The organism is Burkholderia sp. 4M9327F10 (genome assembly GCF_005503145.1).
In the GTDB taxonomy this organism is placed as follows: Bacteria; Pseudomonadota; Gammaproteobacteria; order Burkholderiales; family Burkholderiaceae; genus Paraburkholderia.
Genome location: NZ_SCNV01000002.1, coordinates 345,737 through 395,650 on the forward strand (window position 1 = coordinate 345,737; position 49,914 = coordinate 395,650).

The window sequence follows — 49,914 nt, forward strand, 5'->3', positions numbered from 1 at the left end:
CAGCAAAGACGCGGTCGCCAGCCTGATGCGCTGGCAGAAGCGCAACCCGATGGGCCTGATGATCCTGAACGTTCAGAAAGAAATCACGCCAATCGATAACACCAGCTTCAAGTGGGTGCTGAGCAAGCCGTTTCCGAAGATGCTCGACGCACTCGGCAGCGTCGGCACGCCATGCGCGTTCATCATGCCCGAGCGCATCGCGAAGACCGATCCGTTCAAACAGATCACGGAGTACATCGGCTCGGGGCCGTTCAGGTTCGTGAAGAATGAATGGGTCCTCGGTTCGAAGGCCGTATTCGAGAAATTCACCGACTACGTGCCGCGCAACGAACCCGCTTCGTGGATGGCCGGCGGCAAGAAGGTCTCGATCGACCGTCTGGAATGGATCATCATGCCCGACCCGGCAACGGCGTCGGCAGCCTTGCAGAACGGCGAGATCGACTGGTGGGAAAACCCCGTCGCCGATCTTGTTCCGGTGCTGAAGTCCAACGCCGGCATCATGACCGACGTCGCCGACCCGCTCGGCAACATCGGCACTTTCCGGATGAATCACCTCTACCCGCCTTTCAACGACATCAAGGTGCGCAAGGCAGTCATGATGGCGATCAGCCAGCAGGACTACTGCGAAGCGATCGTCGGCGAAAACCCTGCGTTGTGGAAAAAGCTCGGTGGCTTTTTCACGCCGGGCACAGCCAACTACACCGAGGTGGGCGGCGAAATGCTCAAGCAGGCCTCCAACCTCGAGGCCGCGAAGAAGCTGCTGGCCGAAAGCAGCTATAAGGGCGAGAAAGTGGTCTGTCTCGTCGCGCAGAACCAGTCCGTCACCAAGGCGATGGGCGACGTCACCGTCGACATGCTCAAGAACCTGGGCATGAACGTGGATTTCGTCGCCACCGACTGGGGCACGGTCGGCACGCGGCGAGCCAGCAAGGCACCGCCCGCGCAAGGCGGCTGGAACATGTTCCACTCCTGGCACGTCGGCGCCGACTGCATCAATCCGGCCAGTTATGTCGGTCTGCGCGCCGACGGCGACAAGGCCTGGTTCGGCTGGCCGACCGACCCGGCGGTCGAGGAACAGGTCGCAGCCTGGTACAGCGCGACCACGCCACAAGCCGCCCAGCAGGCAATGGACAAGCTGAACAAGGCAGCCGTGGATTTCGTGGTCTTCGCGCCGACCGGCTTCTTCCTGCAATACACCGCCTGGCGCAGGAACATCAAGGGCATCGTCAAGGCGCCCATGCCCATCGTCTGGGGCGTGCAGAAAACCTGAGCCGCCGCAGACCATGCTTTCCTATCTCCTCAAGCGGCTACTCGCAACGCTGCCTGTCCTGGCGCTGGTGGGCCTGTTCGTGTTCGGCCTGCTGTTCATCGCGCCCGGCGATCCGGCCGCCATTGTGGCCGGCGATCAGGCGAGCCCCGCGGACATCGCCCGCATCCGCGCGTCGATGGGGCTGGACCGGCCCTTCCTCGTGCAGCTGGGTACGTGGTTCTGGCAGATCCTGCACGGCAACCTGGGCAAATCGATCTTCAACGGCCTACCGGTCTCACAACTCATCGGAGATCGTGTCGGGCCGACGCTGTCGCTGATGGCCGTGACACTCGTCATCGCCATCGTGGTGGCGGTGCCTTCAGGAGTGCTCGCCGCAGCCCGCGCCGGCACCTGGGTGGATCGCGGCATCATGGCCCTCGCGGTGCTGGGTTTTTCCACGCCGGTGTTCGTGTTGGGCTACGTGCTGTCGTTCTGGCTTGCGCTCAAGCTGCAGTGGTTGCCGGTGCAAGGGTACACGCCGCTCGATCAGGGCGTCTGGCCATGGCTGCGCAACCTGCTGATGCCTGCCGCGGCGCTAGGCTTCATCTACATTGCGCTGATCGCGCGGGTCACGCGCGCCACCATGCTCGACGTGCTGCAGCAGGACTACATCCGTACCGCGCGGGCCAAAGGACTCGGGCACGCCGCGGTGCTGTACGTCCATGCACTGAAGAACGCTTCGGTGCCGATCGCCACGGCCATCGGCATCGGCATTGCGCTCTTGATCGGCGGCGCGGTGGTCACTGAAAGCGTGTTTGCGATACCAGGACTCGGCCGCCTGACTGTCGATGCCATCCTGCAGCGCGACTATCCGGTCATCCAGGGCGTGGTCCTGGTGTCCAGCGTCGCCTATGTGCTCGTCAACCTGCTGGTGGACGTGCTCTACAGCGTTCTTGATCCGAGGATACGGTATTGAAGCCGCTCGCCGAATCCACCGCTCCAGTCGCGGATAGCACGCGTTACGCAATCGCGACGGAGATGCCAGACGTGTTCCCGCCGTTAAAAAGGCGCAGCGCGCTGTCGCGCTTTTTTGGCCAGCACCAGTCCATCGCGATCGGCGGCGGCATCCTGCTGATCCTCGTGCTGACGGCAATCTGCGCACCGCTGCTGTTCACCAGCGACCCCACCGCACTGCATATCTCGCATCGCCTGCGTGCGCCGTCCGCAGCGCACTGGTTCGGCACGGATATGGAAGGCCGTGACATCTATTCCCGCGTGATCTACGGCGCGCGGGTGTCCCTCACGGTGGGCTTCTCCGTCGCGCTGCTGTCGTCGGTCATCGGCCTGCTTGTCGGGCTGGTGGCAGGGTTCGTGCGCCTGCTCGACGGCCTCGTCATGCGCGTCATGGACGGCGTCATGTCGATCCCGTCGGTGCTGCTGGCCATTGCGCTGATGGCCATGTCGCGTGGCAGCATCGTCAATGTGATCATTGCAATCAGCGTGTCCGAGATTCCCCGCGTGGCGCGGCTGATGCGCAGCGTAGCGCTGTCGCTGCGCGAACAGCCCTACGTCGACGCCGCGATCGCAGCGGGCTCGCGCACACCGGCCATCATCTTCCGGCACATCATGCCGAACGCCCTCGCCCCGCTGATTGTGCAGGCCACCTATATCTGCGCCAGCGCGATGATCACCGAATCGATCCTGTCGTTCATCGGCGCCGGCACGCCGCCCAACATCCCGTCGTGGGGCAACATCATGGCCGACGGTCGCACCCTGTGGCAGGTGAAGTTTTACATCATCGCGTTTCCCGCGATCTTTCTGTCGCTGACCGTGCTCGCGGTCAACCTGCTCGGCGATGGCCTGCGCGATGCACTCGACCCCCGACTGAACAAAGGAAGCTGACGTGGCGCTACTGGAAGTCGAGAATCTGCAGGTGCATTTCCGTGGCCGTGACGGTGTCAAGCGCGCGGTGGACGGCCTGAGCTTTCACGTCGAGCAAGGCGAGACGCTCGCGATCGTCGGCGAGTCGGGCTGCGGCAAGTCGGTGACGTCGATGTCCCTGCTGCGGCTGATCCCGCCGCGTACCGGCAGGATTGCAGGCGCGATCCGGTTCCTCGGGCAGGATCTGCTGAACACCAGTCCGCGCGACTTGCAGCGTATCCGCGGCAACCAGATCTCGATGATCTTCCAGGAGCCGATGACCAGCCTGAATCCCCTGCTCACCATCGGCCGCCAGATCGCTGAAACGGTCCGGCTGCACCAGGGGCTGGACCGGCAGGCTTCGCATGCGCGGGCAATCGAAATGCTGACGCTCGTGGGCATTCCCGAACCGCAGCGGCGGGTACGCGAATATCCCCATCAGTTGTCGGGAGGCATGCGCCAGCGGGTCATGATCGCCATCGCGCTGGCTTGCGACCCCAGGCTGCTGATCGCCGACGAACCCACCACCGCGCTGGACGTGACCATCCAGGCGCAGATCCTCGGCCTGATGCGCTCGCTGAAGGAAAAGACAGGCGCCGCCATCATCCTGATTACGCATGACCTGGGCGTGGTGGCGGAAACGGCTCAGCGGGTGATGGTGATGTACGCCGGACGCAAGGTGGAGGAAGCCCCGGTGCGCGAGCTGTTCGCGCATCCATTGCATCCGTATACCCGAGGCCTGCTGGGTGCCGTGCCGAGGCTCGGGTCGTCGCTGCACGGGCAGACAGGCAAACTGGCGGAGATTCCCGGCCAGGTGCCGAGCCTCGGACAGCCCATTGCGGGCTGCGTGTTTGCCTCCCGCTGTCCGATTGCCACCGCCGTGTGCCGCACGCTCGTGCCCGCAATGGAAGAAAAGCGCCCCGGCCATGCGGCGGCCTGTCATCTGCAAGCCCGGGAGGTGGCGCAATGAACCGGCCGCTGCTGGAGGTGAACGACCTCGTCAAGCACTACCCCGCGAAGAAAAGCTGGTTTGGCGGACAGCGCAAGACGGTGCATGCGGTGGACGGCGTGTCGTTCCACATCGGACGTGGCGAGACGCTCTCGCTAGTGGGCGAGTCAGGCTGCGGCAAGTCCACCGTCGGCCGCTGCGTACTGCGGCTGACCGGCCTCACGCGTGGCCAGGTCGTGCTGGACGGGCAACGTATCGATGACATCTCCGAGGGCGCGCTGCGGCCCCATCGCCGGCGCCTGCAGGTCGTGTTCCAGGACCCTTTCTCCAGCCTCAACCCGCGCATGCGGGTACGCGAGATCCTCGCCGAGCCGATCCGCAATTTCGGCCTCGCCGCCGACAAAGCCGAACTCGCGCGGCAGCTCGAGCAATTGATGACGCGGGTCGGTTTGCCGGCAGAAGGACTTGAGCGCCTGCCTCACGAGTTTTCGGGCGGCCAACGACAGCGCATCGGCATTGCGCGGGCGCTGGCTGCCCAGCCCAGCCTGATCGTGTGTGACGAAGCCGTGTCCGCGCTGGACGTGTCGGTCAAGGCGCAGATCGTCAACCTGCTGCAGGCCCTGCAGCAAGAGCTGGGGTTGGCCCTGCTGTTCATCAGTCATGACCTCGCGATCGTCGAGCACATCACGCATCGGGTCATCGTCATGTACCTGGGCACCATCGTGGAAGTGGCCAGCAAGCGTCAGCTATTCGGCAACGCATTGCACCCGTACACGCGCGCGCTGCTCTCGGCCGTGCCGGACCCCGATCCCGCTCGTCAACCCAGCAGGATCGCGCTGCAAGGGGATCTGCCGAGCCCGATCGACCCGCCCTCGGGCTGCCGCTTCCATACCCGTTGCCCACAAGCGCGCGACCTGTGCCGGCAGGCTGTGCCCGAATTGAAGTTTCATGCCCCCGGACATCAGGCCGCGTGTCATTTCGTCGACACCGACGCCGCCCGGATTTCAGGAGATATCGTATGAGTTCAGGACGCAAAATGGGTTTGGCCGTCGCGCAGATGGGGCCTAACAACTCGACCGACACACGTGCCCAGGTCATGGGCCGGATACTCGAGATGCTGCGCGAGGCCAAGGGCCGTGGCGCCGACCTGGTGGTGTTCCCCGAACTGGCTTTCACCACGTTCTTTCCGCGCTACTGGATGGAGCAGGACAAGGCGATCAGCCAGTTTTTCGAGCCGGCCATGCCCAATGCCAACGTGCAGGCGCTTTTCGACGAAGCGAAGCGGCTCGGCATAGCGTTCCACATCGGCTACGCCGAGCTCGCCGAAGACGGGCACTGCTTCAACTCGGCCATCCTGGTGAACAAGGACGGCAAGCTGGTCGGCAAGTACCGCAAGATCCACCTGCCCGGCCATGCTGAGCACCGGCCGCAGCAGGGCTTTCAGCACCTGGAGAAGAAGTATTTCGAGGTAGGCGACCTGGGATTCAGGACCTGGGATTTTCTCAATACCCGGGTGGGCATGTGCATCTGCAACGACCGCCGCTGGCCGGAGACATACCGTGTAATGGGCTTGCAGGGCGCCGAGCTGGTCATGCTCGGCTACAACACGCCGTCGCCCAGCAACTATCACCACCAGGCGCCGCATCTGCACAACTTCCACCACCTGCTAAGCCTGCAGGCCGGCGCGTACCAGAACGCGATGTGGGTCGCCGCGGCGGCCAAGGCTGGCTATGAGGACGGCATCCACATGATCGGCGGCTCGGCGATTGTGGCGCCCACCGGCGAGATCGTCGCGAAAGCCGCCCGCGACACGGAAGACGAGGTCATCTTCGCCAACATCGACTTCGCGCTGTGCGACGAGCCGCGCAAGCATGTGTTCAATTTCGCAAAGCACCGTCGGGTCGAGCACTATGGCCTGATCGTCGAACGCACGGGCATGGGCGACCCCATCGCATAACCTGCAGACAGGCACGTCATGGAATACGACATTGTGATCAAGGGCGGCCGCGTGGTCGACGGCCTGGGTACCCCGGCCGTGAACGCCGACGTGGCCATCAAGGGCGATCGCATCGCCGCAGTCGGCGATGGCGCCCAGTGGCAAGGCAGGCGGATGATCGACGCCACCGGCAAAATGGTCTCGCCGGGCTTTATCGATTGCCACACGCACGACGATCGCGTCCTGCTGAGCGATCCGCTGATGCGCCCCAAGGTCAGCCAGGGCGTGACCACCGTGGTCACGGGCAATTGCGGCATCAGCCTCGCGCCGGTGGCGATGCCAGGCCACACCGTGCCCCCTCCCCTGAACCTGATCGCACGGACCGCCAAAGACGTATTCCGCACCATGCGCGATTATGTGAAAGCGCTGTCCGACAGCCCGGCGTCCGTCAACAGCGCGGCGCTGGTCGGGCATTCCAGCCTGCGCGTGTCGGTGATGGACCGGCTGGACCGGCCGGCCGGCAAGCCCGAAGTCGAGTCCATGCGGCGCGCACTTGATGCCGCACTGGAACACGGTGCGGTGGGCCTGTCAACCGGGCTGTTCTACCCGACAGCCGTGCATTCCACCACCGAAGAAGTGATCGGCATTGCCGCGCCCCTGAAACGGTGGGACGGCGTGTACACCACCCATTTGCGCGACGAGGGCACGCACGTTTGCGACGCGATGGAGGAGGCCTTCGCGATCGGCCGCGCGGCCGACGTACCCGCAATCCTTTCCCATCACAAGGTTTTGGGCCGCGCAAATCATGGCCGCAGCGTCGAGACGCTGGCTTTGTACGACAAGGCGCGCGCCAGCCAGCCGCTATGCATGGACGTCTATCCGTACGCCGCCTCGTCGACCGTGCTCGATGTCCAGCGCATGGGCGATTGCGAGCGCGTTCTGATCACCTGGTCGAAGACGCGGCCGGAGGCCGGCGGACAGGACCTGTTCGAACTGGCGAAGAAAGAAGGCAAGACGCCGCAGGCACTCGCCAACGAACTGCAACCGGCCGGCGCCATCTACTTCGCGATGGATGAAGAGGACGTGAAGCGCATTATCGCGCACGACCACGTGATGATCGGCTCCGACGGCCTGCCGCACGACACGAAACCGCACCCGCGGCTGTGGGGCGCTTTCTCGCGGGTGCTGGGCCGGTATTCGCGCGATATGAAGCTCTACGGCCTCGAAGAAGCCGTGCGCCGCATGACCAGCCTGACAGCGGCGCAATTCGGTCTGCAGGACCGTGGCGTGGTCAAGGCGGGATGCTTTGCCGATCTGGTTGTGTTCGACCCGGACACCATCCTTGACGCCGCCACCTTCACGGATCCGATCAAGCCCTCCATCGGTATTGACTGCGTGCTCGTCAACGGCGCGGTGGTCGAGCGCGACGGCGCGGCGACGGGCGAGCGGCCGGGACGCTTCCTCGGGCGCGAGTCGCGTTGCGCGCCGGGGCTCTCGCTACCCGCGTGGGCGTAAGACAGTAACAGGCAGGCATTCGCCGCAACACCCGATATTTTCTGTCCGCGGTCAAAGACCACGGACAGGATGTGCACGGGTTCAACTGGATCGACATCCACGACAGGCGGGTGGACCTGTCCGTTAAAACCGCTGCGTGATGCCGACAATCCCGGCTAGCTGCCGGTTGTTGCTGCTGTACGAAGACCCATAGAGATCCGCAACGGCGGCGTGCCCGGTCGAATCGATTCCCGACGCCATCTCATAGAAGCCCACCGCATAAATAGACGTGCGCTTCGACAGACTGTAGATTGCGCCGAGATTGAACTGATTGTATTTCGCGCCTTCGTAACCGTCCGCCCCGCTATTGCGCGTGTAAATGTAAGCGCCACCTAGCAACAGCGCGGGCGTCACCATGTATTTCAGGTTGATCTCGCCGGAGTTGAAGGTTGCGCCACCGCCGCTGTATTTAGGCGCACTGATCGCACCGCCTGCGCTCACCGAACCGAGATTCTGGAACTGGGTATTCGAGTATTCAAGCCCGATGGTTGCTGCTCCAATCGCATACGAGCCGCCGGCTACGATGATCTGTTGCGATCCGGCTGAAGCATAACCGCCGAAGATCTTGTTGTTCATGTTGTCGTTCGCGCCGCTCGACGAGGTCGACGAGTTGCCCTGGTCGCCGTAGGTCGCATAGTACGGATCTTTCGTGAACATATATCCGGCGCCAAACCGGAAAGGTCCATGCGAGTACGAAACCGCCGCATCTATCACTTCGTTCTTCGTCACGCTGCCGGCTTGCCCACCCAGGCTATAGAGACCGCCGAACTGCAGGCCGTTGAAGGCTGGGCTCTCGTACTTGATGGAGTTCTGGGTGCGGTTCGACGTATCGACGTTATCGACGTCGCTTGCGTGCGTGCCGTAGCTCAGACCCGACGCTGCCCAATCGGCGCCGGATGCGAAGCTGCTCGTAAAATCATTGCTCACCGAGTATTGACGCCCGGCCGTCAGCGTGCCCCATGCCGGACTGGTCAAACCGACGTACGCCTTGCGGCCGAACTCCAGACCGCCCTGACCGAGCGCACCTGTTGCCGTGGTAAATCCGCTCTCGAGGGTAAAAATCGCCTGCAGACCGCCGCCAAGGTCCTCGGCGCCCTTGAGGCCGAAGCGCGAGGAATTGCCTTGGCTCAAGGCGTATTCCTGCCCGCCTTTCACGTTATTGTTCACGAGCAAGCCGGCATCGACGATGCCGTAGAGGGTTACGCTGCTTTGCGCGTGCGCGGCACCTGCAAAGGCGCCGAATGCCAGAATTGCGGCCGTAGTCTTTGTGTGTTTCATCTGTCGAGCTCTTAGGTTGAATTTAAGGATGACCGTTTCCCCGAGCGGGTCATTTTTCTGGAGAAGCAGCAATATTTCCAAACGTTTCTTCGCACCTCCTTTAGTAACACTAAATAATCAATTTAGAAATGTGTGCAATATCCGTTGCCACCCGTTCGACTCTCCTGAACAGTCAGGTTCTCACTGTCATGCCCACATTCAAACCGGAGATTCCTGCCTCGTTCCCGGCATCGCGCCGGCCCGTCGACGACGCACCGGCCACACGCTGGCATCGACCAGATGCTTCGGTTGTACGTCCAATAGCACGTCCATGATCTGCTCCGCGCAGCAAAGCGCGGTGTCGCGCAGCGCCTGCCCGGTCGCACCGGCGCTATGCGGCGTCAGCACGACGTTGTCCAGCGACGTTAGCGGCGAAGCCGTATCCAGAGGCTCGACGTCGAACACGTCCAGTCCCGCACCGGAAAGATGACCGCTCGTTAGCGCGTCTACCAGCGCAGCTTCATCGATCAGGGGGCCGCGCGAGGTGTTGATAACGATCGCACCGCGTTTCATTTGCGCGAAAGCGGCGCGGTCGAGCGTGTGATGCGTGTCGGGACGCAGCGGACGATGCAGCGAAACGATGTCCGAGCAGCGGAGCAGCTCTGCCAGCGTGTCAACGCGATGCACACCCTGACAATCACCCTGCTGATTGCCGAGACTTGGCGACCAGGCCAGCACCTGCAGGCCGAACGCCTGTACCGCCATGGCGGCCACTGCGCGGCCAATCGCGCCGAATCCCACGATGCCGAGCGTCTTGCCGTACAGCGCCTGCATCGGCTGCTCAAACCTGAAACGCCAGTTGCCCTGCCGCACCGCCCGGTCCGCGGCCACGACATGCCGGCCCACCGCCATCATCAACATCAGCGTGTGCTCGGCAACCGACCTCGCATTGAGGTTCGGCGTATACACGACCGGGATGCCGAGACGCCCTGCGTGCGCGACGTCGACGCGATTCGTGCCCGCGCCGTGATTTGCGACAACCAGCAGTCGGGCAGCGTTGTCGAGCGCCTTCGCGCTCATACCCGCATCGCGCGTAATCACCGCATCGACATCGCGTATCTCGCAAGCCACGGTGTCCATATCTGAACCGCTGGCAAGCCGCACTTCGATGCCGGCTGCGGCGAGACGCTCGATCCCCACCGGATGAATCGGCTGGATAACCAGACAAACAGGCATTGTCTATCCGTCCTGTAAAAGAAGCGAAAGCAGTCGCGCACCGTGCGCAAAGTCGTCGAGTGACATCGACTCGTCCGGATTGTGGCTGCCATGAGCATTGCGCACGAAGATCATCGCGCTTGGCACCCCCTGCGCCGAAAACAGCGCGGCGTCGTGTCCCGCACCGCTCGGCATCTCGCGCGCGCGGATTCCGAGGCGCCGCGCCTCGGTCCTCAATCTTCGGCGGTACCCCTCACTCAATGAGGCCGGAGCGCTACGCGTCCGCGGGCCCGTTTCAATACGAACGCCATACCTGGCAAGGATTGCGTCAACCGCCTCACGAATCCGCTGGTCCATCGTCTCGAGCGTCGCATCGCTGCGCGAGCGCACGTCAATCGCAAACGACACGTGACCCGCAACCTTGCTGATATCGGCGCGCACCGCGTCGGTACTGAAGCGTCCGACCGTCACCGTCAGTTCATGTCCGTCCCGCTGCAAGTCGCGCCAGGCTTCATCGAGCGCGACGGCCATCGCAGAGGTCGCCAGCACGGCATCGTGACGGTGGTCTCGCGGCGTGGCCCCGGAGTGCGCGTATGTTCCATGCGCCTCGGCATGCCGATAACGCAAGCTTCCGCAAATGCCGGTGACGATTCCAATCGTCTCGCCGGCCTCGAGCAGCACCGGTCCCTGTTCGATATGCAGCTCGATGAATCGATCAATGCGCCGGGGATCGAGGTAAGCCACTCCCGCACGTATCGCATCGGGAGTGCCGCCGAGCACGGCGATGCAATCCGCCAGCCGCCCGCGCGAGTCGCTGCGAACAACGTCGAGCGCGTCCGCCGGCAACACCCCGAATGCCGCCTTGCTGCCGACGTACGACACGGGGAACCACGCACTCTCTTCACCGCGCAGCGCGACCACCGTGGTGTCGGCTGCAGGCGTATAGCCGGCCTTCACCCACGCGCTCAGCACGGCCATTCCGGCCACGACACCGGCCGCGCCGTCGAAATTGCCCCCGCACGGCACCGAATCCAGATGTGAACCCGCCATTCGCAAGGGGGCTGCGCGGTTTTCCCCTTTCAACGTCATATACAGGTTCAACGCAGCGTCGGTGCTGACTTCCAGCCCAAGTCCGCGCGCCGCGCACGCAACCAGGTCATGCGCGCGTTGCTCTCCCGCGCCATACGAATCACGCGTCACGCCGACGCCGTCGAAGCTGCTCTCACGCAATGCATCGAACAGGCCGGCGGCGAGACCGAGGTCCGGCTCCACTGTTATCACTGGCTCTCCCTTAATCTACGTCTTCGCACATGCCAGAACACGCTTTCCGGTCTCATGCGTGCGAAGGCGCCCTGATCGCAATCCCGTCGGTTTCGAGCCCAGCGCGCAACTTGCGCACGAACGACAGGGCGCCGGGCTGGTCGCCGTGAATGCATACGGTGTCCGCTACGACCGGCACGTCCTTGCCGTTGAGCGAGCGCACCACGCCCTCCCGCAACATTTTTCTCACCTGTGCGATGGCCTGCCCCGCATCCTCGATCATCGCCAATGGCTGGCTGCGCGGCGTGAGCGTTCCGTCATCCTGATAGGTCCGGTCCGCGTAGACTTCGAAAGCGATGCGCAAGCCGGCCTGTTGCGCCGCCTGGGCCATGTTCGCGTTGGAGACGTACATCAGCAGTGTCGGGTCGAAGTCGCGCACCGCGGACGTAATCGCGTCGGCAAGCTTCGCGTTCGCCGCAGTCATCTGATAGAGCGCACCGTGTGTCTTGACGTGATGCAGGCGCACCCCCGCGGCCCGGGTGAACCCGGCGAGCGCGGCAACCTGATAGAGCGTCAGCGTGTACACCTCCTGCGGCGTCAACGCCATTGACCTGCGGCCAAAGCCCTGCAGGTCCGGCAGCCCCGGGTGAGCGCCGATCGCAACGCCACGCGCCTTCGCCCAGCCGACCAGTTGCCGCATGGTTTGCGGGTCGCCCGCATGGAATCCGCACGCCACGTTCGCCGAACTGACATGGTCGAGCAAGGCTTCGTCGTCGCCCATTTTCCATGGGCCGAAACTCTCGCCCATGTCGCAATTGAGATCGATGGATATCACGTGGTCTGCCCCAACGGTGTCGCGTGTAAAAAAGGTTCGGGTACTTCCTGCAACTCTTCGAGCACCATTGCGCGCAACGCCGCCAGCCGGCGCTCGAAATCGAGCCAGGCATGCTCGGCTTCGTCGAGCGCGACCTCGCCAAAGCCGACGCTATCGCCCGGCAACGTCTGGGCCAGCGCCGGCAGGTCGGCGCTGATCACATAAGCGATCTTCGGGTAGCCGCCCGCACCCTGGCGGTCCGCCATCAGCACGATCGGCTGGCCGTCCGGCGGCACCTGGACCGTGCCGAAATTGACCGGCTCGGACACCAGTTCGAGCGGCCGGCGCAGTTCGAGCGCCGGCCCCTGCAACCGGTAGCCCATCCGGTCCGATCTGGAGTCGGCCCGGTAGACTTGCGCCGTGAAGCGTTCGTGCGCCTCGTCCGTAAAGGCATCCCATTGGGGTCCGCGAAGGAAGCGAAGTACGCCTCCCGGCGCAGCCGGCGAATGAGCACGCCATGCCGGCCCGTTGACGAACGGCATGCCGGAACGCAAGAGCAAGGCGCGCAGTCCGGCGTAGCCGACATCGGCTTCGTGCACCGGCAACCGGTCGCCCTTGCGCAACGCACGACCTTCGAATCCGCCGAATCCGCCACGCACGAACGTGCTGCGGCTGCCGAGGACGGGCTCTGTCGCAAACCCTCCACGCACGGCGAGGTACGCGCGCGCGCCGGCCGGACATTTGCCTGCAATCACTTTCGCATCGCGTTTGACGAGCACCGCGCGCTCGTGCGGGATCGCGATGCCGTCTACCGTGACCGTCATAGGCGCCCCCGCCATCGCAATCAGCGTGTCCCGGTCGAACGTGACGCTCGGCCCGGCCAGCGTGCATTCGAGCGTTGCGTAAGACTCGGGATTGCCGACCAGGATATTCGCGAGCCGATGCGACCATTCGTCCATCGCACCGTTGACCGGCACGCCCAGGCGCTGCGAACCATAGCGCCCGCGATCCTGCAACACCGAAAAGAGTCCCGGCCTGTCGACATGCATCATGCTCAGTGCTCATCCATTGAGGCGAAATCCTGACTCGACACCGCCACGAACTTCAGCCGGTCGCCAAGGCGCAATCGGGTAGGCGGTGTCCACGTCAGATCGAACATGCTCCAGGGCGTTCGCCCGATCACGTTCCAGCCGCCCGGAGACGCGACCTGATAGATCGACGACAGGCCATTCGCAATGGCGACAGAACCGGCCTCGACGCGCGCATGAGGCGTCGTACGCCGCGGAACCACGATCCGGGAATCCAGTGGTCCGGCGAACGGATTGCCCGGTGAGAAGAAGAACGTGTGGACGACCACCTCGGAAGCCGTGTGCAGACGAACGACCTCCTGCGTCGTGAGTGCACAGCGTCGCGCCACGTCATCCAGGTCCGGGCCGAATTCGCCGCCATAACAGACCGGCACCTCGACAGACCGCGAGCCTTGGCCGATCTGCGGAACGCCAGCCGCAAGAACAGCTCCGACCGTATCCGCGAGCTGACGATACGGCGAACCGGTACGTGTCACCCGCTCAGGCCGGTAGTGCAGCGCAACCGTGGTGAACGCCGGCACGACGTCGATCACGCCCTCGGGTGGATGATCGAGCAGCCACGCGGTCAGCGAGTGCACTTGTGCCGTCACGAGCGGGTCGATACGCTCGCCGAAGCGCACCATCAAGCAGCGGTCACCGACCGCTTCCATGGATGGAAAAACCTTCGCTTCATGTGGCGACTGGCAGCGTGCTTCGTCGAGCAATGTCATGCCAGCCTCCGTAGCGCGGCGACAATGCGCTCGCACGCCTCGCTCAGGCGCGCATCGGAGAGTGCGTAGGCGAGCCGCAGATAGGGCGCCATCCCGAAGGCCGAGCCCGGCACCACGGCCACGTCTGCCTCGTACAACAGGTATTGAGCCAGGTCGATATCCGTGGCGATGACCGCGCCTTGCGGCGTACGCCGACCGATCGCCCCGCCGCAGTGTGCGAACAGGTAGAACGCTGCCGGCGGAGCACCGGCCTTGAGCCAGGGCTTGGCGCTGCCAAGAATCTCCAGCGCAAGATCGCGGCGCACGCGCAACCGGCCCCGCCACTCGTCGAGGAATTCCCGTGGCCCCTGCAGCGCTTGCAGCGCCGCGGCCTGACTGATCGAATTGGGATTGCTGGTGCTCTGCGACTGCAGCATGGCAAGCGCGCTAATCAGCCAGTGCGGACCGCCTGCATAGCCGAGCCGCCAGCCCGTCATTGCATAGGACTTCGACACACCGTTGAGCGTGAGCGTACGGCCAGACATATCCGGCGCGGCTTGCGCAAACGAACAGAACGTGCCGTCGAACACGATCTCCTCATAGATATCGTCGGACAGCACCAATACGTCCGGATGGTCACGCAACACCTGGGCAAGCGCACGCAACTCGTCGCCGGAATAAAGGGCGCCTGACGGATTGCCCGGCGAGTTCAGCAGAAGCCAGCGGGTCTTCGACGTGAGCGCGCAAGACAGTTCGTCGGGCTGCAGCTTGAAGCCGTCTTGCGGCCGCGTGGCGATCATGACGGGCGTACCGCCGGCCATGCGGATCATCTCGGGATACGAGACCCAGTACGGTGCGGGCACGATCACCTCGTCACCCGGATCAAGGGTGGCAAGAAACGCGTTGAAGATAATCTGCTTCGCCCCGGTCGCCGCGATGATTTCGCGCGGCTCGTAAGCGAGTCCATTGTCGCGGCGAAACTTGGCCGCAATGGCGGCTTTCAGCGCCGGCGTGCCCCCGACATCGGTATAGCGCGTTTCGCCCTGCACGATCGCGCGGATCGCCGCGTGCTGGATGTGAGCCGGCGTGTCGAAATCAAGTTCGCCCTCGCTCAGACTGATGACCGGACGCCCCTGTGCCGCGAGCGCGCGGGCAGCCTGCGACATCGCCCCGGTAGCGGACGGCCGCATCGCGGCCAGCCGCCCGGAAAGACGGTTTGCTCGGTGTTCGGAAGTCATGTCGAAATAACCGGTGATCGCCCTGTTCAATGACGGCCTGCACAGCCCGCCCCAGCTCCGCCGGGCGACGTGCAATGCAGTAGCTTGTCGCCAGATCGTGGCGTCCAATTGTGGTATACCATCAATATACAAACCACTCGAAGTCCCTGTAAAGCAAACAAAAACTGTTCGCGAATTTTTGGCATGACGGCATGACAGCCGCCGCCGGGCCTGACCGGCGAGACTGGTACGCGGGCGTGAGTGCTGCAGCCGGCGGCCCCGAACGGCCCCGTTATCGCCGTGTACAATCGGAATACCACTCCAGACCACCGATACCCGGCGGCCTTGCAATCGACATCAACACCCAGCCGCGAGACCGGCCCATTTACTACCCATGATCCAGCACGCACCTCGCGAAGAAGAGATCATCGAGAATCCTGTCGGCAAGGGCCTTGGCGCCCAGGCATACGAGGCGCTCCTCGACCTGATCGTGTCCGGCGAACTGCAGCCGGGCGACCTGATCCAGGAGCGGCGCCTTGCGCTGCAGCTCGACATATCCCGCACGCCGATGCGCGAAGCGATGCACCGCCTCGAGGGCGAGCGCGTGCTCGAACGCACCGCCGACAACAAGCTGTCCGTGCGCCGTTTCACCGTGCAGGAGCTGATCGAGGCGCTCAACGTACGGCGCCTGCTCGAGCCGCACGCGGCTGCGCGTGCCACCCAGCGTATTCCGGCCGAGCGCCTCAAAGGCTTGCTTGACCGCGTCAATGCCCTGCTCGCGCAAGGCGATCCGACCAGCACCGAGCACCAGGAATTCGACGACGAACTGCACGGCCTCATCACCGAGTCCTGCGACAACCGGCTGCTGGCCGAAATGATCCAGGAACTGCGGCGCAAGACCCGGATGTTCTCGCTGAAGAGGCTCAGCGACCGGCTCGAGCCGATCTGCCGCGAACACCAGGCAATCATCGAAGCCATGCTCAGGGGCGACCCGGACGCCTCAGCCGAAGCGGCTACACGCCATATCGACAACATCAAGATGCGCATCATCGAAAAGCTCGCAAAGTCCTGAGGCATAGCACGCCCGCGGCGCCCAGCGCCGCTTACTGAGGCAGCGTGCGGATCGGATCTTTCGGCGACGGATCGTATCCGAGCAGACCTTTTGTCAACTTCGCATACGTGCCGTCAGCCACCATGTCCGCAAGCGCGCGATCCACTGCATCCGCCAGCGGACGCTCATCCTTGCGCATTGCGAAGCCTTTCTGAACGTGGCTCACGTAATCGGTCGTCATGACGACCGGCAAGCCGAGATGCTCGGCGACATAGGCGCCGCTGATCGAATCGGTAATCACCGCGTCGACGGTGCCGTTGACGAGATCCTGGATCGCGTCCGTCTCGAGCCGGTAGGACTTCAATTTCGCGCCGTGCTCGATAGCCAGTTTTGCGAATGTCGAAGACACCAGCGCGCCGACAGTCTTGTCCTTCAGATCCGCAGCCGAATGGATCGGCGAGCCCTTCAATGTCACGACACGGCCGCCCGACTCCAGCCACCCGTCTGAAAACAGGATGCTCTTCTGGCGTTCCGGCGTGATGTCCATCGACGCACTGATGATGTCGTATTTCTTTGCCTGCAGACCGATGAGAAGCGCGTCCCATTGCGTCAGCACCGGCGTATATTCGAGGTGCAGACGACGCGCGACTTCGCGCATCACGCGAATTTCGAGGCCATCCAGCTGGCCGTCCGGCGTGCGCATGCTGAACGGCGGAAACGTTCCCTGGGTCGCGACCGTCAGCTTGCCGGACTGAACGAGATCGAGCGGCTCGGCGCTGGCCAGATGAACCGCCAGTGCGAGAAAAGGAACGGCAAGAGACCTGACCAGACCGGCGAATTTCATATGTTGTCCTCAGTGAAAATAGCTGAACAGCGAACGTCATTCTTCAACCTGTTGCGCCGGCTCGCTGGCGGCGGCGCCCCGACTAGCCGTACACGGCCTGGCGTCGTTCGAGCCAGGCTGAGAACCGCGTCAGCAGGCTCGTCAGCACGAGGTAGATCAGCGACGCCGCAATGTAGAACTGGAATGGGCGGAACGTCGTCGAAATGATCGTTTCGGCATACAGCGTGACGTCCACCACCGTGATCGTCGACAACAGCGAAGTGTTCTTCAGGATCGCGATCGCTTCGTTCGTCATCGACGGCAGTGCCACGCGAAACACCTGCGGCAGGATGATCCGGCGCATGGTCTCGCTCTGGCGCATGCCAAGCGCCTGCGCCGACTCCATCTGGCCAAGCGGAACCGCAAGCAGGCCGGAGCGGATGATCTCCGCGACATAGGCGCCGCTGTTCAGGCCGAGCGCAACTACACCGGCAACGAACGGGTCCAGATGAACACCGAGTTGCGGCAGCCCGAAATAGACGATGAACACCTGGATCAGCGCGGGCGTGCCACGCGTGAACCACACATAAAACGCACATATCCCCCGCAAAGGCGCCAAGGCCGAGCGCCGGCCAAGAACGGCTGCAAGCCCGCATGCCCAACTGAGCACGATAGTCGCCAATGTGATCAGCAGCACGGTCCAGGCTGCCGCCGCGAAACCCCAGCCATACTGCTGGATGTCTTCAAGTACCTGACTCATCGCGCCCCCTCCGTCGAGGCACGCGCGACGTCCTCGTGCAGAATCCGTTTCAGAAATTGCTGCAGCCGCTCGCTGTCGGGATGACGCAGCACCTCGGATGGCGTACCGTCCTCCGCGATACGGCCTTGATCGAAAAAGAGCACGCGTGAAGACACATCGCGCGCAAACGCGATTTCGTGCGTCACGAGCAGCATTGTCATTCCATCCGCCGCGAGCGACGCCATCAGGGAAAGCACTTCGCCCACGAGTTCCGGATCGAGCGCCGACGTGACCTCGTCGAACAGCATCACCTTCGGCTTCATCGCCAGCGCACGCGCAATCGCCACGCGCTGCTGCTGCCCACCGGACATCCGTTGCGGATACTGGGCGCGCTTGTCGATCAGCCCGACCCGCTTCAGCAACATCTCGGCATGCTCGACGGCCTGCGCACGCGATTCCTTCAACACGCGCACAGGCGCCTCGATAATGTTCTCGAGCACGGTCTTGTGCGGCCAGAGGTTATAGCTCTGGAACACCATGCCGATTTCCGTGCGCAGTTCACGCAGTTGCTCCGCCGTCGGCGCGGCACGAGCGCCCTCGCGAAAATCGAACGAGAAGCGCCCGAACTGCATGAATCCCGATTCGGGCCGCTCCATCACGTTCAGGCACCGCAGGAATGTGCTTTTCCCCGACCCGCTCGCGCCGATGATCGACACGACTTCGCCAGCCCTCACGTCGACAGCGACATTCTTGAGCACGTGAAGATCGCCGTAGCTCTTGTTCAACTCCTTGATGCGCAACAGCGGCACGGCAGCGCCACCCTGCGGGACCTTTTCCAGCACATCGCACGCTACTTGTCCGTCGGACATCCACGCTCTCCATGAAACAAACCGCAGCGGGTTGGTATTTAGATGGAATACCACTATGAGCAATAAGGATGCCAATGGCGCGCCGAAGCATGACGGTTAGCACATCGTGGCCGCGCTCGCCCGATATATCGTGCATGTTTGTGCCGAGAATCGAAGGACTGCGGGTGGAACCATGACAGTGAGCGCAGCAGCCACGCGTATCCGTTGCGGCGCATGACCGCACTTATGTGGCGTACCAGGCCTCTTTGATGTGCATACTTTGTACAGCCACCATCCTGAAGTGCCGACCGGCAGAACAATTTCACTTCGGGCTGGCGGCCATCGGGAACAGCGGCTGATTTCCTCGCCACCGCCCCCGATCGTTATCTCTGTACTGCTAACGTTAACGAGTAGCGCAGATGCGCCGAAAAACAGACGCAAGGCTAAACAACTGCAGCCTTGCGCCCTCGCACCGGCGCATCGGCCGCGCCCGTCGTGTGATAGGCGTGATAAAGGTGCTCGCGCATCCGCGTGGCGGCAGTCGCCATGTCGTTGTCGAGAATCGCTTCGAGGATGCCGACATGCTCGCCGCACCACTCGCGGATCCGTTTGCGGTTCACATAACCCTGGAACTCAAGCAGCCGGCGCAGCCGGTTCTGCTGCTGCATAGACTGGTACATGAACACGTTGCCGCTGTACCCGGCGAGCATCTCGTGGAAATTCGCGTCGGTTTCGAATACCTGTTTCGGCGTCACGCTGTTACTGCCCAGTTGCGACACGAGAAAGATGTGCTCGCGGCGGCAGCGCTCAAGCACCGAGCGATCCGGCGAGAACGTCGGCAGCAGCAGCCCCGCCGGTTCTAGCGTGAGCCGGAAGTCGTAACTGCTCTTCAGCGTCAACGCGGAATCGAACGTAGGCTGGAAGCTCCAGCCGTGGCCCTTGTTACGGACGATCAGCCCATCCTCGGACAGACGCGACAGTGCGCGCGTCATTGTCACGCGATCGACGCCGTAGCGCTGCGCGATGTCGGTCTGCGTCAGCGACGCGGGAATCGCCCCCGCGAGACGATCCGTGACGAGCCGGTTGTACAGATCCTCGTCGGCCGACGGCGGCAGATCGAGTTCGATTCTGCGCAGCGTGTCCGACGGCTGCGCGAGGAAATAACCCTGGTTCCTGCGCGCCTCGACAATGCCGAACGATTCGAGCACACCCATCGCGGCACGCACAGGCGTACGCGACACGCCGAGCAGATCAGCCAGTTGCTGTTCGCGCAGGTGATAGCCGACCTCGAACTTCGCTTCCTCGATCAGATCGAGAATCTGCCTGGCCAACCCTTGCGCTCCCTTGCCCGCCCGCTTCGTCATTGTCTATTTCTCCTCCTCAGATGGCGCAAGCATAGCAAAAAATACAAATTTTCGATAAACCGCTGCTACCTGAGCATTGGCCATTCCATGGAATTCTGCTGAAAACACGCTGATTTCCCCTTGACCGTGTTTTTTGTCGTTTGTATAAATTGGCACACATAGGACAAAGTGTGATTCACTGGAGCCGCGCATGTCACTGCCTCTACTGCTCGAATACCTGACGTCGGGCGATTTCCTTCGCGGCGCCGCGTTGACCCTGCTGCTGACCGTCGTGTCGCTCGGCTTCGGGATGCTGATCGGGCTGCTACTTGCGCTGCTGCAGGGCACGAAGAGCCGCGTCGCGAAGGCGTTTACGTTCGGCTACCTGTGGCTGTTCCGCGGCACGCCGGTGCTGTTCCAGATCATCTTTATCTACAACGTGCTGCCGTCGTTTGGCATTCGCTTCAGCGCGTTCGTTTGCGCGGTACTTGCGCTGTCGTTGAACGAGGCGGCCTTCATGTCGGAGATATTCCGCTCGGGGCTGCACGCCGTGAAGCAGGGTCAGCGCACGGCGGGCTTCGCGCTCGGCATGACCGGTGCGAAGGTGTTCCGCCACATTGTGCTGCCCCAGGCGCTGCGCGTCGTGCTGCCCCCAATCGGCAACCAGATGATCGGCATGCTGAAGCTGAGCGCACTCGTTTCGGTCATCGCCGTGCAGGAATTGCTGCTTGTCGCGAACCAGGCTGCGAGCGCGAACTTCCGCTATCTGGAAGCGCTGACGGCGGCCGGCATCTATTACCTCGCGCTGACCACGTTCTTCATGCTGCTGCAGGGCTGGATGGAACGCACACTCGACCGCCGGCGCAAGAGCGCGCCGCGCCGCATGTCGTTCGCTGAACGCCTGCTCGGCACCTCGCAACCGATGCCCCGCTGACCACCGCCATGCCGAATCCCCCTCTGCTGAAGATCCACCGCATCGACAAACGCTATGGCGACACGCCGGTGCTAAAGAGCTGCTCGATCGAAGTCGAACAGAAGGAGACGATCGTGATCGTCGGTCCGTCCGGCTCGGGCAAGTCGACGCTGCTTCGCTGCGTGAACCTGCTCGAGACGATCGACGCCGGCAACATCCTGTTCGAGGGCCGCGATATCACCCGCGAGCGCAAACATGAACATCTCGTCCGGCAACAGATCGGCATGGTGTTCCAGAACTTCGAGCTGTTCTCGCACCTGTCGGCGGTCGAAAACGTCATGCTTGCGCCGGTTACGGTCACCGGGATGTCGCGGCACGATGCGCACGACATCGCGCTCGGCCTGCTCGGCAAAGTGCGGCTGCGCGATCGCGCTGACGCGTTCCCCGACCAGTTGTCGGGCGGCCAACAGCAGCGCGTCGCGATAGCCCGCGCGCTTGCGATGAAGCCGAAGGTGATGCTGTACGACGAGCCTACGTCTGCGCTCGACCCGGAGATGGTCAGCGAAGTGCTGGACGTGATGGCCGAGCTGAGCGCCGAAGGCATGACGAGCCTCGTCGTCACGCACGAAATGGGCTTCGCGAGGCGCGCGGCCGACAAGATCGTCTTTATGGAAGCCGGCGAGGTCGTCCTGACCGATACCAGCGAACGTTTCTTTGGCGGCACGACGCATGAACGCGCGAGCCGCTTTCTCAACCAGATCCTACATTGACCCGGAACCTCCTCCCGATGGCAATCCAACCCGACCTGTCCCGGATGAAGCGGGACCTGACCAACCTCGTCGGCATCAACACGGAAAATCCGCCCGGCCGCGAAATCGAAGCTGCGCAGTGGGTGCACCGCGCACTCGAAGCGGAAGGGTTCGACCTGTCGCTATCCGAGTACAAGCCCGGCCGCGCGAACGTGATGGCGCGTCTCGAGAATGGCGCGGGCCCGGTATTCGCATTCAACACGCATCTCGACGTCGTGCCGGTCGGCACGGGCTGGCAGTCCGATCCGTTCATGCTGCGCGAGGCGGACGGCCGGCTGTACGGCCGCGGCGCATGCGACGCGAAGGGGCCGCTCGCCGCGATGCTCGAAGCGATGCGGATGCTCGCCGCCGATCGCGCGAGCTGGTCCGGCACGCTGCTCGGCGTGTTCACCGGCGATGAGGAGGCAGCCAGCGAAGGCGCCAAGTTCTACGCGGCTGGCCACCCGAAGGTCGACTTCGTCGTGGTCGGCGAACCGACATCGAACGCGACGTTCTCCGCGCACAAGGGCAGCCTGCGTCCGCTCGTGCGCGTGCACGGCGTAACCGCGCACTCCGGCACGCCGCATCTCGGCGACAACGCGATCTACCGGGCCGCGCAACTGCTGAAGCTGATCGAAGGCCATCACGAAAACGAAGTGCGCTGCCGCTGCCATCCGCTCGTCGGCTCCGCGAGCCTGACAGTCACGCGCGCACTCGGCGGTCACGCGGACAACGTCGTGCCGGGCGCATGCGATCTGCTGCTCGACCGCCGCATGGTGCCGGGCGAAGTGGAAGACGACGTGAAGCGCGAGATCGAGCAGTTGCTCGCGCTCGCCAAGGAACGCTTCGGCGTGCGCGCGGAGATTCTCGAATACCGGCCGACAACGGGCGGTGCGACCGAGACCGCGCAGGACTCGAAGATCGTGCAGGCGAGCCTCGCCGCGTGCCGCCGGCACGGCAATGCGGAGCCGGGCCCGTTCGGATTCCAGGGCGGCTGCGATCTCGTTCATTTCCGCAGTGTCGGCGCAGCCGGTGTGGTGATCGGCCCGGGCACGCTCGAGGTCGCGCACAAGCCGGACGAGTTCGTGCCGATCGAGGAATTTCTCGCATCGAGCCTCATCTATCGCGACATCGCGCTCGACATGCTGACGCCGGGCGGCGCGCAATCGTGAACGCGACGCTCCATCGCGCGGCGCTCCACTACGGCGGCGGCCTCGTGCTGCACACCGCCGCGTCGGGAAGCGTCGCCGCGCTCGATGCACTTTACCTGCGGCTCTCCGACGGCGATTTGGCCGGCGTCGGAGAGACGAGGCTTAACATCGCATACCTGAACGGCCTCGATGCGGACGCGGTGATCGCGAATGCACGGGACGCGCTGACGGCGATCGACTGGCGGCAGGACGTACGCACGCTGGTCGATACGTCGATGGACTGGCTGCCGGCGTACCTCGCGCCGGTGCGAATGATGATCGACAGTGCGCTGCGCGACCTCTTCGCGCGCAGAACCGGTACGTGCATCGCCGCGCAGTTCGGCGTGCCGCCTGCAACGAACGGCACACCTGGATTGGCCTGGCCGACGAACCAGACGCTGTTCTGGTCGACCGATGCGAAAATGCTCGAGCGCGCAGCCGCCTACGTCACCCGCGGCTTTACTGAACTGAAACTGCGAATCGGCATTGGCACGTTCGACGACGACCTGCGCCGCATCGACCTGCTGCGCGCACGCTTCGGCGACACGATTGCGCTGTCGGCCGATGCGAACGGCCAGTGGCAGCCGGACGACTGTGCGGTGCGTCTCGCCGCGCTCGCCGAACGCAGGCTCGACTACCTCGAACAGCCGATCGCGGCCGGCGACTGGGACGCATTGCAGCGTATCGCAAACGCAAGCCCACTCACGCTGATGCTCGACGAGAGCCTGAAGTCGGATGCCGACGTCGACGCACTGTGCGCGCTCGCCGGCCACCCGCTCGCGGCGCATCTGAAACTCGTCAAGCTCGGCGGAATCGGGGCGACGATTGCCGCCGCACGGCGGCTCGCCGACGCAGGCATCCCGCTGATGATCGGCCAGATGAACGAAGGCGCCGCCGCGACCGCCGCAGCGCTGCAGGTCTGCGCGGCCGTGTCGCCACGCTGGGCCGAACTGTACGGCGCGGACGGGCTCGTCGACGACCCGGTCACCGGCCTCGCGTATTCAGATGGCTCAGTACGCGCCGCCGGCCCGTTCGGGCTAGGTGTCACGTTCGACGCCAGCGCAACTTACCCTGTCTAAAACTTTCAGGATCCCTACTTATGCATAGCACGCAAGGACCCACCCAAGGCTGCGAATCGGCATTCACCGAAGCCGAATACGCACAACGCGTCGAACGCGCACGCGCCGCACTCGCGGCCGCTCACGTCGATGCGATGATCATCACCGGTCCCGAGAACATCTTCTATCTGACCGGCCAGCAAACGCCCGGCTACTATACGTTCCAGGCGCTGGTGCTGCCGGTTGCGGGCGATCCGGTGTTTGTGATCCGCCAGCTCGAATACTTCAACTTCATTGCGAACACCTATATCCGCGACGCTCAGGTCTACAGCGACGGCGACAACCCGATCGACCTGCTCGTCGACGTGCTGAAGCGCAAGGGCCTCGCAGGCAGGCGGATCGGGCTCGAGAAGCGCGGCTGGTTCCTGCCGATCGCCGTCTATGAGACGCTGACCGAAAAACTCGGCGGCATCGTCGACGCGAGCGGTATCGTCGAGTCTCTACGCGCAGTGAAATCCCCAGCCGAGATCGGCAAGATCGAGACCGCCGCCCGCTATGTCGACGCCGGGATGCACGCAGGTCTCGCCGCGGTGCGGCCGGGCGCGACCGAAAACACGCTGGTCGCCGCGATGATGTCGGCCGCGATCGCGGCGGGCTCCGAATACGTCGGCATGGAGCCGCTGGTGTCGGCCGGCCCGCGCACCGGTGTGCCGCACGGCACGTGGCGGCGCCGCGCGCTCGAAGCCGACGCGCCCGCGTTTCTCGAGATGGCCGCGTGCCACGACCGCTATCACGCCGCGCTGATGCGCTCCGCGTGGATCGGCGACGCGCCCGCACAAGCGCTCGATATGGAAAAAGTCTGCCAGGAAGCGCTGGCGGCCGCGCTCGACGCGATCTGGCCAGGCGCGCCTTGCGAAGCGCCGCACCTCGCCTGCCAGCGTGTGATCGACCGCGCTGGCTACACCGACAACTTCCGCAAGCGCACCGGCTATTCGATCGGCATCTCGTTCGCACCGGACTGGGGCGAAGGTTCGATCCTGAGCCTGTACACCGGTGTGACGACGCCGTTGCAACCGGGCATGACTTTCCATATCCCTCCCGCGCTACGGATCTACGGCGAATTCACGGTCGGCGTCAGCGAAACCGTCGTCGTCACCGAGAGCGGGTACCGCTCGCTCGGCACGATCGAGCGTCCGTTGCTGCGTGTCGCCGCATGACATCGCGTCCGCTCACGAGAACGCACGAGGCACCCATGACATCCAATCAGCTTGCGCCAAGAATGAGCCGCGTGCGGCCGTCGCCGACCGCGGCAATCTCGGACAAGGTTCGCGCCCTGCTCGCCGAAGGCAAGCCGGTCATCAATCTCGGCGAAGGCGAACTGCATTTCGACACGCCCGAGCATATCAAGCGCGCGGGCATTGCCGCGATCGAGCGCGGCGACACGAAGTACACGGCAGTTGCCGGCACCAGCGAACTGCTCGATGCGATCATCGACAAGTTTGCGCGCGAAAACGGCATCCATTACGCGCGCAGCGAGGTGATCGCCGGCACCGGCGCGAAGCAGTTGATCTTCAACGCGCTGCTCGCGACAATCGCGCCTGACGACGAAGTGCTGATCTGCGCGCCTTACTGGGTATCGTATCCTGACATGGTCGCGCTCGCGGACGGCCGCGTGCGCGTGCTGCCGTCGAGCGCGGACAACGGCTGGAAGCTCAGGCCCGATGTGCTGCGCGCCGCAATCGGGCCACGCACGCGCTGGCTGATCCTCAATTCGCCGAACAATCCGACCGGTGCGGTCTATACGCGCGACGAACTGAAGGCGTTAACCGATGTGCTGCTCGAGTACGAGCATGTACTGCTGATGGCTGACGACATCTATGAGCACACGCGTTACGCAGATTCGTTCGCAACGCCCGTGCAGATCGAGCCGAGGCTGCGCGAGCGCACACTCACGGTGAATGGCGTATCGAAGGGCTATTCGATGACCGGTTGGCGGATCGGCTATGCGGGCGGCCCGGCGTGGCTGATCCATGCGATGCAGACGCTGCAGTCGCAGAGCACGTCGAACCCGAGCACGATCTCTCAGGCGGCGGCCGTCGCCGCGCTGCGCGGCGGCATCGGTTTTATGACGGACTGGCTCGCGACACTGCGCGCGAGCCGTGATCTCGTGCTCGCGACAATCGGGCGCTGCGACGGTCTGCGTTGCGACGTCGCCGAGGGCGCGTTCTACGCGTTCGTCGACTGCTCAGGCCTGATTGGCGCAACAATGCCGTCCGGCACGCTGTTGCATGACGATCTCGATTTCGCGAACTACCTGCTCGAAACCGCACACGTGGGCGTCGTGCATGGCGGCGCGTTCGGCGTCGAACATCATGTCCGGATCGCGTACGCAGTGCCGATGGCCACGCTTGAAGATGCCTGCCGGCGGATCGAGGCCGCCTGCGCGGCGCTGACGCTGCCGCTCATCGAAGCCGGGCAACCTTGAGCGCCGCGCATGATCGAACTCGTCGTCGACGATAGCGATCTCCCCGCGCACTACGGCGTGCAGGCCGCGCGGCTGGCATACGCGCTCGGCCTGCCGCTGCGGCATCTCCCCGCGCGATTCGATGAACGCCGCTATCCCGATGCCGTCCAGCACGTGACCGTCGACGGCGAGCTCGTTCCGAGCGGGTTGCTGTGGGCGGACCGGCTGTGCGTACCGGAGAGCGGCGCAGCACTGGAACCGGCCACGCTGATCGCGTCCGGCACGCACGAGGATTTCGTCGTGCCGTTTCACCCGGCGAATGCGCGTGCGCTCGGGCCAATCGAAAGATTCGTTGAACTGGCTGCGGCTGCACACACGCCGCTGCGCCGCCATGTCGTCATGCATGATCGCGAGACCGACGGCGTGGTCGCGGTTGCGTCGGCCGGGCACGGCGGTCCGCGTGCCCTCCCCCTCGCGCGACAGGATAGGCACGGACGCTGGATCGATCTGACCGACGATGAAGCAGTACCGGGCGAACATGGGCAGTCTGACAACGCACACCCGGAGAAACGCCCACTCGCGATCGCGCTGATCGGCCGTGAAGCGGAGCAGCGTGACGTGTATCCGGCGACGCTCGCCGCGCTTGCCGATGCCGCCGATGCGCAGTGCGAACCGCTGCTGATCGGCTTCGTCGCCGCGCAGGACCTCGATCACGAAAATGCCGCGGCAGTGCTCGCCGCGTACGACGGGATCGTGCTGCCGGGCGGCGCGGACATGACACGCGTGGCCGGGCAGATCGCCGCGGCGACCTATGCGTGGCACACGCGCAAACCGGTTGTCGGGCTATGCCTTGGCATGCAGTCGATGGCAACCGCAATTGCCAGGCTCGCGCTGCAAACGCGCGAGGTTGGTTTGATGGAAGCCGAGCCCGGTATCCGAATCGCGAGCTTCATTCCGATCCACGGCGCGACCTGGGGTAACAACGCGCGGCCACTGGCCCACCGGCTCGGCCGGCAGACAATCGATATCGTACCGGGATCGCGACTGCATGCGATGCTCGGCGATACGCATGAGATCCTCTGCAATCACCGCTACCGGCTCAACCCGGAACTGCCAGGGCCGCTCGCGGCCATGGGCTTGACGATCGTCGCACGCGACGCGAGCGCTGGCATCGCCGATGCAGTCGAGGCGTACGACCATCCGTTCTTCATCGGAATGCAGGGGCACCCGGAACTCAGCTCGTCGGCAGGCCGCGCGCACCCGCTGCTGTGCGCGTTCATCGACGCCGTGCGCCAGTACAGCCGCTAAGCCGGCTTCGCGGATCACGCGGTTTCAACACGCGACAGCATAGTGTCACGTCGCATCACGCCGCCGCGCTCGTGATCGCGTCTGCGAACAGCGCCGCATCGACATTGCCGCCGGAGGCGATCACGACCACCCGCTTGCCTCGCAGCACATGCGCGGCCGGATCGCTCATCATCGCCGCGAGCGCGACCGCACCGCCCGGCTCGATAACGACCCGGAACGTCTCGAAGCAGAACGCCATCGCATGCTTGACCGCAGCATCGTCGGCAGCGAGCACACCGGCGAGGCGGCTGCCGTTGATCGAGAATGGAAGCTCCGCGGGAATCGGTGCGAGCAGCGCATCGCAGATCGACACGCGGCCCGCTGGGTTCGTCTCACGCCGTCCAGACGCGAGCGAACGGCGCGTGTCGTCGAACGCGGCCGGCTCCGCAGCCCACACCTGGGCGCGCGATCCCGCGGCGTCGACCGCGAGACAGATTCCCGCCGAAAGCCCGCCGCCGCCGCACGGCGCGACAATCGCGTCGACTTCGCCGTGCAGTTGATCGAGCGCCTCGAACGCCACGGTGCCCTGCCCGGCGATGACGTGATGATGGTCTCCAGGCGGTACGATCGTATAGCGGCCGCGCTCGGCGAGTTCCGCGGCGACCGCTTCGCGGCTCTGCCGTTCGCGGTCGTAGCGGACGATCGTGGCACCCGCGAGGCGCGCCTTGTGCACCTTGTTTTCCGGCGCATTCGACGGCATCACGACCGTCGTCGGAATGTCGAGCATCCGCCCGACCGTCGCAATAGCCTGCCCGTGATTGCCGGTCGAATACGCAACGACGCCGTCAGGACAGACTGCCAGGTCGAGCCGCGACAGACAGTTGTACGCGCCGCGAAACTTGAATGCACCCGTATGCTGGAGGCTCTCCAGCTTCACGAACACCTGCGCCCCCGTCAACGCATCGAGCTGGTCCGAACGCACAACAGGCGTGCGCACCGCGACGCCCGCGAGCCGTTCGGCCGCATCGCGCACATCCTGTGCGACGGGCATCTGGAATGACAGCATGGGTTCTGCTTTGGTCACCGTGCTGCGTCCTTGTTGTCGAAGATCGATACCGACGCCGGAAGCTTCCATTTCGCGATCAACTGTTTGTACGTGCCCTGTGCGACCACCTTCGCAAGTGCGTCCTTGAGGGCGCCTGCCATCGTGGCGTTGCCCTTGGGCACCGCGAAGCCGATAGTCGTCGTCTGCTCGAACTCCGGGCCGACCGCCACGTAGACGTTCGGCACTTCGGCCAGCAGTTGAACCGTGCCGGGTGTCGAGTTGTAGATCGCATCGGCGCGGCCCTGGCGCAGGCTCAGCGCAGAGTCCTGCGCAGTCGGCAGCGTCAGGATGGTTGGCTCTGGCTTGCCACCCGCCTTGCAGCGCGCGGCATCCGCGCGCGCGTAGGTTTCCTCGATCCCGCCCAGCGTCACTGCGAGGGTCTTGCCGCAGATCGAATCGTCGCGGCCGGTGATCTTCGCGGGATTGGACGCCTGCACGATCACCCGGTCGCCGATGCGCAGGTAGGGCACAAAATCGACCTGCGCGCTGCGGGCGGGCGTGATGTACATCGCCGAATTGATGAGGTCGATGCGGCCACCCTGCAACGCGGGAATCAGCCCGCTGAACTGCATGTTCTGCGCGGCGGGCGTGAGGCTCATCTGCTTCGCGACCGCGTCGAACAGATCGATGTCGAAGCCAGTGAGCTGGCCGTCCTTCGTGAATTCAAACGGCGCAAACGTCGCGGCGACGCCATAGGTCAGCTTGCCGGCCTCGACGGTGGGCAGCGGTGTGGCCGCTTGCGCGGACGAGATGCATGCGCATGACACCAGCGCGGACGCAAACAGCGCGCGCAGCACGAACAACGATTTCATGACGGCTCCAGGCGTGGATGACGGGTTTTGCTTGAGTTGTACAAATTTATACAAACCCGAAATTTCTCCGTCAACTAGGAATTTATTCTTTCTTGGGTAGATTCGTTCCATTGCGTAGATTGGCTCACGCGAGCCACAGGCAATTTTTGTATTTTTATACCAAGATGTACACGACGCCGGAAGCCCGTGCGAACAATCCAGAAGCGGCGCAGGGCGTGCGCCGGGCACCGCGTGGCCGTCAGGCCTGCGTGCACTCCGTGGGCTGCGCAAGCGCCCGCTCGAGGAGCGTGAGCATCACCGGCAGATCCGGATCGGCGTTCGTCAGCAGCACGATCGAGCGCTCGTATGCAGCGCCCACGATCGGCAGCATCCGGCAATCGCCCGCAAAGCGCTCGATGCCCGACCAGCGCGGCACCAGTCCAACGCCCATCCCGTCCGCCACCAGCATCGCGATCGCCTCCAGCGCGTCCAGATCGCAAAGCACCGCGGGCTCGATCTGCCCGTCGGCGAGCCAGTTCGACGCGTAGCGGCCGCCCCATGCGTCCGGGTCGTAGCGGATGTAGGGCAGCGTACGCAGCAGCGTCGCCGGGCGGCCGCGCGCCGTGGGCGGCGCCAGCAACACGAGAGGCTCGCGCCGCAGCGTCACCGCCCGCAGCGTCTTCGGCAATACAAACGGCGGATCAACGACAATCGCCGCATCGAGGTCGCCGGCCTGCAGCAGCTGGAACAGCGCGCGCGATGTGCCGGGCACGATGACGGGGCGCCCCTGGGGCGCCGCGCGCGTCAGCATGCGCAATGCGGCCGGCAGCATGCCGGTCAGCGCAGTTGAAATCGCGCCAATGCGCAACGTACCGCTCAACCCGTCCGCATGCGAGTCGCTCTTCAGAAGCGCAGCCTCACGCACCAGCCGTCGCACACGCGGCAAGAGCGCGATGCAAGCTTGTGTCGGCCGCGCGGTATGGCCGCTGCGCAACAGCAGCGCAAAGCCCAGCTCGCGCTCGAGCGCCTGGACGCGCTGGCCGATCGCAGCAGCCGTCAGATGCTCGACGCGCGCTGCATCGGCAATCGAGCCGCTGTCGACGACCGCCAGCAGGCTCTTCAGATAGCGGGTCTCCAAAAGCAATCCTTTCGGTGGCGAAAAAATTCCATGCTATCTCTTTCGATTTTCGGCTGCTAGGGTGGTAAGAGGTTCAACAGGCCAGCTCCGGCCTGCCATCCGACCGCTCGGGAGTTTTCATGCGCACCAGTTTCCATCTCGCGTATCACGTCCGCGACCTCGACGAATCGCGCGCGTTCTACGGCGCGCTGCTCGGCTGCCGCGAAGGCCGCAGCACAGCAACGTGGGTCGATTTCGATTTCTTCGGCCACCAGATCTCACTGCATCTCGGCGAACCGTTCCCGGTCACCAACACCGGCCGCGTCGGCGACCACATGGTGCCCATGCCGCACCTCGGACTCGTAATGGCGATGGCCGACTGGAAGGCGCTCGCCGCGCGGCTGGCGGATCGGCAGGTCGATTTCGTGATCCCGCCGAGCCTGCGTTTTGAAGGCGAACCGGGCGAACAGGCGACGATGTTCTTCCGCGATCCGAGCGGCAACCCGATCGAAGTGAAGGGCTTCGCGGATCTCGACAAGGTGTACGCCAAATGAGCCGTACACTGCCGTTCGTCTGCGCGCCCTCGTATCCGTTCGCCGCACCGTGGCTCGCCGCACTGCAGGAAGCGCTGCCCGAGGAACGCGTCGTGCCGCTCGACGCGCTGGATGCCGATGCCCGCGCCGCCTGCGATGTAGCGATCGTCGCGAATCCGCGGCCCGACGATCTGCGCACGCTGCCTAACCTGAAGTGGGTGCATAGCGTCTGGGCGGGCGTCGAGCGTCTCGTCGCCGACCTGCGGGACACTGGCTTGAAGGTGGTGCGGCTCATCGATCCGCAGCTTGCGGACACAATGGCCGAAGCCGTGCTCGCATGGACGCTGTACGTACATCGCGACATGCCGCGCTACGCGGCACAACAGGCAGCGCACCAGTGGATCGCGCACGACTACGTGCGGCCCGCGGACAAAACGGTCGCGCTGCTCGGGCTCGGCGCACTCGGCGAGGCCGCCGCGCGGCGGCTCGTCGCGGCCGGTTTCGACGTCTGCGGCTGGAGCCGCACCCGCAAGGCGTTGCCGGACATCACGTGTTACGCGGGCGACGACGAATTGCCCATGATGCTGGCACGCGCGGATATCGTCGTGTGCCTGCTGCCACTCACGCCGCAGACTCGCGGCATCATGAATGCCGGGGCGTTCGGCGCGCTGCGCAAACGCACAAGCCTGATCAATTTCGCGCGTGGACCGATCGTCGATGACGCCGCGCTTCGTGCCGCTCTTGACGGCGGACGCCTCGCACACGCCGTGCTCGACGTATTTGCTCAGGAACCGCTGCCCGAGGACGCGTGGCAGTGGTCGCATTCATGCGTGACGGTCCTGCCGCATATCTCGGCGCCAACCGACCGGCGCACCGCGTCGGCGATTGTTGCCGCGAATATCCGCCGCTATCGCACGACGGGAGAAGCGCCTGCCGCGGTAGACGAGGCGCTCGGATACTAGGTTGCTGCTCGACGGACGTGAGCGGCAGCGGCAAACCACACAAGTCCTTTAAAATCGTTTGCGCATACCAATGCGCAGCGCGAGCTGGTTCTCCGAACTCGACGCAGACAGCACGGGCGCAAGATCCGCAACCGCGCCGCCGCCCGCACGCATGTAGGTCGCGCTTGCGTAAACATCCGTGCCTTTCGACAGGAAATAATCGATGCTGCCATCGACCTCCTGATAGCGTGGACGCTGGCCGGTCGCCGACACGTCGCCCTCGGTATAGCTGTAGGCGGCTCCAAGCTGCAAGGTCGGCGTCAGCATGTAAGCCCCGACAATCTCGCCAACGTTGAATGTCACATGACCACCGATCTTCGCGCCCAGCGACGGATCGAGATCGCCAAATTGCGTGTGGGTCCAGTCGATTGAGACTTTGGCCTTGTCAAACGCGTACGACGTCGCGAGCCCGAACACCTTATACCCCCCGGCAGCCAGCCCATAGTTGCCGTCGACCGTGTTCGACGCTGTCCACACCCCTTCCGGTACCGCGCTAGCCGGATGGTCGATCGACGTGTAAGCGCCGACGACCTGAAATCCAGTAGTCGCATATTGCAAGGCGAATGATTTCGCGCTGTCGGTCCCCACATTGCCGGCGACACCGCCAAAGCTGTAGATCGCCACGCCGGTCAGACCGTCGAACGTCGGCGTCACGTACTTGACCGCGTTGTTCAGGTGAAAGTCGACACCGTTATTGTCGAGATCCCCCGGATGCGGAAACAGGATGCCGCCAGGGAGCATCCCGTTCGCGGACAACACGCCGATATAGTCGCCGATCGCTTCGCCCTGGCGCCCGAGCGTCAGCGCACCATAGCGGTCGCTCTGCAAGCCGACATATGCGAGCCGACCGAACAGGCGGCCGCCCTGGCTTAGCGTGCCGGTATTACCGTTGAAGCCGTTCTCGAGCCGGAACACGGTAGAGAGCCCCCCTCCCAGATCCTCGACGCCCCGCAGTCCCCACCGGTTGCCCTGTGAAATGCTGCCCTGCATCTGCCAGGCGTCGTGTCCCTCCTGATTGCTTGACCAGGTAAGGCCATCATCGATAATACCGTATAACGTCACGTTACTTTGCGCGTGTACAGCTTGCGATATAAATAGTAATACTAACAATATTTTAAATGAATTTTTCACGAGATCTCCAAAGCTTCCAGCTACGTGTGGGATAGTGATGATCCGTCTCTACCGGGACAGGTCGTGCGGATCATCCTGTTATCTGCAAACGGCTACGGTGGCCTATGCCTCGCGCCGGTCGATCATGCCGGATTGGGCTCGGCAACCGCAGGTGCCATCAGGACCGAGCGTTCCGGCACATTGGTTGCCCAGTTCTTCGGCAGCGGCGCGATGAACACGTTCTCGGTGCGGTAGCGGCTCATCTTCCAGACGCCGTCGACGCACCGAAACGCGTTGTTCAGGCGACTCGAACGCAGCACTGACGAGCCATCGTCGAAAATCCACGGCTGGAAATGCACCCACTGGCCTTCAGCGGTCGCGCCGTTCACATGGATCTGCTCGCAAGTCAGGTAATGGCAGTTCAGGATCATCCGCGGCGACTGCGGCTCGAAAAAGCGCGTGAAATGCTGGTGGAGTTGCTCGTGCCCGACGCTGGCACCGAACTGGTTGTCATAGTACGATCCCACGCCCTCCCAGCGCGCGTCAGTCGAAAACAGGCCGACGATTGCATCGAGCCGCCCCTTCTCGTCCAGTCCGTGCTCCGGTAGCGGAACGTCACACAACAGCATGTATCGCGCCATGATCCGGCGGATGTCGGCCTCGGCCTGCAGCACGCGCGTCTGTGCTTTCAGCTCGGCAAGTTCACGGGTCAACGTATCGAGATCCATCTATCGCTCCTGGTTTGATCAAACGAAATCGGTACCGACAACAATGTCGACCTCGCGTTCGAGGTACTCCATGCGAACGCTCCAGAATGCCTGGAACGTGTCGGACCGGAAATGTGCATCCAGCGCCTGCTGCGAGGCCCATTGCTCGATGAAATGAATCGCCTCGGGCCGCTCCGGTGCGATCACGACGCGGTACTCGAGGCACCCTGCTTCGTGCCGCGCGTCGAGTGCGAGCGAGCGAATGCGCTCGAGCAATGCATCGCGCCGATCGGGTTTCGGATACTGGATCGCGAGGATTGTCACGGGTTCGGACATTGGATTCACTCCTGGACCGGTTGACAGGCATCGGGAAGATGCACGGTATGGCTCAGCATCGGATAGTGCGGAGCAGCGCCGCGAAATTGCGGAAACAGCGAAAAATCCGCGCGCAATTCGCGACGGATCGATGACGTCAACGAGTTCGCCAGCGCCTCGACCGAATCGAACACGACCTTGTTGCGCTGCATGTCGTTGACCCGTTTTACCGGCAGACCGCTCGGCGAATCGATACGCGTGTACACCTCGACTGCCCGAACACCGGGCAGGCGTGTCAGGATCGGCGCGTGGCTGTCCAGGTAATGCGCGAGCCACGCGGAAAGGTCGTCCGCCGGGCCTTCATAGCCGACAAGGTAGGTGCACGTTTCCTGCGCCACACTGACGCATTTGCCGTATTGCGCCTGCCCGGCCGCGACCGGAAATGTGCGGACGACCATCACCTGCTGGGTCCAGTCGCAACCGGACAGCATCGGCAAATACGCGGGATCGAACAGCGATAACAGCGGACTTGCACCGCTTGTGGCCGCCTCAAGATCGGCGAGCGCCTCGAAGTACAGTTGCAGCACGCAGCCTGGAGGATCGTCGGGAGCGAGAAATGGATCTACCGGATCGAGCAATACCGGTACATGTACGACGATTGTGTTCAACCCAGGTATCGCGCCCGAGAGGGTCCCGCAGTGCACCGCCAGGCCGGCACCGTCGATGCGACGCGATCCATCGGGCGCATAGGCGCTCAAAAACAGACAGAACGGCATGGGAATGCCTCCCCGATGTGGGTGTAGATAGATAAGCCGGCGTTGTACGTCGTAGCAGGCAGGCGGAGGCTAAGCGCGGACGCTGGCCAACGCAGGAGCGAGCGGCACGCGATTGAACGCGCGCCCGAAATACGCAAGGCCGTCACCCGCTTCGCTCAGATGGATCGCATCGACCTCGATGAACAGCACCGAATGCGAACCCACTGTCTGAATATCGGCAATGCGGCCTTCAAGGCTCGCGAGCGCGGACGCAAGCCTCGGCAAGCCAAGCTCGCCGGCTTGCCAGTCGCCGCTCGCAAAGCGCGCCTCGCGAGGCACTTCGGTAAATCCCGCGAAATGGCACGCCAACTGCTCGTGCTCGCCGCGCAGGATGTTCACGCAGGCAACACCGTTGCGCAGCAACGCCTCATGCGCGCCGCTCTTGCGATTGACGCAAACGAGTACGGTGGGCGGCGCGTCGGTCACCGAGCAGATTGCGCTGGCTGTCATGCCGTGCCGTCCCGCGGGACCATCGGTCGTGATCACGTTGACGGCGGCCAGCAGTCTTGACATCGCTTCGCGAAAATCCGTTTGACGGGAGACAGGGATCATCTTGGGTACCTTTCGGTTCATGCATGGATTCGACGCATGGTAGTCACCCGATATCGGCATAGCCAATTCTGATCAATAATCACGACCATTCGTGCAACGAATCAGTTTTCGTCATGCCGATTCCCCAGGCAGGGTGCTTGTCAGCACGTTTCTGCGCGCATTCTCAAGACCAATTCCGCTCATTCGAAATGTGAATTTGACGCCGTTCACGAGCGTCTTTCATGCTAGTCGCCTATTCGCACCACACTCGCGGTGCAGTCGACACCATGGAGGTCAACAGTGAAACGTGAAAGCAACGTCCCTTTCCCCCCTTCCCCGCCTCAGATGAGCGAGCGCCTGAGTATCGACGCAGTTGTCGCGGAGGTGGCCGAGCGCCGTGAGGAATTCAACAGGCTATCCCACGTGCCGCGCGACATGGTCGACAAGATGATCCGCGCAGGCATCTTCCGCTCGAGCACACCGAAGCGCTTCGGCGGTGAACCCATGGCGCCCGCCGATTTCCTGCGCATCGTCGAGCGGATCGCGACGGCAGACGGCTCGGCCGGCTGGGTTGCCGCATTCGGCTCCGCGAACACCTATCTCGCAGCGCTTGCGCCGGACACGCAGGCGCTGATTTATGCAAGCGGCCCCGATCAGGTGTCCGGCGGCGGCCTGTATCCGTTGCAGCCGGCAACCGAGGTTGAAGGCGGCTGGCAGGTCACGGGACACTGGCGATTCGCGAGCGGTTGCAAGGCCGCCAACTGGCTCAACGTCGGTATCGGCGGAACGCCGGCAAACGGCGCTGGGTCTGGAAAGCCGCTCACCGCCGTGTTGCCCGCGTCCGCGGTCGAAATCGTCGACAACTGGCGCGTGGTCGGCATGCAGGGTACCGGCAGCCATGATCTGCGCGTGGCAAACCGTTTCGTGCCGCACGAATGGACATTCGTGCGCGGCGCCGCGCCGACCATCGACGAACCGCTGTACCGCTACCCGACCGTCGCCTATCAGGCCGAGGTCCACGCAGCGGTCAATCTTGGGCTCGCCCGCGCTGCGCTCGACATCATCGGCGACATGGCGGGCGGCACGCGAACACTCATGGGAGCGCCGAAGCTCGGTGATCGTCCCTACTACCGGATCAGTCTGGCGAAGGCGGAAGCGCTGTATCACAGCGCGCGCCGCTTCTTCTATGAAACCGCGGAAGCAGCATGGGACACGATTCTGGCGGGGGACCCGGTTCCGCCCGCACAGACCAACCTGCTGCGACTCAGCGCGACCCATGCCGCGCACACCTGTCTCGATGTCGTCATCGAGGCATTCAAGCTTGGTGGCACTTCGGCGATTTTCCAGGAAAACCGCCTGCAATGGCTTGTGCGCGACGCAATGGTGGTGACGCAACATGCCGCGCTGAACGAGTCGACCTACGACGGCGCGGGCGCCCTGTTTGCCGGCGTGCCTCCGACCACGCCGTACCCCTGACTCGCGAACGACCGTCAAAGGAGTCCCGCATGCCAAATATCGAAATGATTCTCTCCGAAGGGGTCGACGCGACCGGCAAGACCCAACTGCTGTCGCGCGCGACCGAGGCGACGGTGGCGGCACTCGGCGCGCCGCTCGACTCCGTGCGCATCTGGATCAGCGAGATTCCTGCCGGCAACTTCGCCGTCGGTGGCCTCACATGCCGCGGAAATCAGCGCCCTGTCGAGCGCTCGGGGGTGATGTTCGTCGCGTTTCTGATCGCCGGGCGAACCGACGTGCAAAAGGCGCATCTGATCGACGCGCTGACGGACGTGGCCACGGGCGTACTGGGGATTGAGCGCGAAACGATTCGCGTGATCGTCAACGACATCCCCAATACCGACTTCGGCATCGGCGGTGTCACCGCAGCCTCGCTCGGTCGTGGCATTGGCCGCTCGAACCGATAAAGCGGGTAAGCCGCGATCTGGTTTGCCCGCTCACAGGAAGCCCGCGCCGCCCGCCGCGATGCAACAGCGAACGCGGCGCGCATGGCGCCGCCCTCTCTCGCTACAGGTCCAACACGAGTTTTGCGGATCTTGCACGTGACACGCACGCGCAAATCTGATCGTTCGCTGCCTTCTCCCGTTTCGACAGGCACTGGTCGCGGTGCTCAGGCTCGCCGTCGAGCACCTGAATCACGCAGGTGCCGCAAATACCTTCACGGCACGACGTATCGACCGCAATTCCCGCACCCAGCAGTACATCGACGAGACGCTCGCCGGCGCCGACGGTCAACGTTTGCCCCGAGCTCGCGATTTCGACAGTAAACGCTGTATCGCCGCTTGCACCGGTCGCCGCGGGGTCTGCGCCGAAGTGTTCGAGATGCACTTCGATGCCTGCGCGGACGGCTTCCGCCTGATCCTTGACGGTCCGCATGAATGGCGCCGGACCACAGGTATAAACCTGCGCGTGAGGCAGCGCCGCCGCGACGCGCTGCCTCACGACCGCCGCCACTTCGTCGGGTTCCAGTCCAAGATGCAGTTGCAGATGCGCGGCGAACTCTTGCGATTCGAGAACCGGCAGAAATGCCGCCTCGTCACGCGAGCGGGCAAAGTAGTGCAGCGTAAAGTGCGCGTCACGCTGCTTGAGTCGATAGGCAAAGCTAAGCAGCGGCGTGATGCCGATCCCGGCGGCTATCAGCACATATTCGGCCGCGGCCTCCGCGAGCCTGAACAGACTCCTCGGCGCACTGACCTCCAGTTCGCTGCCGATCGTCACCTGGTCGTGCAGCGCCGCGGAACCGCCGCGCGATGCCAGTTCGCGTTTGACGGCGATCGTGTACCCGCAACGATCATGCGGCGTCCCGCACAGCGAGTACTGGCGGGTGACGCCGGTCGGACCGCGCACGTCGACGTGCGCACCCGGTTCGTACGGCGGCAACGGTGCACCGTCCACGCCAGTCAGCCGTAATACGCGAATCTGCGGTGTGGCTTGCTCGATCCGCTCGACAATCAGTTTCATCAAGATCACCCCGTCACAGCAGAAAACCGAGCGCGTCGAGGCTGTCGGCGGCATTGATGAGCCGGACCACCTTGCGCTCGATACGCAGCCCTTGCGCAGTGCGCCGCAGCCGGTGCGACAGATTCGCCGTGAACGTCGTATAGGTCTCACGCTTGTAGCCGATCAGGATCTGTGCCGAGTCGACCTCGAAGCACTCATCGTTGGCCTCCGCGAGCGTGAATCGCGAGATCGTCCGTACCGTCGCCGCCGCATGCTCGGCTGAAATCGAGGTGCCCGAGATCATTCGCTCGATCCGCATCCGGCGCATCCGCGCGTCGTCATAGGCGTAATTCAGCGTGCTCGCGAAATCGGTCGTGTCGGGATCGGTCGGCACCACGTAGCGTCCGTCTGCGGTCCACAGCTCGGACCATTCGCCATAACGCTTCTGGTCCAGCAGTTGCGCCTCGTGCCAGATAAACATGATCGCGTCGCCGAGATGCCCTTTCAGTTGTTCGTGCAGGTTCATTGCTGCTCCATCATCTGCTTCCACATGTCATACGCTTCGCGCATGCCGGTTTCGTCGGTCGAGTGCGAAACCCGGCCGCCGTCCGGTTCGCGCCGCTCACGATTGAGGCCGCGATTGACCAGCAACGGTGTCCCAAGGCCGGTGTACGCCCCAGCCTGCACACGTTCCCACGCTTCCGCGTCGTCCGGACTGCCGAAGCCGAACGGCCCCTGGAAGTGTTCGTGAATGCGCATCCGCTCAAGGTTTGAGATTTCCGGTCCGCCGTCCATTCCGAGTGCGATGTGCCGGATCTGCGTTTCATTGACCGATACCGGGTGCAGCACACGGAAGAACGACATTGACATCGATACATTGGGGAACAGGTTCAGGTTGAATCCCGCGCCATGCAGCGACCGGACGATGCGGCGAACCCGCTCCGGTGGCATGTCTGCCGAAAGCGCCTCGACAATATGATTGAAGCGCGGCTGTAGTTCCTCGGTGCCGTCGTCGACATCGAGATCGACGTGCCCGGGCACCATCACCATCACGCTGTGACCGTTGCCGAGCGATCGTGTGATCGACGCGTCGTCGGTCATAAACGACAGCATGTCCGACGTTTCCTTGTCGACCGACTGCAGGAAGCTTTTGTGCACGACCGGAAAATGGTAGCCATCGGTCGTATTCTCGAGCTGGATCTTCCAGTTGCCGCGAAAACGAAAGCGGTGTTCGCCCTGGGTCTTGATGGGATAGCCGGCGCCCTGCTTCATGAAAAGGTCGATCCATGGCCGTGCGTGGCCAAGGAATGAGTCGAGCGGCCCGATCTCGTCGTTGAAGCTCGCGAAGATCATGCCGGCATAGATCCCGACGCGCAGCGAGCGTAGTGGCAGATCCGCCTTTTCGACGATGCCTTCATAGCCGTCAGGATAAGGCAGACCGCGTAGCTTCCCATCGAGCGCGTACGCCCAACTGTGATACGGGCACGTGAAGCCGCTCGCGTTACCCTTGCGCTTCTCGCACACGGTCGCGCCGCGATGACGGCAACGGTTCTCGAGCACGCGGACCTCGCCGCTTCTGTCGCGCACCACAATCACCGACTGGCGGCCAATCATCGCCGTCTTGAAGTCGCCTGGCTTGCGCAACTCGCTTTCGTGTGCGACCCAGATCCACGTCTTGTAGAAAATCTTTGTCAGCTCTTCCTCGAAGATCGCCGGATCGGTATACAACGACGGATCGAGCATCGCGTTCCGGTAGAGATCCGCATAAGCGGTGTCCCCCATCCGGGGTTGAAATTGCAGGGGTTCAGTCATTCGATGGTCCATGTCGTACTCAATTGCGATGGAAATCGGTGTGTACCGCCTCAAGCAGCGGACACAGGTGCTGCGCCAGTGCGCACAGCAGCTCGTCGTCGCCTTTGCGTCCGACGAGCTGCAGGCTGACCGGCACGGGATCGTCAGTCACCGGCAACGGCAAGCTCAATGCCGGGTGTCCGCTCAGGTTGAATGGCCGCACGAAGGTGCTCAGCGCGACGACCGACACGCCTCGCCGTATCGCGTTCAGCGTCGGCGGCGCGCTTGGCAAGGTCGGCAGCACCAGCGCATCGACGCCGTCGAGCAGCCTGTCCACTTCGGCGGAGAACGCCGTGCGAACCTGCTCGGCTTCCGCGATCCGGGCAACCGGCGTCTGCCCGGCGCGTCCTAGCCGCTGTTCGATATCGGCACCGAGCTTGCCGCTGCCGACCAGATGGCCGAACGCAGCAAAGGTTTCTGCATTGATCAGTGTCAGACCCGCATCAAACGCGGCCGGCAGCAGCGTCAAATTTGCAGGCGTGGACTGCCAGCCGCTGACGACCAGCGCCGCGAGCAATGCCTTACGCACCGCCGGGTCGCACGGAACGTCGAGTACCCGTACGTGCGCGTCAGCAAGCGGCCGCTGCGCGGACACGGAGTCGAAGCCGTCGGCAATCGTCTGCATTGCCGCCGCCAACGCTGAAACATCGCGCGCGAACGGACCGACGCAATCGAGCGTGCTGGAAAGCGGATAGGCACCCCGGCGGCTGACACGCCCGAACGTCGGCTTCATGCCGATCACGCCGCAGCACGCCGCAGGCAGCCGGATAGAACCGCCGGTGTCGCTCCCGATCGCAACCTCGACGAGGCTTGCCGCCACCGCGACCGCCGACCCGCTCGACGAGCCCCCCGGAATCCGCTGCGGATCACGAGGGTTGACCGGCGTGCCCGTGACTTCGTTAATGCCTGTCATGCCATAGGCGAGCTCGTGCATCGCTGTTTTCGCGACGATTTGCCAGCCGCCGTCGATCAGTTTGCGCACGACGTCCGCGTGGGCTGAAGCAGGCTGCGCATCCGTGAATGCGGCGCTACCCGCGCGGGTCGGCAAACCCGCGATATCGATACAATCCTTGATTGCGACAGTACGGCCGGCACCACCGAGTTCGACACGCGTGACGAATGCCCGCCAGCCATCCAGATCCGATGAGGGAGCCGTCATCGCCAGACCTTCGATCCTGCATCGCCGATCCTCATTGCCTTTATATTCATATGCACTCCATACTAATCTATCAGATATCGTCCCGTGTCGAAGTGCGGCGAACGACTATGAATGAGCACGCCGGCCGATGCGCGTTGCGTCAGGAACCATTCTAGGAAACCCGCTTCGCTTGAGCCAATTCGTAGTTGGAACGCGATCTATTCGTCACGCTAATGCGGCTCCGGACGGGCCATACCTCACAACTGCCTGTCACGCTCGCGTGCGGCCGCCGGATAGGTTTCGGGAGTCAAGCCGGTCGTGATCACCGTAACGAGCCCGAGCAAAGCGAGATAAATCGCAATCGGCACCGCGCTTCGATAATGCTGCAGCAGCGCAGTCGCAATCACCGGCGCAAGACCGCCACCGAGCACCGACGCGATCTCTCGCCCGATGCCGAGGCCCGAATAGCGCAGCCGAGCGGGCAACAACTCGCTGATGAACGCCGGCTGCGCACCTTCCAGCACACCAAGAACGAGGCCGTTCGCAAGCGAGAGCGCAAGCACAACCATGGTTGGGTTTCGCGTTTCCAGTAGCGTGAAGAACGGATAGGCGAAGACCACGATACCGAGCGCACCGGCAAGATAGACCGGCTTACGTCCTATCGTATCTGCGACGTAGCCCGACACAAGCGATACCGGAATCATCAGCACCATCGAGAAGGTCAGCGCGCCAAGCACGAATGCGTTCGGCAGGCCGAGAAATTTGCCGTAGGCGATCGAGAACGCGAAGAAGATCCATGACGCCGCGCCTTCGCCAAGCCGAAGCCCGAACACCATCAAAACCTGCCGCCAGCAGGTCCGCAGCACTTCGACGACGGGCGCCTGCGCAATGTCGCCCGTCGAGCTCGTCCGGGAGTATTCGGCACTCTCAGCCATGTGGGTCCGTAGATAGAGCCCCAGCACGATCAGCACGGCGCTGAACAGAAATGGCACACGCCAGCCCCAACTGGAAAACGCGTCCCCGGAAACCTGCTGCATCACCATGAACGCGCCGCTCGACATCACGAACCCGATGGTCGCGCCGCATGGACTCCATGCGGCGAGCCTCGCGCGCCGGCTCTGCGGTGCATTTTCGCTGATGAACAGGATGCTGCCGCTCCACTCGCCGCCTGCGGCCAGCCCCTGGATCACACGTAGCAGGACGAGCAGGACCGGCGCCGCGAGTCCGATTTGCCCGTATCCGGGCAGCAGCCCCATCGTGAATGTCGCGACGCCCATCGTGCCGAGCGTCAACGTCATAACGAACTTGCGCCCGTAGCGGTCGCCGAGATGGCCGCAGATCACGCCGCCAATGGGCCGTGCAACGAAGCCGACGGCAAAGCCGCCGAACGCCGCAACCGTACCGGTCAGCGGATCCTTGCCAATCGGGAAGAAGATTCCGCCGAACACCAGCGCGGCCGCGGTGCCGTATAGAAAAAAGTCATACCACTCAAGGATCTGGCCAACGAGTGAGGTCAGTACCGCCCGTCTGGTCCGGTTTCCGGCGTACGCCGGAGCGCTGGCCACGGGTAAGGCCGTATCGATGTTCGCGTCCATGGGGAAGCTGTCTGTAAAGGGTGAGGGAAACGGACGAAGCGTGCAACGGCGTCCGGTGCGCGAGCTGCTACGACAAGCTGTCGTTGGACGATAAGTACCCAAAACCCGAGCGTCAAATTCGTATCTTCGATCCGCAATATGCGCGCCGCGAATCGCGGAAGCGACCGCTTTGACCTCGGCCAGGCAGCTTCCGGCGTGCGTTTGCTTCAACTCCGATATATCGGGCTAGCTCGGATTGTCCGATCGGGCCCAGCTTTCTAGAATTGCCCAGCACTGCGGACCTTGAGGCCCCTGCAGAAGCGCTTGCGTGCAATCGGCATGGTCGTTGCTTAGCCGTCCCGACCCACGTTGGCGCGCGCCACGAGATGTCCCTGTCGCCTTCACCTCAGTTATCGCCACCCAATATGAAGCACGTCAATCTCGACACCGTCGATTTGAATCTGTTGAAGACGTTTATGGCCATCTGGGAGCATAGGAGCCTAACGGTAGCCGGCGACCGGCTGCATCTGAGCCAGCCCGCTGTTAGTCACTCGCTGCGAAAGCTCCGCGAAATATTTGATGACCCATTGTTCGTACGCAACGCGGGCGTGATGTTGCCAACCGATGCAGCCGAACGGTTGCATGCACCAATAGACGACGCGCTGACGATCATCTATGGTGCACTTCAGAGGCATTCCCGATTCGATCCCGCGCAGGCGTCGCGCACTTTCCGTCTTGCCATGTCCGACATCGCGGAACAGCACGTCTTGCCGCGGCTCATGGAGACCTTGCTTGTCAACGCGCCAAGGATAGATCTCGACGTGCGCCAGTTGTCGATCGATGAGCTCAACACCGCGATGCGCAGGGGCGAAATTGATTTCGCACTGGGCTATCTGCCAGGGCTCAGCAACGAATGCATGAGCCTGCCGTTTCTCTCCGACGAGTTCGTCTGCATGCTGCGCGATGCGCATCCGTTCGACAAACCAAACCTGACTGCCGACGATCTCGCGTCACTGCGCTATATATATGTGCAAACCAATTCGACAGGACACGGACTGATCGACCGCGCGTTCCAGAAAGCGGCGATCGAACGCGATATCGCGCTACGCATTCCGCATTTCACGGTCGCAATCGATATTGTCGAGAACAACGACCTGGCGCTGATCTTGCCGCGCAGCATCGCGACTCGCTGCAGCCAGAATGGCCGCTTCAGGGTCTTTGCGCTGCCCATCGAAATGCCGCAGATTTCCGTGCGGGTTTACTGGCACAGCCGCTTCTCTTCCGACTCAGGCTCCGAATGGCTTCGCTCGACACTTTTGAACCTGTTCGTCGATGCTTGAAGACAATCGGCATGCCGAACGAGCTGCGGCCACTGGCTGCCACGCGCCCGCCTCGCTGGGGCTGTTTCTGGCAGCATGATCGCACCGGCAATCGTGAACTTGATCGTCAACGCCGGAACCCTCGCGGGGCGGAAGGCAACCGGAGTCGAACCGATCAGGGAGTGTCTGACACCCCCTACTGGGTTTGAAGCCCAGCCGCACCACCGGATGCGAATGCCTTCCTTCGTGAGAAGATGAACTGCCGGAAACCTGTGAAGATGGGTTCAAAGCCCTTCAATCAAGCGGCTATCAGTGCGCACGAAGCGAAGATCGCGCTGAAAGCGAGTATACCCAACGCGATCGAAGAACTCCAAAATCTGGATCGCCCGCTTGCGGCCCAGACCACTCGCATCGCGGAACACCGAGGCACCCAGCACCCCACCCTGCTCCTGCGCAAGCGAGGCCACCAGACGCGCCAGTTCGCGCACCGTATCCGGGTGATAAAACAGATCCCGCACTACCTGATAGACAGCACCTTGTCGCGCCAGCTTGCGTAAGAGCTGCCGCACCTTTTCCTCCGGCGTCTGCGTCGCGCTCGCCAGATCGCGCACCCACGGCGGATCGAAGCGGCCCTGGGCAATCAATGGCAGCAGCGTAGCAGCCAACGCTTCCTCGCCCGGGTCGAGCGATACCGAATGCTCCGGCAGATGCAGCCATGCGCCGCTCCTCATGAGCGCACCCTCTGCCGCCAGCGCGTCAATCAATGCACGCCACACGCCCTCGGCCAGCAGCGGCGCCGCCATGCGCCGCAAGCGCGCAGCGTCGGGGCCCTGCTCGTCGGGCATGCGTTCGTGAAACTGCTGCAAGGTGGTCACAATCTGCGCCGCAAGGTGGTCCCATTGACGCCGCAGGATGATGACCGCATCGTCGGCCGTCTTGCCGTGCAGGGCAATGGTCAGCGCCGTATCCGGCACGCTCAGCAATGAGGCAGGCAGACCCGTCAGGTGCATCAGCGTCGAGCGCAGCATGCCGCGCGGCGCCTGTTCGAGCAGCGGTTCCGTCGTGCCCTCGTCCAGCCACGCTCGCAATGCATCGAGCCACGCGAGCCGCTCCGGTGTGCGGCGCTTGCGCGCAGGACCGAACGGATCGAGTACACGGCCACCGCCGACAGTGCGGCTCGCCTGCGCGTTGCGGACGATGAAGCGATCACCGGGTAAGGCGCAAACTGGCGCGTCGAACACGAGTTGCACGCGCCCCGCCTCCCCCGCTGACAGGATGTCGCGGTCGAGCAGCGCAACGTGCGCGACCCGATGCGTCGTGCCGATATGCACATGCAACGGGGACCAATGCTGCAACGTGAGGCCCGCATCGGCTAATAGCGCGAGTTCGACATCGAGCCGCTCCGACGGCTCGGCAAGCCGCTCGTCGACGATCCAGTCGCCACGCGCGATCGCGTCCTTGTCGATGCCCGCGAGATTCAGTGCGCAGCGCTGTCCGGCGTGGCCCGACTCGGCGGCGCGATTCTGCGCGTGGATGCTGCGCACGCGTACCGGTGTCCCAGACGGCGCAAGCTGCAGCGTATCGCCAACGCTCACCCGTCCAGCGAACACCGTGCCGGTTACGATCGTGCCTTGCCCGGCCAGCGTAAACACACGATCGATCGCGAGGCGGAACAAGCCATCGTCGCGGCGCGCATGCCACGTCATCGCGGCTTCGTGCAAGTAGGCCTTGAGTTGCGCGACGCCCGCATCATCCGGCTGCGTCGCATTGGTTTCGAACAGCGGCGCCTGTGTGAATGGCGTTACTGCGAGCCACACCTCAATTTCAGCGCGCACCTGTACGAGACGCGGCGCGTCGACGCGGTCGGCTTTGGTCAACGCCACCGCGCCATGTTTGACCCCGAGCAGTTGCAGGATCGCGAGATGCTCACGCGTTTGCGGCATCACGCCGTCGTCCGCCGCGATCACGAGCAGCGCGAAGTCGATTCCGCACGCGCCCGCAGCCATCGTATGCACCAGCTTTTCGTGGCCCGGGACATCGATCACACCGAGCACGTCGCCGTTCTCCAGTGGCGTGTACGCATAGCCTAGCTCGATGGAAATGCCGCGCGCCTTCTCTTCCTTGAGCCTGTCCGTATCGACACCCGTCAACGCGCGCACGAGCGTCGTCTTACCGTGATCGATATGCCCAGCGGTACCGACAATCATGCGTGCAACGCCTCACATTGCGCGAGGAAGGCCGCTTCGTCGGCGGCTTCGAGGCAGCGCAGATCGAGCCGCAAGGCGTCGTCTGCGATGCGCCCAATCACCGGACGCGGCAGTTCACGCAGCGCTTTCTCGAGCTTCATCAACGCACGGCCGCTCCGCTTGCCCGTTGCATGGCGCACCGCCAACCCATAGCTGGGCAGTTGCTCGACGGGCAACGCGCCACTGCCGATCTGGCTGAACATCGGCTCAGCGCTCACGGTGAAACCGTCTCCGAGCGCGCGCTGCAAGATGGGCAACGCTCGCTCGGCGAAACCACGCATTTCGGCCGCGGGCCGTGTGAGCAGACGCAACGTCGTCAAGCGTTCGCGCAGGAACTCGGGCGCCTGGTACAGGCGCAGAACGGGTTCGAGCGCCGCCAGCGTAAGCTTGCCGACACGTAGCGCACGTTTGAGCGGATGCTTCTTGATTTTGCGGATCAGTTCCGCCCGACCGACGATCAGCCCCGCTTGCGGGCCGCCGAGCAGTTTGTCGCCACTGAAGGTTACGAGATCGGCACCCGCGGCGACGTTCTCGCTTACCGTCGGCTCCCCCGGCAAACCCCACTGCGCAAGATCGACCAACGTACCGCTGCCGAGGTCGATCGCGGCCGGCAGGCCGTGACGCCGCGCAAGCGGAGCGAGTTCGTCGAGCTCGACCGTCTTCGTGAAGCCGCTGATTGCATAATTGCTGCAGTGGACTTTCATCAACATGGCGGTTCGCGGTCCGATCGCTTCTTCGTAGTCCTTTAGATGTGTCCGATTGGTGGTGCCGACCTCGTGAAGCCTGGCGCCCGCTCGCGACATGATGTCGGGAATGCGGAACGCCCCGCCGATTTCGACCAGTTCGCCGCGCGACACGATCACTTCCTTCTTCGAGGCAAGCGCCGACAGCGTCAGCAACACGGCGGCCGCGTTGTTATTGACGACAGTCGCCGCTTCGGCGCCGGTCAGTTCGCAGATGATGTCTTCGATCAGATCGTCGCGGTCGCCGCGCCCCCCGGTTGCGAGATCGAACTCGAGATTCAACGGATTCGTCAACGCATCGACGACGGCCCGCACGGCCTCGTCGGGCAACAGTGCACGTCCGAGGTTGGTGTGCAGGACAGTGCCCGTGAGATTGAACACGGTACGCAGACGGCTTTGCGAGCGCTGCGCCAATAGCACGGCAGCTTGCCGGGACACGTGTGCTTCGTCGCACGCAGAGGCAAGCGTTGAGCCAGCTTGCGACGCTGCAAGCGCGCTATCCGCAGCGTCAGGCTCGCCCTGAGGCGTGGCAGCGGCGCCGGCATCCCCTGTCCGGCCACGCTCGATGGCGAGCGCGTCTGCTTGCAGATCGCGACGCAGCGAATCGAGAGTCGTGCGCACGGCTGCCAGAACCTGGGTGCGGCCATATTGCGCGAGCAATGGTTGCACGTCTGCGGACGACATAATGCGCTCGACGGCGGGTAGGCGCGCGAGCAGCGTGTTTAGCGGATTCCCCTGCACTTCACTCACGCCGTGTTTCCCCCGCTCATGCGTCCGCTGGCAATTCAGGCCACAGCAGCGGATTGGGGCTGCTGCGCCGATAGCCGGCTTCGTTCATTAATAGATCGAGCGTCAGGCTCGCGAGGTCATCGGCGAGCGGTTCGAACTCGAAATCTTTCTCCTGATAGCCGATCTTGCGATACGTATGACATTCATCGCAGGACTCGGCCTTGAGTGCTTGACTGCCGCCCTCGATACCATGATAGGCGATGCCCTTGGTCGAATCACAATTCGAGCATTTGGTGCGGACCACATGCCATTCGTTGGCGCACAGACCGCATTGCAGATAACGATACCCCTGATATTGTCCCCCAACACGCACGATGCTGGCCACGGGCAGCGCACCGCAGACGGGACAGACGCCCGGAGTGTCGAGATAGGGAATATCACGCGAATCGAGCCGGCTTGCAAGATCGGTCCAGACGACCTGGAGCGCCGCCATGATAAACGGAGCGGTGGCGGGGTCGATTTCGCCGTAGCGGTGGGCGAGGACCGCGTCCGCTTGTGCGTCGAGTTCATCCGGGGATTTTAGCCGGAGCGTATCGAGGATTTTACCGAGGGCGGGGGTGACGGCACCGGCGGCTTCGACTTTATCGAGCAGGCGGTAGAGGATATCGCGCCACGCCGGATCCCGATCCGGGGGGAGAGCGGGGATGACCGGCATGGAGTTGTGTTGAGCCTGGATGATCGCTTCGTGCGGTGGTGCTTTGGCCGCGAAGTTTTGTAGCAGTTGGTGCTGTGCTGTGGCTACTGTTGACATCAGTCGGATGTAGCCGGATATCGGGCTTGCGGCTGCCAGGTGTTCCAGGCGCGCTGCGCGTGTTTCGAAGATGGTTGCCCGTTCGGGCAGGCGGATTCGTGGGATCGCTGAGTGGTCCAGGGATTCTATTTGCGAGGGGTCCAGGATTTTTTGGGGCATTGTCGGGGCTCGTTGTTTCTGTGCTGCGCAGGGCTTGGGGGTGGGTTCGGTTTGCTTTTTCTGGCTGCTGTGTTTTGGTGTTACTGACGTGTTGGTTTTTTCCTTTTTCTGTCTTGTTGGTCTGTTTGCCTGCGGCGCCTTTTTTTGTTAGTTATCCTAGTGTGTTGGCCTTTCCTTGCTTTCTTATCGGTCTATTTGCGTCGCCCCTGTGCGGGGCGGCACTTACTTTCTTTGCCGCCGCAAAGAAAGTAAGCAAAGAAAGCGGGCTGCAACCGCTAGCGAGTAGTGAGCCGTCTCTGTCTGCCACCGGGAACGGCCTAAGACGAGACCTGCTTTCGCGCCACAAACATCCGTGACACAGCACTCATCCGCTCCAGCGTCGCGCTTCGCGCCCCGCCGTTGGGCATAACTTCCCCACTCCCCGTAACGCTAAATCCAGTCAAGCCAAACCACCACGCTTCGCCCCCCGGAAAGTGCCCCCCGGAATATACCCATCCGCCACGCACGAAGTGCGTAGGCGGGATGAATGACTGCTGTGTCACTAACGGGAGTGGTGCGAGAGCGGGTCTCGTCTTGGGCCGTTCCCGGTGGCGGACCTAGATGGCTCACTACAAGCTGGCGGTTGCAGCCCGCTTTCTTTTGCCTACTTTTCTTTGCGGCGGCAAAGAAAAGTAGGTGCCGCCCCGCACAGGGGCAACGCCAATAGACCGAT

General features: G+C 63.5%; 48 protein-coding genes and 1 tRNA gene (1 of these 49 running past the window's edge). 20 read left to right on the forward strand and 29 right to left on the reverse strand.

Annotation, left to right across the window (positions count from 1 at the left end; genetic code table 11):
- From FFS45_RS03975 to FFS45_RS04005, 7 genes are all read left to right on the forward strand, one after another.
- Window positions 1-1,270, forward strand: the 3' portion of a protein-coding gene (locus FFS45_RS03975) for an ABC transporter substrate-binding protein (RefSeq protein WP_137953394.1). 326 nt of this gene lie to the left of the window's left edge; the window shows 1,270 of its 1,596 coding nt (coding positions 327-1,596); its start codon lies beyond the left edge, outside the window; its stop codon occupies window positions 1,268-1,270.
- Between the two features lie 13 nt (window positions 1,271-1,283).
- Entirely contained in the window at window positions 1,284-2,225 is a 942-nt protein-coding gene (locus tag FFS45_RS03980; RefSeq protein ID WP_137953395.1) for an ABC transporter permease, read from the forward strand.
- Window positions 2,226-2,287: 62 nt separating this feature from the next.
- Complete coding sequence (locus tag FFS45_RS03985) at window positions 2,288-3,151, forward strand: ABC transporter permease (RefSeq protein WP_137953463.1); 864 nt, start codon at window positions 2,288-2,290, stop codon at window positions 3,149-3,151.
- Window position 3,152: 1 nt separating this feature from the next.
- Window positions 3,153-4,139, forward strand: a complete 987-nt coding sequence (locus tag FFS45_RS03990) for an ABC transporter ATP-binding protein (protein ID WP_137953396.1) — start codon at window positions 3,153-3,155, stop codon at window positions 4,137-4,139.
- On the forward strand, window positions 4,136-5,140 hold the full coding sequence (locus tag FFS45_RS03995) for an oligopeptide/dipeptide ABC transporter ATP-binding protein (protein ID WP_137953397.1): 1,005 nt from the start codon (window positions 4,136-4,138) through the stop codon (window positions 5,138-5,140). The genes FFS45_RS03990 and FFS45_RS03995 overlap by 4 nt, the downstream gene beginning before the upstream one ends.
- On the forward strand, window positions 5,137-6,075 hold the full coding sequence (locus tag FFS45_RS04000) for an N-carbamoyl-D-amino-acid hydrolase (protein WP_137953398.1): 939 nt from the start codon (window positions 5,137-5,139) through the stop codon (window positions 6,073-6,075). Before FFS45_RS03995 ends, FFS45_RS04000 begins: the two co-directional genes overlap by 4 nt.
- 18 nt (window positions 6,076-6,093) lie before the next feature.
- Window positions 6,094-7,569 carry a D-aminoacylase gene (locus tag FFS45_RS04005; protein WP_137953399.1) on the forward strand — a complete coding sequence of 492 codons (1,476 nt, stop codon included), beginning with the start codon at window positions 6,094-6,096 and terminating at the stop codon, window positions 7,567-7,569.
- 123 nt (window positions 7,570-7,692) lie between these two features.
- Here the strand turns inward: FFS45_RS04005 and FFS45_RS04010 are convergent, their stop codons facing one another.
- The 7 genes from FFS45_RS04010 to FFS45_RS04040 form a co-directional block, all read right to left on the reverse strand.
- Complete coding sequence (locus tag FFS45_RS04010; protein ID WP_137953400.1) at window positions 7,693-8,886, reverse strand: porin; 1,194 nt, start codon at window positions 8,884-8,886, stop codon at window positions 7,693-7,695.
- A gap of 198 nt (window positions 8,887-9,084) precedes the next feature.
- Window positions 9,085-10,101 carry a hydroxyacid dehydrogenase gene (locus tag FFS45_RS04015; protein WP_137953401.1) on the reverse strand — a complete coding sequence of 339 codons (1,017 nt, stop codon included), beginning with the start codon at window positions 10,099-10,101 and terminating at the stop codon, window positions 9,085-9,087.
- 3 nt (window positions 10,102-10,104) lie between these two features.
- Complete coding sequence (locus FFS45_RS04020) at window positions 10,105-11,361, reverse strand: Zn-dependent hydrolase (protein WP_137953402.1); 1,257 nt, start codon at window positions 11,359-11,361, stop codon at window positions 10,105-10,107.
- Between the two features lie 52 nt (window positions 11,362-11,413).
- Window positions 11,414-12,175: a 5-oxoprolinase subunit PxpA gene (locus FFS45_RS04025; protein WP_137953403.1), complete on the reverse strand. Its 762-nt coding sequence runs from the start codon at window positions 12,173-12,175 to the stop codon at window positions 11,414-11,416.
- The gene (locus FFS45_RS04030) at window positions 12,172-13,206 is read right to left on the reverse strand and encodes a biotin-dependent carboxyltransferase family protein (RefSeq protein WP_249362594.1); all 1,035 of its coding nucleotides are present in this window, start codon (window positions 13,204-13,206) and stop codon (window positions 12,172-12,174) included. Before FFS45_RS04030 ends, FFS45_RS04025 begins: the two co-directional genes overlap by 4 nt.
- A gap of 2 nt (window positions 13,207-13,208) precedes the next feature.
- Window positions 13,209-13,952, reverse strand: a complete 744-nt coding sequence (gene pxpB / locus FFS45_RS04035) for a 5-oxoprolinase subunit PxpB (RefSeq protein ID WP_249362596.1) — start codon at window positions 13,950-13,952, stop codon at window positions 13,209-13,211.
- A complete protein-coding gene (locus tag FFS45_RS04040; RefSeq protein WP_137953405.1) occupies window positions 13,949-15,169 on the reverse strand; it encodes a pyridoxal phosphate-dependent aminotransferase in 1,221 nt (406 codons plus the stop codon). The genes pxpB and FFS45_RS04040 overlap by 4 nt, the downstream gene beginning before the upstream one ends.
- A 373-nt stretch (window positions 15,170-15,542) precedes the next feature.
- Here FFS45_RS04040 and FFS45_RS04045 point away from each other — a divergent pair, with 373 nt between their 5' ends.
- Window positions 15,543-16,220, forward strand: coding sequence for a GntR family transcriptional regulator (locus FFS45_RS04045; RefSeq protein WP_137953406.1), 678 nt, complete (start codon window positions 15,543-15,545; stop codon window positions 16,218-16,220).
- Window positions 16,221-16,251: 31 nt separating this feature from the next.
- Here FFS45_RS04045 and FFS45_RS04050 read toward each other — a convergent pair whose 3' ends face one another.
- The 5 genes from FFS45_RS04050 to FFS45_RS04070 all read right to left on the reverse strand — a co-directional run bounded on the left by FFS45_RS04050 (window position 16,252) and on the right by FFS45_RS04070 (window position 20,165).
- Window positions 16,252-17,043: a transporter substrate-binding domain-containing protein gene (locus tag FFS45_RS04050; protein ID WP_137953407.1), complete on the reverse strand. Its 792-nt coding sequence runs from the start codon at window positions 17,041-17,043 to the stop codon at window positions 16,252-16,254.
- Between the two features lie 82 nt (window positions 17,044-17,125).
- A complete protein-coding gene (locus FFS45_RS04055) occupies window positions 17,126-17,782 on the reverse strand; it encodes an amino acid ABC transporter permease (protein WP_137953408.1) in 657 nt (218 codons plus the stop codon).
- Window positions 17,779-18,630 (reverse strand): amino acid ABC transporter ATP-binding protein, encoded by an 852-nt coding sequence (locus tag FFS45_RS04060; protein ID WP_137953409.1) that lies wholly within the window; start codon window positions 18,628-18,630, stop codon window positions 17,779-17,781. The genes FFS45_RS04055 and FFS45_RS04060 overlap by 4 nt, the downstream gene beginning before the upstream one ends.
- Before the next feature lie 422 nt (window positions 18,631-19,052).
- Window positions 19,053-19,973: a GntR family transcriptional regulator gene (locus FFS45_RS04065; RefSeq protein ID WP_137953410.1), complete on the reverse strand. Its 921-nt coding sequence runs from the start codon at window positions 19,971-19,973 to the stop codon at window positions 19,053-19,055.
- Window positions 19,974-19,976: 3 nt separating this feature from the next.
- Window positions 19,977-20,165 (reverse strand): hypothetical protein, encoded by a 189-nt coding sequence (locus tag FFS45_RS04070; protein ID WP_137953411.1) that lies wholly within the window; start codon window positions 20,163-20,165, stop codon window positions 19,977-19,979.
- Between FFS45_RS04070 and FFS45_RS04075 the strand changes: the two genes are divergently transcribed.
- The 7 genes from FFS45_RS04075 to FFS45_RS04105 are packed head-to-tail and all read left to right on the forward strand — an operon-like array spanning window position 20,164 to window position 27,673.
- The gene (locus FFS45_RS04075; RefSeq protein ID WP_137953412.1) at window positions 20,164-20,886 is read left to right on the forward strand and encodes an amino acid ABC transporter permease; all 723 of its coding nucleotides are present in this window, start codon (window positions 20,164-20,166) and stop codon (window positions 20,884-20,886) included. The genes FFS45_RS04070 and FFS45_RS04075 overlap by 2 nt on opposite strands.
- Window positions 20,887-20,894: 8 nt before the next feature.
- Entirely contained in the window at window positions 20,895-21,635 is a 741-nt protein-coding gene (locus FFS45_RS04080; protein WP_137953413.1) for an amino acid ABC transporter ATP-binding protein, read from the forward strand.
- A 17-nt stretch (window positions 21,636-21,652) separates the two neighbouring features.
- Window positions 21,653-22,825, forward strand: coding sequence for a M20 family metallopeptidase (locus FFS45_RS04085; protein ID WP_137953414.1), 1,173 nt, complete (start codon window positions 21,653-21,655; stop codon window positions 22,823-22,825).
- A complete protein-coding gene (locus FFS45_RS04090; protein ID WP_137953415.1) occupies window positions 22,822-23,922 on the forward strand; it encodes an enolase C-terminal domain-like protein in 1,101 nt (366 codons plus the stop codon). The genes FFS45_RS04085 and FFS45_RS04090 overlap by 4 nt, the downstream gene beginning before the upstream one ends.
- Window positions 23,923-23,942: 20 nt before the next feature.
- Window positions 23,943-25,118, forward strand: a complete 1,176-nt coding sequence (locus FFS45_RS04095) for a Xaa-Pro peptidase family protein (protein ID WP_137953416.1) — start codon at window positions 23,943-23,945, stop codon at window positions 25,116-25,118.
- Window positions 25,119-25,153: 35 nt separating this feature from the next.
- Complete coding sequence (locus tag FFS45_RS04100) at window positions 25,154-26,386, forward strand: aminotransferase class I/II-fold pyridoxal phosphate-dependent enzyme (RefSeq protein WP_137953417.1); 1,233 nt, start codon at window positions 25,154-25,156, stop codon at window positions 26,384-26,386.
- Between the two features lie 9 nt (window positions 26,387-26,395).
- A complete protein-coding gene (locus FFS45_RS04105) occupies window positions 26,396-27,673 on the forward strand; it encodes a gamma-glutamyl-gamma-aminobutyrate hydrolase family protein (protein ID WP_137953418.1) in 1,278 nt (425 codons plus the stop codon).
- A gap of 55 nt (window positions 27,674-27,728) precedes the next feature.
- Here FFS45_RS04105 and FFS45_RS04110 read toward each other — a convergent pair whose 3' ends face one another.
- From FFS45_RS04110 to FFS45_RS04120, 3 genes are all read right to left on the reverse strand, one after another.
- The gene (locus tag FFS45_RS04110; RefSeq protein ID WP_249362597.1) at window positions 27,729-28,736 is read right to left on the reverse strand and encodes a threonine/serine dehydratase; all 1,008 of its coding nucleotides are present in this window, start codon (window positions 28,734-28,736) and stop codon (window positions 27,729-27,731) included.
- Window positions 28,733-29,569, reverse strand: coding sequence for an ABC transporter substrate-binding protein (locus tag FFS45_RS04115; RefSeq protein ID WP_137953420.1), 837 nt, complete (start codon window positions 29,567-29,569; stop codon window positions 28,733-28,735). Before FFS45_RS04115 ends, FFS45_RS04110 begins: the two co-directional genes overlap by 4 nt.
- Before the next feature lie 238 nt (window positions 29,570-29,807).
- On the reverse strand, window positions 29,808-30,686 hold the full coding sequence (locus tag FFS45_RS04120) for a LysR substrate-binding domain-containing protein (RefSeq protein ID WP_137953421.1): 879 nt from the start codon (window positions 30,684-30,686) through the stop codon (window positions 29,808-29,810).
- 119 nt (window positions 30,687-30,805) lie between these two features.
- Between FFS45_RS04120 and FFS45_RS04125 the strand changes: the two genes are divergently transcribed.
- Together FFS45_RS04125 and FFS45_RS04130 are read left to right on the forward strand one after the other, a co-directional pair.
- The gene (locus FFS45_RS04125; protein WP_137953422.1) at window positions 30,806-31,219 is read left to right on the forward strand and encodes a VOC family protein; all 414 of its coding nucleotides are present in this window, start codon (window positions 30,806-30,808) and stop codon (window positions 31,217-31,219) included.
- Window positions 31,216-32,160 carry a glyoxylate/hydroxypyruvate reductase A gene (locus FFS45_RS04130; protein ID WP_137953423.1) on the forward strand — a complete coding sequence of 315 codons (945 nt, stop codon included), beginning with the start codon at window positions 31,216-31,218 and terminating at the stop codon, window positions 32,158-32,160. Before FFS45_RS04125 ends, FFS45_RS04130 begins: the two co-directional genes overlap by 4 nt.
- Window positions 32,161-32,208: 48 nt before the next feature.
- Here FFS45_RS04130 and FFS45_RS04135 read toward each other — a convergent pair whose 3' ends face one another.
- The 5 genes from FFS45_RS04135 to FFS45_RS04155 form a co-directional block, all read right to left on the reverse strand.
- Complete coding sequence (locus FFS45_RS04135; RefSeq protein ID WP_249362599.1) at window positions 32,209-33,261, reverse strand: porin; 1,053 nt, start codon at window positions 33,259-33,261, stop codon at window positions 32,209-32,211.
- Between the two features lie 191 nt (window positions 33,262-33,452).
- The gene (locus FFS45_RS04140) at window positions 33,453-34,037 is read right to left on the reverse strand and encodes a nuclear transport factor 2 family protein (RefSeq protein WP_137953424.1); all 585 of its coding nucleotides are present in this window, start codon (window positions 34,035-34,037) and stop codon (window positions 33,453-33,455) included.
- Between the two features lie 18 nt (window positions 34,038-34,055).
- Complete coding sequence (locus FFS45_RS04145) at window positions 34,056-34,352, reverse strand: putative quinol monooxygenase (RefSeq protein WP_137953425.1); 297 nt, start codon at window positions 34,350-34,352, stop codon at window positions 34,056-34,058.
- Window positions 34,353-34,357: 5 nt separating this feature from the next.
- Window positions 34,358-35,107, reverse strand: a complete 750-nt coding sequence (locus tag FFS45_RS04150; protein ID WP_137953426.1) for an EthD family reductase — start codon at window positions 35,105-35,107, stop codon at window positions 34,358-34,360.
- A gap of 69 nt (window positions 35,108-35,176) precedes the next feature.
- Window positions 35,177-35,719: a flavin reductase gene (locus FFS45_RS04155; protein ID WP_212745690.1), complete on the reverse strand. Its 543-nt coding sequence runs from the start codon at window positions 35,717-35,719 to the stop codon at window positions 35,177-35,179.
- Window positions 35,720-36,022: 303 nt separating this feature from the next.
- Between FFS45_RS04155 and FFS45_RS04160 the strand changes: the two genes are divergently transcribed.
- On the forward strand, window positions 36,023-37,153 hold the full coding sequence (locus tag FFS45_RS04160; protein ID WP_137953427.1) for an acyl-CoA dehydrogenase family protein: 1,131 nt from the start codon (window positions 36,023-36,025) through the stop codon (window positions 37,151-37,153).
- Between the two features lie 29 nt (window positions 37,154-37,182).
- Window positions 37,183-37,599 (forward strand): tautomerase family protein, encoded by a 417-nt coding sequence (locus tag FFS45_RS04165; RefSeq protein ID WP_137953428.1) that lies wholly within the window; start codon window positions 37,183-37,185, stop codon window positions 37,597-37,599.
- Between the two features lie 100 nt (window positions 37,600-37,699).
- On the opposite strand, the gene FFS45_RS04170 is transcribed toward FFS45_RS04165, so the two are convergent.
- The 5 genes from FFS45_RS04170 to FFS45_RS04190 form a co-directional block, all read right to left on the reverse strand.
- Complete coding sequence (locus FFS45_RS04170) at window positions 37,700-38,653, reverse strand: PDR/VanB family oxidoreductase (protein WP_137953429.1); 954 nt, start codon at window positions 38,651-38,653, stop codon at window positions 37,700-37,702.
- Between the two features lie 13 nt (window positions 38,654-38,666).
- The gene (locus tag FFS45_RS04175; RefSeq protein ID WP_137953430.1) at window positions 38,667-39,158 is read right to left on the reverse strand and encodes an aromatic-ring-hydroxylating dioxygenase subunit beta; all 492 of its coding nucleotides are present in this window, start codon (window positions 39,156-39,158) and stop codon (window positions 38,667-38,669) included.
- Window positions 39,155-40,414, reverse strand: coding sequence for an aromatic ring-hydroxylating dioxygenase subunit alpha (locus tag FFS45_RS04180; protein WP_249362619.1), 1,260 nt, complete (start codon window positions 40,412-40,414; stop codon window positions 39,155-39,157). Before FFS45_RS04180 ends, FFS45_RS04175 begins: the two co-directional genes overlap by 4 nt.
- Window positions 40,415-40,463: 49 nt before the next feature.
- Window positions 40,464-41,642, reverse strand: coding sequence for an amidase (locus tag FFS45_RS04185; RefSeq protein WP_137953432.1), 1,179 nt, complete (start codon window positions 41,640-41,642; stop codon window positions 40,464-40,466).
- 236 nt (window positions 41,643-41,878) lie between these two features.
- Window positions 41,879-43,216: an MFS transporter gene (locus FFS45_RS04190; protein WP_137953433.1), complete on the reverse strand. Its 1,338-nt coding sequence runs from the start codon at window positions 43,214-43,216 to the stop codon at window positions 41,879-41,881.
- A gap of 365 nt (window positions 43,217-43,581) precedes the next feature.
- Between FFS45_RS04190 and FFS45_RS04195 the strand changes: the two genes are divergently transcribed.
- Complete coding sequence (locus FFS45_RS04195; RefSeq protein ID WP_249362601.1) at window positions 43,582-44,535, forward strand: LysR family transcriptional regulator; 954 nt, start codon at window positions 43,582-43,584, stop codon at window positions 44,533-44,535.
- Between the two features lie 129 nt (window positions 44,536-44,664).
- On the opposite strand, the gene FFS45_RS04200 is transcribed toward FFS45_RS04195, so the two are convergent.
- The 4 genes from FFS45_RS04200 to fdhE form a co-directional block, all read right to left on the reverse strand.
- Window positions 44,665-44,757 (reverse strand) — tRNA-Sec (locus tag FFS45_RS04200).
- A gap of 41 nt (window positions 44,758-44,798) precedes the next feature.
- Window positions 44,799-46,721 carry a selenocysteine-specific translation elongation factor gene (gene selB, locus FFS45_RS04205; RefSeq protein WP_137953434.1) on the reverse strand — a complete coding sequence of 641 codons (1,923 nt, stop codon included), beginning with the start codon at window positions 46,719-46,721 and terminating at the stop codon, window positions 44,799-44,801.
- On the reverse strand, window positions 46,718-48,253 hold the full coding sequence (gene selA, locus FFS45_RS04210; protein WP_137953435.1) for an L-seryl-tRNA(Sec) selenium transferase: 1,536 nt from the start codon (window positions 48,251-48,253) through the stop codon (window positions 46,718-46,720). The genes selB and selA overlap by 4 nt, the downstream gene beginning before the upstream one ends.
- A gap of 16 nt (window positions 48,254-48,269) precedes the next feature.
- The gene (gene fdhE, locus FFS45_RS04215; protein WP_137953436.1) at window positions 48,270-49,202 is read right to left on the reverse strand and encodes a formate dehydrogenase accessory protein FdhE; all 933 of its coding nucleotides are present in this window, start codon (window positions 49,200-49,202) and stop codon (window positions 48,270-48,272) included.
- Window positions 49,203-49,914 lie beyond the last annotated feature (712 nt).

What these genes read in the sequence shown, in the direction of transcription:
- FFS45_RS04085 (WP_137953414.1), top strand. Translation starts at nt 21,653, where the DNA reads ATGGCAATCCAACCCGACCTGTCCCGGATGAAGCGGGACCTGACCAAC.
- FFS45_RS03980 (WP_137953395.1), top strand. Translation starts at nt 1,284, where the DNA reads ATGCTTTCCTATCTCCTCAAGCGGCTACTCGCAACGCTGCCTGTCCTG.
- FFS45_RS04185 (WP_137953432.1), bottom strand. Translation starts at nt 41,642, where the DNA reads ATGACGGCTCCCTCATCGGATCTGGATGGCTGGCGGGCATTCGTCACG.
- FFS45_RS04005 (WP_137953399.1), top strand. Translation starts at nt 6,094, where the DNA reads ATGGAATACGACATTGTGATCAAGGGCGGCCGCGTGGTCGACGGCCTG.
- FFS45_RS04065 (WP_137953410.1), bottom strand. Translation starts at nt 19,973, where the DNA reads ATGACGAAGCGGGCGGGCAAGGGAGCGCAAGGGTTGGCCAGGCAGATT.
- FFS45_RS03985 (WP_137953463.1), top strand. Translation starts at nt 2,288, where the DNA reads ATGCCAGACGTGTTCCCGCCGTTAAAAAGGCGCAGCGCGCTGTCGCGC.
- FFS45_RS04170 (WP_137953429.1), bottom strand. Translation starts at nt 38,653, where the DNA reads ATGAAACTGATTGTCGAGCGGATCGAGCAAGCCACACCGCAGATTCGC.
- FFS45_RS04060 (WP_137953409.1), bottom strand. Translation starts at nt 18,630, where the DNA reads ATGTCCGACGGACAAGTAGCGTGCGATGTGCTGGAAAAGGTCCCGCAG.
- FFS45_RS04190 (WP_137953433.1), bottom strand. Translation starts at nt 43,216, where the DNA reads ATGGACGCGAACATCGATACGGCCTTACCCGTGGCCAGCGCTCCGGCG.
- FFS45_RS04155 (WP_212745690.1), bottom strand. Translation starts at nt 35,719, where the DNA reads ATGAACCGAAAGGTACCCAAGATGATCCCTGTCTCCCGTCAAACGGAT.
- FFS45_RS04140 (WP_137953424.1), bottom strand. Translation starts at nt 34,037, where the DNA reads ATGGATCTCGATACGTTGACCCGTGAACTTGCCGAGCTGAAAGCACAG.
- FFS45_RS04045 (WP_137953406.1), top strand. Translation starts at nt 15,543, where the DNA reads ATGATCCAGCACGCACCTCGCGAAGAAGAGATCATCGAGAATCCTGTC.
- FFS45_RS04030 (WP_249362594.1), bottom strand. Translation starts at nt 13,206, where the DNA reads ATGATGCATGTCGACAGGCCGGGACTCTTTTCGGTGTTGCAGGATCGC.
- FFS45_RS04195 (WP_249362601.1), top strand. Translation starts at nt 43,582, where the DNA reads ATGTCCCTGTCGCCTTCACCTCAGTTATCGCCACCCAATATGAAGCAC.
- pxpB (WP_249362596.1), bottom strand. Translation starts at nt 13,952, where the DNA reads ATGACATTGCTCGACGAAGCACGCTGCCAGTCGCCACATGAAGCGAAG.
- FFS45_RS04145 (WP_137953425.1), bottom strand. Translation starts at nt 34,352, where the DNA reads ATGTCCGAACCCGTGACAATCCTCGCGATCCAGTATCCGAAACCCGAT.
- FFS45_RS04165 (WP_137953428.1), top strand. Translation starts at nt 37,183, where the DNA reads ATGCCAAATATCGAAATGATTCTCTCCGAAGGGGTCGACGCGACCGGC.
- FFS45_RS04130 (WP_137953423.1), top strand. Translation starts at nt 31,216, where the DNA reads ATGAGCCGTACACTGCCGTTCGTCTGCGCGCCCTCGTATCCGTTCGCC.
- FFS45_RS04080 (WP_137953413.1), top strand. Translation starts at nt 20,895, where the DNA reads ATGCCGAATCCCCCTCTGCTGAAGATCCACCGCATCGACAAACGCTAT.
- FFS45_RS04075 (WP_137953412.1), top strand. Translation starts at nt 20,164, where the DNA reads ATGTCACTGCCTCTACTGCTCGAATACCTGACGTCGGGCGATTTCCTT.
- selB (WP_137953434.1), bottom strand. Translation starts at nt 46,721, where the DNA reads ATGATTGTCGGTACCGCTGGGCATATCGATCACGGTAAGACGACGCTC.
- FFS45_RS04015 (WP_137953401.1), bottom strand. Translation starts at nt 10,101, where the DNA reads ATGCCTGTTTGTCTGGTTATCCAGCCGATTCATCCGGTGGGGATCGAG.
- FFS45_RS04105 (WP_137953418.1), top strand. Translation starts at nt 26,396, where the DNA reads ATGATCGAACTCGTCGTCGACGATAGCGATCTCCCCGCGCACTACGGC.
- FFS45_RS04160 (WP_137953427.1), top strand. Translation starts at nt 36,023, where the DNA reads ATGAGCGAGCGCCTGAGTATCGACGCAGTTGTCGCGGAGGTGGCCGAG.
- FFS45_RS04115 (WP_137953420.1), bottom strand. Translation starts at nt 29,569, where the DNA reads ATGAAATCGTTGTTCGTGCTGCGCGCGCTGTTTGCGTCCGCGCTGGTG.
- FFS45_RS04100 (WP_137953417.1), top strand. Translation starts at nt 25,154, where the DNA reads ATGACATCCAATCAGCTTGCGCCAAGAATGAGCCGCGTGCGGCCGTCG.
- FFS45_RS04175 (WP_137953430.1), bottom strand. Translation starts at nt 39,158, where the DNA reads ATGAACCTGCACGAACAACTGAAAGGGCATCTCGGCGACGCGATCATG.
- FFS45_RS04095 (WP_137953416.1), top strand. Translation starts at nt 23,943, where the DNA reads ATGCATAGCACGCAAGGACCCACCCAAGGCTGCGAATCGGCATTCACC.
- FFS45_RS04040 (WP_137953405.1), bottom strand. Translation starts at nt 15,169, where the DNA reads ATGACTTCCGAACACCGAGCAAACCGTCTTTCCGGGCGGCTGGCCGCG.
- FFS45_RS04050 (WP_137953407.1), bottom strand. Translation starts at nt 17,043, where the DNA reads ATGAAATTCGCCGGTCTGGTCAGGTCTCTTGCCGTTCCTTTTCTCGCA.
- FFS45_RS04055 (WP_137953408.1), bottom strand. Translation starts at nt 17,782, where the DNA reads ATGAGTCAGGTACTTGAAGACATCCAGCAGTATGGCTGGGGTTTCGCG.
- FFS45_RS04070 (WP_137953411.1), bottom strand. Translation starts at nt 20,165, where the DNA reads ATGCGCGGCTCCAGTGAATCACACTTTGTCCTATGTGTGCCAATTTAT.
- FFS45_RS04180 (WP_249362619.1), bottom strand. Translation starts at nt 40,414, where the DNA reads ATGGGGGACACCGCTTATGCGGATCTCTACCGGAACGCGATGCTCGAT.
- FFS45_RS04000 (WP_137953398.1), top strand. Translation starts at nt 5,137, where the DNA reads ATGAGTTCAGGACGCAAAATGGGTTTGGCCGTCGCGCAGATGGGGCCT.
- FFS45_RS03995 (WP_137953397.1), top strand. Translation starts at nt 4,136, where the DNA reads ATGAACCGGCCGCTGCTGGAGGTGAACGACCTCGTCAAGCACTACCCC.
- FFS45_RS04125 (WP_137953422.1), top strand. Translation starts at nt 30,806, where the DNA reads ATGCGCACCAGTTTCCATCTCGCGTATCACGTCCGCGACCTCGACGAA.
- FFS45_RS04150 (WP_137953426.1), bottom strand. Translation starts at nt 35,107, where the DNA reads ATGCCGTTCTGTCTGTTTTTGAGCGCCTATGCGCCCGATGGATCGCGT.
- FFS45_RS04010 (WP_137953400.1), bottom strand. Translation starts at nt 8,886, where the DNA reads ATGAAACACACAAAGACTACGGCCGCAATTCTGGCATTCGGCGCCTTT.
- fdhE (WP_137953436.1), bottom strand. Translation starts at nt 49,202, where the DNA reads ATGCCCCAAAAAATCCTGGACCCCTCGCAAATAGAATCCCTGGACCAC.